Below are 40,793 nucleotides of genomic sequence, written 5' to 3'. Positions count from 1 at the left end.
AAGCAGCAGGATATGAACCGGATTAACGTGGAACGGCTCTAGTCGTCGGCAAGACCTTTGTCGACAGAGCGTCGGATGCTTGATGTCGGCTTTCGGGAAAGAGTTTCAATCGCCTATACGTCCGCAAAGAGGCGGAAGCAGACGTTCTTTTCAAACGTCGCTTACACAAGATAAGAAGCTTGTTCCGCTCGAAATCGACCAAGGCACGATCCGGCCGGTCGCTTCATAGACGAAAATCGACCGCCGCTTTCCCCGCGGCGGTCGTAAAGTCGCCTGTGGCCTCAAACCGTGAAGTATTTCGCCCGCGGGTTCAGCAATACCAGCGCCGACGTGCTCTGTTCCGGGTGCAGTTGATAGCCGTCCGACAGCGATACTCCGATCCGTTCCGCGTCGAGCAGTTTCAGGATCGGTTCCTGATCTTCAAGACGCGGACAGGCAGGATAGCCGAACGAATAACGTGAGCCGCGATAGCCCTGGCTCAGCATCTTCTCCATGTCGCGGTCATCTTCGCCGGCGAAGCCCAGTTCGGCGCGGATGCGCTTGTGGGTGTATTCCGCCATGGCCTCGGCCATCTCCACCGACAGTCCATGCAGGTAAAGATAATCCTGGTAGCGGTTGGCCTCGAACCATTCCCGCGCCAGATCGGAAGCCTTCTGACCCACGGTCACGATCTGCAGCCCCACGACATCGCGCACGTCATCGCCGATGTCCCGCACGAAATCGGCGATGCATTCGCCATCTTCGCGGGGCTGGCGGGGCAGGGTGAACCGCGCGGCCTCGGTTGTCCCGTCCTCTTCGAACAGGACGAGATCGTTGCCATCGCCCGCAGCCCGCCAATAGCCGTAGATCGCCTGCGGCCGCAGGATCTGCTGCTCGGCAGCAAGCCCCAGCATGCGCTTGAGGACGGGACGCAGCTCCTGCTTGGCGTAGGTCATGAAATCGTCAAGCGAGCGCCCCTGTTTCCGGAAGCCCCACTGGAACTGATAGAGCGAGCGTTCATTGAGGAAAGGCAGAACGGCACTCGGCGCTGCCTCGATCACCCGTGCGCCCCAGAACGGAGGCGTCGGCGGCGTCAGCGTGCCTGCGATGCGGCCCCGGCGCTCGCGGGCCGCGTCGCGATCGACCTCGGAGAAACCACGCGTCTCGGCAATCTCGGGCGCGCGCTCGGTGCGACGCTTCGCCTTGCCGGCACGCTTGGTCTGGATGGCCGCGAGATAATCGTCGAACCCGCCTTCGGCCACGCGGTCCATGAGCGACAGCCCGTCGAACGCATCACGGGCATAGGCGACCCGTCCGGGATTTCCGGCGCCATAGGCAGTCGCGCATTCTTCCTCGACGTAGTTGCGCGTCAGGGCGGCACCGCCGAGGATCACCGGAACGTCCACACCCTGGCGCGCCATTTCCTCGAGATTTTCGCGCATCACGACAGTCGATTTTACCAGCAGGCCGGACATGCCGATCACGTCGGCTCGGTTTTCGTTGGCTGCCACCAGCATGTCCGCGAGCGGCACCTTGATGCCCAGATTGATGACCCGGTAGCCGTTGTTCGTCAGGATGATGTCGACAAGGTTCTTGCCGATGTCATGCACGTCGCCCTTGACGGTCGCGAGCACGATCGTGCCCCGCGTCTGGCCTTCGACACGCTCCATGTGCGGCTCCAGCCAGGCGACGGCCGCCTTCATCGTCTCGGCGGACTGCAGCACGAACGGAAGCTGCATCTTGCCCGAGCCGAATAGTTCGCCCACCACCTTCATGCCGTCCAGCAGCACGGTATTGATGATGTCGATCGGCGGCATCTCGGCCATGGCCGCTTCGAGATCCTCCTCGATCCCCTTGCGGTCGCCATCGACGATGCGGTCCTTGAGCCGCCCGGCCGGGGTTTCGGCGCGCGTCTTCTTGACCGCATCCGCCGCCTTCCGGCCTGCGAACAGCTCGAGCAGGCGCTGCAGCGGATCGTAGCCTTCCGCGCGCCGGTCGAAGATCAGGTCCTCCGTGACGCGGACTTCCTCTTCGGCGATCAAGTGCAGCGGGCGGATTTTGCTGACATGCACGATCGCGCCCGTCATGCCCGCGCGCACGGCATGGTCGAGAAAGACGGAGTTCAGCACCGCGCGTGCCGCCGGATTGAGGCCGAACGAGATATTGGACAGGCCGAGGATGATCTGGATGTCGGGAAACTTCTCCCGGATCATCCGGATGCCTTCGAGCGTCCAGAGGCCGAGCTTGCGATCGTCCTCCACGCCGGTCGCGATCGTGAACGTCAGCGGATCGATCATCAGGTCCGATTGCGGCAGGCCGTAGCGATCGCAGGCGAATTCCACGAGGCGTGTCGCGATGCGGAGCTTGTCCTCCGGCGTCTTCGCCATGCCGACTTCATCGATCGTCAGCGCGATGACAGCGGCGCCGAACTTCTTGGCGAGCGTCATGCGCTCCTGCGCGTGGCCTTCTCCATCCTCGAAATTGATCGAGTTGATGATCGGCTTGCCGCCATGAAGCTTGAGGGCCGCTTCGATCACCGGCGTTTCGGTCGAGTCGATGACGAGCGGCGCATTCACGGATGACGTGAAACGCGTCATCACCTCGCTCATCTCGGCGATCTCGTCGCGTCCCACGAAGGCGGTGCAGACGTCGAGCGCGTTCGAGCCCTCGGCCGCCTGTTCGCGGCCGACGCCGACGCAGCCGTCCCAGTCATGCGCTTCCTGCAGTTCGCGCCATTTCTTCGATCCGTTGGCGTTGCAGCGCTCGCCGATCGAGAAATAGCTGTTCTCCTGCCGCAGCGGTACCTGAGTGTACAGTGATGCGATCGACGGCACCCAGACGGATGTACGCTTCACGGGGGCAGGGCGATGCCGCCCGGTTCCCTCTGCGCGGCGCCGCAGCATGGCGTCGAGGGCCGCGATATGCGGCGTGGAGGTGCCGCAGCAGCCGCCGATGAGATTGAGCCCGTCTTCCGTGATGAACCGCTCGACCCAGCTCGCCATCTCGTCCGGCCCGAGCGGGTAGTGCGTCTGGCCGTCGACCAGTTCGGGCAGGCCCGCGTTCGGCTGGACCGACAGCAGCCCCGGCCAGTTGGCGGACAACCAGCGGACATGCTCGGCCATTTCCTGCGGGCCGGTCGCGCAGTTCAGGCCGATCAACGGCACGTCGAGCGCATGCACGGCCGTCGCGGCGGAGGCGATATCGGGTCCGACCAGCAGGGTCCCTGTCGTCTCGACAGTGACCTGCACGAAGATCGGCGCGTCCGAATGCAGTTCCGCCCGGGCGATCTTGCAGGCGTTGACCGCAGCCTTGATCTGGAGCGTGTCCTGGCAGGTCTCGATCAGGAAAGCATCGACACCGCCGTCGATCAGGCCGCGCGCCTGTTCCGCAATCGAGGCCTCGAGCGCGTCATAGGTGATGTTGCCGAGCGTGGGCAGCTTGGTGCCCGGCCCGATCGAGCCCACGACGTAGCGGTGCCGCCCGTCGGCGAATGTCTCGGCCGCCTCGCGGGCGAGTGTTGCTGCTATCCGGTTGATCTCCCGGGCGCGATCCTGCAGTCCGAACTCGCCCAGCGTCGTGATCGATCCGCCGAAGCTGTTGGTCTCGACCATGTCGGCCCCGGCCTCGAAATAGCCGCGGTGGATTTCGCGGACCAGTTCGGGACGGGAGAGATTGAGGATCTCGGTACAGTTCTCCTGGCCCCAGTAATCCCGTTCGACTTCGAGATCGAGCATCTGGACACGCGATCCCATCCCGCCGTCACACAGCAGGACCTGATCGGCGAGAGCGTCGAGGAGGTGCGGCCGGCTCATGACCGGTGCCTTAAGCTTTGGTTCATGGAGGCAGCATATCATATGCACGCGTCACACCCGCAATCCCGCCCGGATCGGGAACCGGGCAAGCGGGCGGGCGCAATCGGAAGGCGATGGCACGGACATGAAGCCGGAGTTGCACATTGTTGAAGCCGGTGCGCTGGCGCAGTTCGTGCCGGACCGCACGGCTGTCCTGGCCGCGTCCTCCTGTGGCGTTGCGCTGGATGACAAAGGCTGGGCCGTCTGGCGCGGCTGGCTGGATTTGGGAATGCCTGTAAGGAGTGCCGCACATCTGCCCGGCTGTTCCTGCTGTGCGCCGAACCGGGCGCTGGAGGCCGCGCTGGGTGGCCTGTTCGCGGATCGCATCCAGGGACGATGCGCCGCGTTCAGCGTGGCTGTCGTTCTGGGGGCTGCGGGGTCCGTGGGTCGTCTTGCGGCGGCCTGCCGCGCCTCCGCGCTGGTCAGCGCCCGCTACGATTGCCGTTCTCTGCCCGCCGCCCTGTCGATGCGGGACGGATGATGTGCGCGCTATTTTTCGTGCTATTCATGCGTCCGAGCAAGATGGGGCAGCAGGCTGTGTCCCAAGGCAGGCTTTTTTCAAGCAACAGGATGCTACAGTCGCGTCTCCCTTCAAGTTACGCGGCCCAGTATCATTGCGATGTTTCTCCGTGGCGGATGTGCCACGGTTGGCGCGGACGTGAACTCGCTCTAGGATTTGAGTTCAGGGATCGATAGAGGACATTTCGTGGAGCACACCGAGCGCGCAACGGGCCCTGATGCCCGCATGACCCCTGCGATGATCCGCTTGCGCGCGGCCATGGCGGCGGCCCGCTTTCACGGGATCGACCTCGACATCCGGGATTTCGCCCCCGAGCCGGGCGAGCCATCGCCATCGCCTGCTTCCCTCGCGCGCTGGTTGAACGAGGCCGGGGCGGTCGCCAAGGGCATGCGTCTGAAATGGCGTTACCTGGTCCGTCTGGCCAACACCCCGCCCGTGGTCCTGATGTTCCGCGATGGATCGGCCGGGCTTCTCGTCCGGACGGATCCGAGCCGCGGTGTCGTATGGCTGCGGGATCCTCTGGGCGGCGAGGGGGATCCGCCGGTCGCAGTCGACGAGCTGCGCCTGAGCCAGGTCTGGACGGGCGACGTCCTGCTGGTGAAGCGCCGTCGGGACGAGTCCGAAGCCGACGCGCCTTTCGATCTCGCCTGGTTCTCCAAGATGGTCCTGCGCGAGCGCCGTCTCCTGCGCGACATCATGATCGCCTCGCTGACGCTGAGCGTGCTGACGATCTTCCCGGCCCTGATCGTGATGCAGGTCGTCAACCGCGTCATCGCCTATCATTCGATGGCGACGCTGGTGTCGATCACGGGCATCGTCGTGGTGCTGTCGTTCTATGAGATCCTGCTAACCTACGGCCGCCGGGAGCTGTCGCTCATCCTCTCGACGCGGCTGGACACACGTATCTCGCTCCATGCCTTCAACCGGCTGCTGTCGCTTCCGCTCGAATTCTTCGAGCGCGAGCAGGCGGGGCAGGTCCTCGCGCGGTTCCTGTCCATCTACAAGGTGCGTGACTTCCTGACCGGCACGCTGATGTCGACGTTCCTGGATCTGTTCACGCTGTTCGTGATCCTGCCGATCCTGTTCTACATGAGCCCGACGCTCGCCTGGATGACGATTGCGGCCGCCGGCCTGATCGGCCTGATCGTTGTGGTGTTCATGCGGCCGCTTGCGGTCATCTACGGCAAGATGGTCAAGGCCGAGATGCAGCGCAGCTCGACGCTATACGAGACGGTCGCGGGTATCCGCACCGTCAAGACGCTGGCGCTCGAGCCGACCCGGCGTCAGGAATGGGACGAGCGCACGGCCGAAGTCGTGAAATGGCGTCTGATCTCCCAGCGTTTCGCGGCATGGCCCGCGACGCTCGTGATGCCGCTCGACATGTTCATCAGCCGCGGCATCATCCTGATCGGCGCCTATCTCGCGGTCACGTCTCCCGACGGCATGGAGGCCGGCGGCCTCATGGCATTCATGATGCTGGGTGGCCGTGTGGCTCAGCCGCTGGTCGGACTGGCCAAGCTGATGGAAAGCATCAACGAGGTCACGACGTCCCTCGGCGAGGCAGGCGCCGTACTCAACCAGCCGACCGAAACCAAGGCGATGACCACCGGCATGCGGCCACGCATCCTGGGCGCCCTGACGTTCAATTCGGTGAATTTCAGCTATCCCGGTGCGACGACGCGCGCACTCGATAATGTCGATTTCGAAGTTCCGGCCGGCACGATGCTGGGACTCGTCGGGCGGTCGGGATCCGGCAAGTCCACCGTGACGCGTCTGCTTCAGGGTGTCAGCCGCAACTATACCGGCTACCTCCGTCTCGACGGCGTCGACCTGCGCGAGATCAACCTGACCCATCTGCGCCGTTCTCTGGGCGTCGTTCTGCAGGACAACTTCCTGTTCCGCGGCACGATCCGTGACAACATCACCGCCGGACGACCGGGGCTGACGATCGATGACGTGGTGCGCGCAGCACGGCTGGCGGGCGCCGAGGAGTTCATCGAGCGGATGCCGGCCGGCTACGATACGTGGATCGAGGAAGGCTCGACCAACATCTCCGGTGGCCAGCGGCAGCGACTGGCGATTGCCCGTGCGGTCATCTGCGATCCGAAGCTGATGATCCTTGACGAGGCGACGTCGGCGCTTGACCCCGAGAGCGAGGCATTGGTGAATGCCAATCTGCAGCGCATCGGCAAGGGGCGCACGATGGTGATCGTCTCGCACCGTCTTTCATCGTTGATCGACTGCGACCAGATCTGCGTGATGGAACGAGGGCGCGTCGCCGATATCGGGCCCCATGAGGTTCTTCTGGAGCGGTGCGACATCTATCGCACGCTCTGGCTCCAGCAGAACCGCCATGAAAGCCAGAACCGCAACGCCGGTCCGGCAGCGATGCTCGCTGAGGGAGAGTGACGATGAGCGGATCAGATGTCGTCCCGCACGACGATTCCAACCCCATCCTTCCCAACGACGATGCGCAGCAGCATGTGCCGCGCAAGGTCGGCGATCCGTTTTCGCCCGAAGGCATGCCCCTGGCACTCCTCGAGTTCCACTCGCCGAGTGCGGCCCTCGTCAACCTGCCCGCAACGCCGGCCGCCGAGCGCATGGTCTGGGTTGTCGCCGCGATGTTCCTGTTCTGCGTCGTCGCGATGGCGGTCTATCCGCTTGACGAGGTGATCAGCACGCCGGGCCGCATGATCTCGACCGAACCGACCATTCAGGTTCAGCCACTCGAGACGGCCATCATCCGGTCGATCGACGTGCATGTCGGCGATTTCGTCCACAAGGGGCAGGTGATCGCGCATCTCGATCCGACCATTTCCGAAGCCGACGTCACGAACATGCGCCAGCAGCGTGACGGATATCAGGCAGAGGTCGATCGCCTGACGGCCGAAGCGGAGGATCATCCCTACGTTCCCGACCCGCATAATCCGGCCTCCACCACGCAGGCGGCGGCCTTCGAGCGGCGGAGCGCCGAATACAAGGCGCATGTCAGCAACTACGATCAGCAGATCGCGGGCCTGCAGAGCGACCTTCAGGGATACGAGGCCAACGCCGCGATGTATGCCAGCCGCGCGAAACTCGCGCGTGACGTCTACAACATGCGTCTCAGTCTTCAGGACCAGAAGGTCGGCAGCCGCCTGTCAACGTTGCAGGCCCAAAGCGACCTCATGGAATCCGAGCGGTCGCAGATCGGCGCCCAGCAGAGCGCCCAGTCCACGCGGAGCAAGCTCCAGGCGACGCGCGACGAACGTGAGAGCTACATCCAGAACTGGAAGGCCCAGGTCTATTCGGATCTGAGCATCGGTCAGCACCGCCTGGACGAGGCGCGCAGCGACTACGACAAGGCGGCCCTGCGGCGCAGCCTGATCGTCCTGCATGCCAATGAGGACTCGGTCGTACTGACGATTGCAAAGGTGTCGGTGGGTTCGGTGCTGTCGGGTGGCGGCCAGCTCATGACGCTCGTGCCTGTCGGTTCGGGTCTCGAGATGGAAGCCATGATGCGCGGCCAGGATGCGGGCTTCGTCCATGTTGGCGACCATGCGGTGCTGAAATTCACGACGTTCCCCTACGATCAGTATGGTGGTGCGGATGCCACGGTCCGCGTCATCAGCGCTGATTCGTTCGCGCAGGGGCAGGACGGCGGAGAGCAGGAGGCTTCCGGCACGAGCGCCATGACAACGTATTACCGGGTGCGTCTGCGGATCGACCGTTATACTCTCCATGGCGTGCCCGAGTTCTTCCACCCGTCGCCGGGTATGCCGGTTACGGCAGACATCGACGTCGGCAAGAGAACACCGCTGCGTTACCTGCTGAACCGGATGGTGCCGGCGGCGACGAACGGCATGCGTGAGCCCTGAGCGTTCCCGCATGTCCGTCTTTCGGCTCCGTGATCTGAAAGGGGCGGCCGCGACATGTCATTGAAGCAGCGTCTGGCCGCCCGGTTCTCACGCAGCGCACGGCTCCAGTACGGCGTCTCGCTGATGGAGTCGGGCGACGCGAAACAGGGTTTCGCCCTGCTGAGCGACGTCGCTGCTGCAGGCGACCCCGAAGCACAGTACCGGGTCGGTCGGGCTTACCTCGATGGTACAGGCGTTCCCCCCTCGCTGGAGGAGGGCGCACGCTGGCTTCGCCTGGCAGCGGAAGCGGGGCGCGTCGATGCACGCTTTACGCTTGCCACGCTCTATACGATCGGCCTGCCGGAAGGGATGGAAGAAGGGGCCCTGTCCCTTTCCGCCAAGGATGCGCCCCCGAAGCGCGTCCCCGATTTCGACAAGGCGCTGCATTGGGCACGGCTCGCCGCCGACGCCGGATCGCCCGACGCCCAGGCCCTGCTGGGCTATATCCTGACGGTCGGCCCGGAGCATCTTCGTGACTCGACCCAGGCCCGTAGCTGGTATGAAAAATCGGCGGCGGCGGGCTGTTCCCAGGGCCATCTGGGCCTTGGCCTGACCTTTCTGAACGAGGCCCGCGACGATGCCGGCCTTCAGCGCGCGGCGGAGCAGCTCCGGTTTGCGACGCGCGGCAATCTGGGCACGGCCCTTTATCTTCTTGGCGTCCTGAACGAGCAGGGTCGCGGCATGCCGCGCGATCTGGCAGCCGCTGCGGATTATTATCGCCGCGGCGCCGAACGCGGCGTGCCCGCCGCACAGTCGCGATACGGCTACATGCTGCTCGAGGGCCGCGGCGTCGGCCGGGACATCAGCCGGGCGGAAACATGGCTCAGGCGCGCAGCCCTGTCGGGCGAAACGGAAGCGGCGGCCCTGCTGGGCGATGTCTATGCGCGGGGCGGCGATCTTCCCCCCAATTATCTCGAGGCATCGAACTGGTATCGCTTTGCGGCGGACCGGGGGCATGGACCAGCTGCCCGGGCTCTCGGGCTGCTTTATCTCACCGGTGCCGGCGTGCACCGTGATCCGGCCGAAGCCGCACGCTGGTTCCGGATCTCGACCGAAGCCGGCGATCAGGCCGGCATGGCCGATCTCGGGAATCTGGTGCTGACGGGCGTTGGCACGGACGAGGAACGCCGGACCCTGAGTGCCCGCTTCGAGCGGGCCGCCAATGATGGCGATCTGGTGGGTGCTTTCAATTTTGGCGTCTGTCTGGCCGAAGGCGTCGGCACGGTGCGCGACGAACGGCAGGCGGCGCAGTGGATGCATCGCGCCGCCGATGGCGTGGTCAACGCGCAATATTGGTACGGACGGATGCTGATCGAGGGGCGCGGTGTCGAGCCCAACGTGAAGGCCGGCTGCGAGTGGATGGAAAAGGCTGCCGAAGCCGGCATGACCGACGCGCAGGTCGTGCTCGCACAGCTCATGATAACCGGTGCGGCTGTCGGCGGCCGCGACCACGCGCGTGCGCTCGAACTTTATCTCGCGGCAGCCGAACGCGGACATGTCGGCGCGATGTTCTCTGCAGGCGCGATCTATGGCGGCGGCCACGACGTGCCGGAAGATCGCGTCAAGGCGCGCGCGTGGTTCAAGCGCGCGGCCGAACGCGGCAATGGGCTGGCGCAGCTCATGTATGGACGGTACCTCGTCCGTGGGCTGGGTGGCCCGGCCAACTCGGTCGAAGGACGTGAGTGGCTCGTCCGCGCGCAGGGCCAGGGCGTGAAGGATGCCGTGGCCGAGCTCCAGCGTCTGTCGGGCGAAGATCAGGTCATGCGTGCCAGCTGAACGGAAACCGCGTCCGGGCGGCCGTCAGGCGCGACGCGGACGTGCCATTTCAGCAGAACCAACTCCCGAAACCGTGGCCGTCGAAGACGTCGCATTCGTCGGCTATGGGCATGTTGTCACCGATGCACAACGCGCGGCATGGCAGGCCTGGGTCAATGGCCGCGCACAGGATGCCTATCATCGCGGGCAGGCCGCACGGACTGCGGGCCGTCTGGACGAGGCGGCTTTCTGGTTATCCCGCGCGGCGCGCATGGCCCGCGATAATCCCAATGTCGCATTTTCGCTGGCTTCCGTACGTCTGGCACAGGGAAACTGGGTCGCCTGCTTGGCCATGATGCAGCCGTTGTGGGAACGTTTCAGGCTTCGCGAAGCCGGTCTCGGGACCATCCTGTCATTGTATCGACTGGGCCGAGAGGAGGCTGCCCTCACAGTCGCAGCGGATGTGCTGCGGCGGTGCGCGCCGAACGCGGACATGGCTCCGATCGTGGACCCCGTGGCGCGGCGCGCGGGCCTGCCTGGCTGGTGTGCGGTCTCGGGCGACGGTCGATTGTCGGTTCATGCATCCGCGCCCGTTCGGGTGCGCATCGGAACGACGCGCGCATTCCGTTGCCCGCCGGGCGAAACTATCCTGCCTCCCGGATCGACCCCCGTGCATGTCACGGCTGCCGGCGTCGATCTTCTGGGAAGTCCGCTGGATCGGATGGCGATCCAGCGCACGGAAGGATTTGTACGCGCAACGCCGCGTGGGCTGGAAGGATGGGTCTGGCATCCCGCCGAGCCGGAACGCACGCCATTGCTGACAGTCGAGACAACGCAAGGCACGTTTCCCTACCGTGCGGACCGGTTTTCAGAGGCCGTCAGCAACGATATTCCGGTGGCCCGACCTCGGGAAATTTTCATTCCGCGACGCCTTCTGGCGCCCGGCATGATAACGTTGCGAGATGCGAACGGACGCGCCCTGACAGGCTGCCCGGTCGATCCTGAGGCAGGGATGCTGTTCAAGGCAGGCAGCTCGCTTCCGGCGCGTTTCGAACCGATACCGGTTGGCGCCCTGCCGTCACGCGGCAGACGCAGACAAGCGGGGCGGCACGGGGTGCTGATCGTCGTGCCGGTCTATAACGATTACGGCGCGACGCATGCCTGTCTGGAAACCCTGTGCGAGACCGTCCCGGACGACGTCGAAATTCTCGTCGTGGACGACGGCAGCGCGGACCCGGCCATAAAATCGTTGCTCGATGGCATGGCGGATCATCAGGACATCGCGCTCATCAGGAACGCGGAGAACCGCGGATTTCCAGCGGCGGTCAATCAGGGGCTTGCAAGATCGGCAGGCCGCGACGTCATTTTGCTGAACAGCGACACGGTCCTGCCGCCGGGTTGGCTGAACGTCTTGCACCATGCGGCGTACTCGCAACGCGATATCGGAACGGTCACGCCGCTGTCCAACAGGGCCAGTATCCTGTCCTACCCCGATCCGACGGCCGACAATCCGGCGCCCGACCGTGGCGGCATCATGCAAAGGGCGCGGGATGCGGCCGATGCGAATGGTGACGACATCGCCGAAATTCCGACGGCCAACGGCTTTTGCATGTACATCCGGGCCGACTGTCTCGCCGAAACCGGCCTGCTTCGAGAAGACGTTTTCGCACAAGGTTACGGTGAGGAAAACGATTTCTGCATGCGTGCCCGTGCACGCGGTTTCCGCCATGTCGCGGCGCTGGGGACGTTCGTCGGGCATGTCGGCGGCGCGTCGTTCGGCGCCACGCGCGGACCGCTGATGGAGCGCAATGCAGCGCTTCTGGAGGCCCTTCATCCCGGCTACGAAGCCCTGGTCGCAAACCATATCCGTCAGGATCCGCTGTTTCCGGCACGACGCCGAATGGACCTGATACGTCTGCAGCGCCTGCGTGCAGGGCGGCCCTCGATTCTTCTGGTCTTGCATGACGGGGGCGGCGGTGTCGCGCGTGTCGCGCGGGAACGGGCAGCCGCATTTGCCGCGAACGGCCATCTGCCGCTCGTGCTCAAGCCACATCCGTCAGGGTGTGTGCTGTCCGTTTCTGCGGCCGACAGGCAGGAGGCTTTTGCCAGTCTGCGGTTCGATCTGCCGAATGATCATGCCCTTTTGATTGACGTGTTGCGCGATCTCGGGATCGCATCAATCGAATGGCATCATCTCGTGGGTCATGCGCCCTGGATACGCAGCCTGCCTGACGATCTTGATGTTTCCTATGATGTCTTCATTCATGATTATGTCTGGTTCTGTCAGAGGATTTCCCTGATCGGACCGTCCGGCCGATATTGCGGGGAGCCGGACATACAGGGATGCGAGACCTGTGTCGCAACGCTCGGCAGCCATCTGGGCGAACGCATTTCGATGCCCGCACTTCTCGCACGGTCGGCTCTGGAGCTTGGCCGTGCACGACGCCTGATGACCCCGTCTCATGACGCGGCACGCCGCATCGGTCGACATTTCGCGGGTCTTTCCATCGATGTCTGTCCGCTGGAGGACGACGCAGCCTGGCCCGCGCCGAAACCCGTGCAGCCCGGTCCGGTCAGGCGCGTATGCATTCTCGGTGGAATCGGACGCGAGAAGGGCTTCGATATCGTACTCGCACTGGCTGAAGACGCCCGGGCACGGTCCCTGCCGATCGCGTTTCATCTCGTAGGCCATACACCTGATGACGATGCCCTGATGGCGACCGGAAAAGTCCTTGTCACTGGTGAGTTCAACGAATCCGAAGCCATGACGCTGATTGCGGAGCAGGGAGCGGATATCGGCTTTATTCCGTCGATCATGCCGGAAACATGGTGCTTCGCGCTGGGGCAGCTCTGGCGGGCAGGGCTTGGCGTCGTCGCATTCAATATCGGTGCGCAGGCAGAGCGCATTCAGGCACGCAAGGCAGGCTGGCTTGCACCGCTCGGCCTGCCGGCATCCGCGCTTAATGACCTGTTCATCAGGGTGAGGGCATAACGGAAGCGTTTGTGAAGACTGTGTTCTGCGGGTTTACCAGTGGCCGATAGTCGTTAAAATGCGTGACATCGGTTGGTGCCTGTCAAAGTCCGGGGGAACCCGATCTTTCACGGTCGATCAAACGGACAGATTGTTGCACTTTCATAATTTGGTGGAATATCCCTGATGTCGAAGCCCGGCGAGGCACCGAACAGTAACCGCGTGATCGAACTCAAGGCCGCGGCGCATCTGATGTCACTGGATGCGGGCGTGTTCTGCGTCTATCACGCTCCAAACCAGCCGCCAGCCGGCCCTGACGGTTTGCCGGGCGTGCGCATATCCGAAGCGCCGGGCGCGGCTGCGGGCAACGTCTCGATCAGGACGTTCGCCGATGACGGCTGGATCGGTGCCACCGGCGGTGCCGCGCTGATCCGCGTCATGCGCGGCCCCGCGCAGGTGCTCGTCACCACCTATCAGGCGTCTGCCTCGGTCTCCGAATCTCCGCGTCTGCAGGTGGTACAGCTCGCAGGCGCAGCTACCCCCGCGCCGGCAGTCGCCGCGGCGGCGTCACGCCCCGTTCAGGCGGCTGTGGCGCCACCCCCTGCACCCGCTCCCGCGCCGGTCGAGGCATCGGCGACGGCTGCCGGCCAGCCGGCCGCATTGCCCGGCAAGGCGGAAATCGCGGCGCACATCCAGCGGCGTGGTGACGTCCTGTCGCGCATCGGCGAGTGGATGGGGACGCCGGGAAGCCAGTTCTGGATCGAGGGTTTCGGCATTGCGCCGAACGGGGGCATCCCCGTCGAGGACATCGAATACCAGGCCGTCCTTGGGAAAGGATGGTTGTCGCCATGGGCCGAGGGCGGCCAGTATTGCGGCAGCCGCGGCATGGCTCTGCCGATCCTGGGCCTGCGCGTGCGCCTGAAGGGCGAGTCCGCCAAGACTCATGCCTGCCGCCTGACCGCCACGTTCACGGACGGAACGAAAGTCGGACCGATCGATGACAGCATGGCGGCGGAAGCCGAAAGTCTGGCACCGCTCGAGGCTTTCCTGATCGAGATCGTGCCTGCAGAGAGCGCGGTTGCACCGAAAACCGGTCGCGGCCGGAAGCCGGCGCTTGCGGCGCCCGTTGCAGCAGCGCCCGTCACAGCGCCATCCGCCGAAGCCGCACCGCGTCGTCGCGGCCGTCCGCCCAAAGCGGCTTCGGCAGCACCCGCTGCAAAAGCAGTTTCGGCAAAGGCGCCGTCGGCAAAAACCGCTTCCGCGAAGCCGGCACTGAAAGCAGCACCTGCGAGAACGCCGGTCGCAAAAGCCGCTTCCCGAAGCCCGGCCAAGGCAGCGCCGAAGCGTCGAGGTTCCGCAAAGCGCTGAAATCGACAGGGCAGGCGCCGGCCTGCCCTGTTTCCGGCGTCTTTGAAACGGAGCGGATCGACAGCCGTTTCACCCAAGAACGGTGCACGGGGGGCAGCCTCCGGTTTTGCGTTCCGGAAGCGGAGCGCGAAACCTCACCGACGTCACCATTCGTCAGGCGATCTCGTGCGATATCTGTTCGTTCACCAGAACTTCCCCGGCCAGTTCCTGCATATTCTTCGGCGACTGCATGAAGAAGGCGAACACGACATCGTCTTCATCTCGGAGGCGAACCAGGGTTCTCTCCCTGGCGTGCGACGCGTGCTCTACAAGCCGTCGAAGCGTTCAGGTGCCGACGCCTATCCGGCCGTGCGCGAAATCGAACTGGCAGCACTTCGCGCAGACGGCGTTGCGCAATCCGCGCGCACGCTCAAGCAACTCGGTTACGAGCCGGATATCATCATCGGGCACCATGGATGGGGCGAGTTGCTGAATCTGGGCGACGTTTTCCCGAAATCGCCTATCCTCGGCTATTACGAATTCTTCTATCACACCGACCGTAACGATGTCGGCTTCGACCCCGAATTTCCGTTGCGGCCCGAGGCGATGCCGCAGGTGCGGCTGAAGAACACCGTCAATTTCATGGCGTTGTCACAGCCCGGATTCGGCCAGACGCCGACGCTGTTTCAGCGCGACACTTATCCCGAATGGGCGCATGACCGCCTGACCCTGTTGCGCGAAGGGGTCAATCTCGACCTCTGTGCTCCCAAGCTCGAACTGGGACGTCGCTCACTGACCATCGGTGCCATGTCGATCGCACCGAAGCGCAAACTGGTCACGTACGTGTCGCGCGATCTCGAGCCCTATCGCGGATTTCATACGTTCATGCGGGCGCTGCCCCGTCTGCTGGAGGCGCGGCCGGATGTCGATGTGGCGCTCGTCGGTGGCGACGGCGTCAGTTACGGAGCGCGGGCGCCGGGCGGGGCGACATGGCGCGCGACCCTGATCGAGGAGCTGCGCGGCAGCCTCGATCTGTCCCGCGTTCATTTCCTGGGGCGCGTCACCTACGACGATTTTCGCGCACTCCTCCAGCGATCAGACGCGCATGTCTATCTGACGTATCCGTTCGTCGCGTCGTGGTCGCTGCGCGAAGCCATGGCGTGCGGATGCGCCATCGTCGGCAGCCGCACGGCGCCCGTCGAGGAATTTATCACCGACGGTGAGACAGGTCGCCTCGTTCCGTTCCTTGAGCCCGATGCAATCGCAGACGGGATTCTGGAATTGCTGGAAGACCGCACACTGGCCCGGCGACTGCGCCGCAATGCACGACGGTGGGCGGAAGCGGAGCTGTCGCTGGACGACTATCTCGACCGATACAAGGACCTGATCGCACGGATCACCGGCAGCTAACGCAGCCGGATGCCGCTCCGCCAGACTTCCTCTACCTGATGCCGGGCATCGACGACGACGGCATCGGCCCGCAGTCCTTCCCGGAACGCACCACGATCGGTCAGGCCGAGATACCGCGCGGGATGGCCGCTGAGCATGGCAGATGCGTCGATCAGCGGCACGCCATGATCCAGCGTATTGCGCAGCGCCTGATCAAGCGTGAGGATACTGCCCGCCAGCCCGCCTGAACCGTCTTCGCCCATACGGGCGATGCCGTCACGCACGAGCACCGGCAGTCCGCCAAGGCTGCTGAGGCCATCGCCACACCCCGCGGCCCGCATCGCATCCGAAATCAGAATGACCCGCCCCGGCGCCGCCTTGCGCATCAGCGCGAAAGCCGTCGGATGGACGTGATGCGTGTCGAAAATCAGTTCCACGAAGGCATGGTCGTCGGCCAGCAGGGCCGCGACCGGCCCGGGCGCGCGTCCGCGGATTTCCGGCATGGCATTGAACAGATGCGTGCCACCGACCGTCCCGTTGGCCGCCTGCACGATCTGGAACAGACGCGCGCAATCCTCTGCCGTCGCATCTGTATGCCCGATGCTGATCCGCACACCGGCTTTCGCCAGCGCCGTGATGGCCTCGGTGCTGCACCGCTCGGGCGCGAGCGTCGTCAGCCGGACAATATCGAGCGCCGTGATGGCCTCGATTTCCGCGGATGTCGGACTGACGGCATACGGAGGCTGCGCGCCCAGGCGGTTGGGGCTGATGAACGGCCCTTCGAGATGTGCACCCGGAATGTCCGGCCCGTCGGCAATGCCACGTCGGGCCACGTTGCGAATGGCGTGCAGCGCAGCCAGCACTTCGTTCCACGGACGTGTCATGGTCGTGGGCAGGATCGTGGTGACGCCGCACTGCAGATGGAAGCGTGCCATCCGCTCGACATCCGCTTCGCCATCCATGGCATCGGCGCCGTTGCCGCCATGCACGTGGATATCGATGAAGCCGGGCAGCACGAACCGGTCCGGCACGTCCGACCGGGGCTCGATTGCCGAGATCCGGCCGTCCGTCATGTGCAGCAGGCCGGGCAGGATCCGGTCCGGGAGAACCAGATGCCCCGAGAGCGTCTCCTGTTGCGGCATCAGAGGAAATGGCGCTTGGGCAGGAGATCGAGCGCGACCAAGGCTTCGGCGATCTGAACGGCGTTCAGCGCGGCACCCTTGCGCAAATTGTCCGAGACGCACCAGAACGCGAGGCCGTTCTCGACCGTCGGATCGATCCGCAGGCGCGACACGTAGGTCGCGTCCTCGCCCACGCACTCGATCGGGGTGACGTAGCCGCCATCCTCGCGCTCGTCGCGAAGGATCACGCCGTCCGCCTCGCGCAGGGCCGCGCGTGCCTGGGCCAGGTCAATCGGTTCCTCGCACTCGATGCTGATCGCTTCCGAATGGCCGATGAAGACCGGAACCCGCACGCAGGTCGCGAACACCTTGATGTCCGGATCGAGAATCTTGCGTGTCTCGACCGCCATCTTCCATTCCTCCTTCGTGGAACCGTCGTCCATGAAGCGATCGATATGAGGGATGACGTTGAAGGCGATCTGCTTGGTGAACTGCTCGATCGTCGGCGGATCGTTGACGAACGTGCCTTTCGACTGCGCGAACAGCTCGTCCATGCCCTCCTTGCCGGCGCCTGACACCGCCTGATAGGTCGACACGACGACGCGCTTGATCGTGAACAGATCATGCAGCGGCTTGAGCGCCACAACCATCTGCGCGGTCGAACAGTTCGGATTGGCGACGATGTTGCGACGCATCTTCTTCAGATCGTTCGCATTCACCTCGGGCACCACGAGCGGGATGCCGGGCTCCATCCGGAACTGCGACGTGTTGTCGATCACGATGCAGCCGGCGGCAGCCGCCCGCGGCGCGTGAACGGCCGACACGGACGCGCCTGGAGAAAACAGGGCGATATCGAAGCCCGCGAAATCGAACGTCTCGAGATTGCGCACTTTCAGCACGGTCTTGTCGCCGAACGAAATCTCCTGTCCGACGGAGCGCGCGGACGCCAGCGCCACCACCTCGTCGACCGGAAATTCCCGCTCCGCCAGCGTGCGGATGAGCTCACGCCCGACCGCACCTGTCGCGCCTACGACTGCAACCCGATACCCCATAGACTCCGTTATCCTCCTGTAATCCGAAAAATGCGCCTCAGCCCGCCAGCGGCAGCCGCTTGACCAGCGAGGACAGACGATGGCGCCGCAATTCGCGCTGTGCGGCAGCACCCGCTTCCATATAGTTCAGCTGGATCGCGTAGCGCTGTCCGATATATTGCCGATGACCATGCCATGTCGTCGGCCCGTTGGGGAACACGACCAGCGTTCCGCGCGCCGGCCTGATCTCGGCGGCAAAATCCTCGATATCATGCGGGCCGCGCAGCAGACGCAGGCAGCCGTCCTGCGCGTCCCAGGCATCCGTCTCGGGATTGAGATAGAGCAGGGCAGTGACCCGCTTGGCCTTCGAATCGCAATGGATCCGGCCATCCTTGGCCCGGGTGCGCCCGCGCACGGTCAGCATCGTCGGCGCCTCGTGCAGGTCGAGCGAGAACTTGCGCGCGATCGCATCGCGCAATGTCGGCCCCTGCAGCGCCATGACCAGACTGTCAAGCGCAGGAGACAGATCCAGAGCTTCGGGTGGATAGGAACCGCCCGAGCGCATCTTCGGCATCGTGGCCATCAGGCGATGAAGATCGGCCTCGGGCACGAAATGCGGCACCACGATATGATCGAAAGGATCATGCACGACAGGTGCGCGCTCAAGCGCGTCGTAGTCGGGCAGAACGGGCAGATCGGCAGTCATGGCGCGGACGCTACTGCCGCACGCGGGCGGCGGCAAGCGCAGGGTCTCAGGCGCGCAGGCGGGTATGCGGATGGCGCAGCGCGCTGGTCGACAACAGGCGCGTGTATCCGGCGCCGATCCGCGACGCGCCGCTGGCGCAGCCCTGCGGCGGGGCCGACGGCCGATAGGCAGTGTGGATCAGCATATGTTGGAACAGGCAGGCATGCGATCCATGCATGGCGGGATTGGTCGGCGCAGTGCGAGCCGCATCATCCGCCAGGGCCGGGTGCGCCGTGGCGACGATCAGGCAGAGCAGGGTGATCACGGACGACAGCGCGCGCATGACACGTTGGCCTTTCCATCTCTCCAGTCGGCGGGAAACTGCGCTCATCCGCCCGGTTCAGAGTTTCTTGACGAAATTAAGGCACGAGAGTTGCCTGCCCGGGTCGCTTTTCTGCAGTCACGCGGCTTCAGGCATGCAACGCAGTTGTCGAGCGCGGTTTCATGTTAAGGACGGATGTTTGATTGCCTGCCTTGGAGCAGGCCGGATTGGCCGGGACAGGACCGGAGACAGGAGACCATGTCAGCCACCAAGCGCGAACGCACCCCTGCTTCCGCCTTCACGGGGGCCAACGCGCTCTACGTCGCGGGCCTGCACGCGGCCTGGGCACGGGATCCCGACAGCGTCGACCCGTCCTTCGCCGAGCTGTTCGCCCTCATGGACGAGGAGCGACAATCCGTCCTGTCGGGAGCGGATTCCGCCCCATGGGGACGTCTGGCCGAAGACGAGCCGGACGATCGTCCGCCACCGACCCGGCCGGCGGAGAGCGACGCCGAGCCGGATGTCGCAGCCCTGGGCTGGGCCCGGGACAGCGTGCAGGCGATCCAGATGATCCGCGCCTATCGCGTGCGGGGGCATCTGGAATCGCGTCTCGACCCCCTGGGCCTGCGTGCGCCGCCGCGCCATGCCGATCTGGATCCCGCAAGCTACGGGTTCAACGGCGACAGCGGCACCCGACCGATCTATCTGGGCGATATCGCAACCGCCCTGCTCCCGGGACAGGACACGGCAACGCTGGACGAGCTGCTGGATCGCCTGCGCGCGGTCTATTGCGGCCCGATCGGCGCCGAATACATGCACATCCAGGATCCGACGCGCCGCCACTGGCTGCAGCGGCGCCTCGAGGGTGATGGATGGCGGCATACGTTCTCACCCGACCAGAAGCGCAAGCTCCTGCATCACCTTACGGAGGCCGAAGGGTTCGAGGCGTTCTGTCACAAGCGCTTCGTCGGCACCAAGCGGTTCGGCCTCGAGGGCGGCGAAGTCACGATCTGCGCGCTGCATGCGATCATCGACCAGGCGGCGGAACACGACGTGCGCTCGGTCTCGCTCGGCATGCCGCATCGCGGACGCCTGAACACCATGGCGAACGTCGTGCGCAAGCCGTTCGCCGCGATCTTCGCCGAGTTCGCCGGCGCCTCGTTCAAGCCGGACGACGTGCAGGGCTCGGGCGACGTGAAATACCATCTCGGCACCAGCGCGGTCCTGGACATCGCTGGCCGCCCGGTCGAGGTGACGCTGCTGCCCAATCCGTCCCATCTCGAGGCGGTCGATCCGGTCGTGGTAGGGCGCGTGCGGGCGATCCAGGACCGTGACGGCTGCACGCGGCCGGAAGGACGCACGCAGCATCTCGCCCTTCTGGTGCACGGCGACGCAGCCTTCGCGGGACAGGGCATCGTCTACGAGACGATGGCGATGTCCCAGCTCATCGGCTACCGCACCGGCGGCACCGTCCACGTCGTCATCAACAACCAGATCGGTTTCACGACCGTCTCGGCGCACGGATATTCCGGGCTGTATTGCACGGACACCGCCAAGGCCGTGCAGGCGCCGATCCTGCATGTGAACGGGGACGAGCCCGAAGCCGTCGCCTACTGCGCGCGGCTGGCTACCGACTACCGACAGGCATTCGGCGCGGACATCGTGCTCGATATCGTCTGCTATCGCAGGCACGGGCATAACGAGGCGGACGAGCCGAGCTTCACCCAGCCGTCCATGTACAAGGCGATCGCGGCGCGCCCCACTGTCCGCCATCTCTATCTGACACGCCTCATCCGCGAAGGCGTGCTGACTGAAACCGACGCCCGCACGGACTGGGACGCCTTCGCGCGTCATCTGGGCGACGAGTTCGAGGCAGCCCAGAGCTACAGGCCCGACCGGCGGGACTGGCAGGATCACCCCCAGGATCCCACGCGTCTGATCGAGGACACGTCGCGCGGCGAACCGGCAACAGGCCTGCCGCTGGGAACCCTGCGGCGGATCGGCACTGCCATGACCGCCACGCCGCCGGACGTACATCTGCACGCGAAGATCCTGCGGCAGCTCGCGGCCAAGGCCCGGATGTTCGCCGAAGGGGAAGACGCACCCGGCCTCGACTGGGCGACTGCCGAGGCGCTGGCATTCGGCGGCCTCGTGCTGGAAGGGCATCGGGTCCGCCTGTCGGGCGAGGACTGCCAGCGCGGCACGTTCAGCCAGCGGCATGCCGTGCTGATCGATCAGGTCAGCCAGGACGAGTATGTGCCGATCAACACGCTCGTCTCCGATGATCCGGCCACGCCGAAGCTCGAGATCTACAACTCGCTGCTGTCCGAGTTCGGCGTGCTGGGCTTCGAATACGGCTACTCGCTGGGCGATCCCGACGCCCTCGTGCTGTGGGAAGCCCAGTTCGGCGATTTCGCGAACGGCGCCCAGGTCATCATCGATCAGTTCGTGGCCAGCGGCGAGACGAAGTGGCTTCGGATGTCGGGGCTCGTGATGCTCCTGCCGCACGGATACGAAGGGCAGGGGCCCGAACATTCCTCAGCCCGGCTGGAACGCTATCTCCAGCTCTGCGCCGAAAACAACCTGCGCGTCTGCTATCCGACCACGCCTGCGAACTACTTCCATGTCCTTCGCCGTCAGATGGCCCGCGACTGCCGCAAGCCGCTGATTCTGATGACGCCGAAATCGCTGCTGCGGCACAAGCTGTGCGTGTCACCGCTGGCCGATTGCGCGGAAGACACCACCTTCCGTCCCGTCATCACGGACGACCGGGTCACGCAGGGCGCGCGGCGCGTCGTGCTCTGTTCGGGCAAGGTCTATTACGACCTGCTGGCCGAGCGGGACGCCCGGGAGATCACGGATGTCGCCCTCGTGCGTGTCGAGCAGCTTTACCCCTTCCCGGGTCATGCGCTGGCGCCGATCTTCTCGAGCCATCCCGATGCCGACATCATCTGGTGTCAGGAAGAGCCCGAGAACATGGGCGCCTGGAGCTTCGTTGATCGCCGGATCGAGCGGGCCCTGGCCGAGGTCGGGCACGCCTGCGCGCGCCCACGCTACGCTGGGCGCGCGCCTGCGGCATCTCCGGCGACGGGACTTGCGACGATCCATGCAGAACAACAGGCGGCGCTGGTGGATGAAGCGCTGACGGGCTGACCGGAGGGCAAGTCGAATCGAAGATCATCGTGGCGCCATCGCACCGGTTTCTTGCGCAGGCGCTACGGATCGGACGATGCTGGGATATCATAAGAGGCGCGATACCTTCGGGCGCTGCCTGGTTTAAGAATGTGTATCGGGAAGAACCTGTTGTTTTCGATGGGAAGCAAAGTCAGATTGCGGTTTGTTTCATCTCGAGGCCAGCGCTCGCCGCAGATTGACACCCCGCGCTCTGCGGGACAGGTTCGGCCCGGTTGAACCGCTTGCAGACTGGAGATGACATGACCGCCGAGATCAGGGTGCCGGTTCTTGGTGAAAGTGTTTCCAGCGCGGTTGTCGCACGCTGGCTCAAGCAGCCCGGCGACCCGGTCAAGGCGGACGATCCCGTCGTCGAACTCGAAACCGACAAGGTGAGCGTCGAGGTCCCGGCCACGGGAACCGGCACGATGGGCCCCCATGCGGTGTCGGAAGGCGACGAGGTCGCCGTCGGGGCCCTGCTGGCCCGGATCGACGGCAGTGCGACCACGTCTGAACAGGCCGCGCCTTCCGCACCTGTATCTCCGGCACCTCCGCCGCCCGCTCCGGACACTGAACCGGACCCTGCGAAGCCGGGTGCCGCGCAGGCGCCCATGCCGGCTGCGGCTCGGGCGATGGAGGAACTGGACATCGCACCCGCGGAGATCGGCACAGGCTCAGGGCGCGACGGCCGCATCACCAAGGGCGACGTGATCGCCTTCACGGCCCGTCAGGGCGAGGCGAAGGCCGAGCCGGCAAAACCCGCTGCAGAAGCTGTGAAACCATCGGAAGCCGCTGCACCGACGGCTCCTGCCCAGCCGACGGAAGCGCGGCGCACCGCCCCGCCGCGTTCGCATGGTCCGCTGTCCGGTCATGCCGACCCGCGCGAGACCCGCGTGCGAATGACGCGCCTGCGTCAGACGATCGCGCGCCGTCTGAAGGAAGCGCAGGCGACGGCCGCGATCCTGACGACGGTGAACGAGATTGACATGTCGGCGGCCCGCGCCATGCGGGCGGAATATCGCGAGGCGTTCGAAAAGGCACACGGCGTCCGGCTCGGCTTCATGTCGTTTTTCGCACGTGCCTGCGCCGTCGCCCTGCGCGAATTTCCGGCGATCAATGCGGAGATCGATGGCGAGGACATCGTCTATCGGGAATTCGTCAATCTGGGCATTGCGATTTCCAGCCCGCGTGGCCTCGTCGTGCCGGTCCTGCGCGATGCGGGCACCATGGAATTTGCCGAAATCGAGCGGCGGATCGCGGAATACGGCAAGCGCGCGCGGGACGGATCGCTGGCGCTCGACGAACTGACAGGCGGCACGTTCTCGATCACCAATGGCGGCGTCTTCGGCTCGCTGTTGTCGACGCCGATCCTCAATGCGCCGCAGTCGGGCATCCTGGGCATGCACGCGATCCAGGACCGGCCCGTTGCGATCAACGGGCAGGTCGTGATCCGGCCCATGATGTACGTTGCCCTCTCCTACGATCATCGGATCGTGGACGGGCGCGAGGCCGTGAGCTTCCTCGTGCGGGTCAAGCAGCTGGTCGAGGATCCGCGCCGCCTGATCCTGGGCGTTTGAGCATGTTCGACCTGCTCGTCATTGGCGGTGGCCCCGCAGGCTACGTCTGTGCGATCCGCGCGGCCCAGAATGGTCTCTCCGTCGCCTGCGTCGACCGGCGTCCGACCCTCGGCGGCACGTGCCTCAATGTCGGCTGCATTCCGTCAAAGGCGCTGCTGCACGCTTCCGAACGCTATGCGGAAGCCACGGGCGGCACGCTGTCGAAGCTGGGGATCGCGTGCGACGGCGTGCGCCTCGATCTGCCGGGCATGATGGCGCACAAGGACCGCACGGTCGCCGACACGGTGCGCGGCGTCGATTACCTGTTTCGCAAGCATCACATCACGCGCCTGACGGGATCGGCTGCCTTTGACGCCGATGGGGCGGTGCGCGTCGATGGCGAAGTCGTCGCGGCCCGCCATGTTGCCATCGCGACGGGAAGCGCGCCGGTCTCGCTGCCCGGGCTCGACATCGACGAGCAGCAGGTCGTCTCCTCGACCGGGGCGCTTGCGCTGGACAAGGTTCCCGAGCGGCTCGTGGTCATCGGCGGCGGGGTGATTGGTCTGGAACTCGGCAGCGTCTGGCAGCGCCTCGGCTCTCAGGTCACGGTCGTGGAATATGCGGACCGGATTGCGGCAGAGCTCGATTCCGGCGCGGTCCGGCTGCTGCAGCGCTCGTTGCAGAAACAGGGCATCGCATTCCGGCTGGGGCACAAGGTCACAGGTGCGGAGCGCGGCGCGGATGGCGTGCGTCTGACGGCGGAGCCGGTCGGCGGCGGCGAGACGGTCGTGCTCGACTGCGACGTGGCGCTGGTTGCGATCGGACGGGCGCCGTTTGTCGACGGTCTCGGTCTGGATGCGATCGGGATCGCACGGGATGCGCGCGGACGGATCGAGGTTGATGCCGGATTCCAGACGACCCGGCCGGGCATATTCGCGATCGGCGACGTGATCGCGGGGCCGATGCTCGCGCACAAGGCGGAGGACGACGGGATCGCGCTGGCCGACCGTCTGGCCGGAAAGCCGGGCCATGTGGACTACGATCTGGTACCGAGCGTGATCTACACCGCGCCGGAAGTGGCGAGCGTGGGGGCGACGGAGGATCGGCTCAAGGCGGACGGGACAGCCTATCGCGTCGGCCAGTTTCCCCTGACGGCCAATGCGCGAGCCCGGGCGATGCTCGCGACGGAAGGATTTGTGAAGATCCTCGCCTGCGCCGAGACCGATCGCATTCTCGGGGTGCATATCGTGGCACCCGATGCGGGCGACATGATCGCCGAAGCCGCTCTCGCGTTGTCGTTCAGGGCATCCGCCGAAGATATCGGGCTTCTGTGCCATGCCCACCCGACGCTGTCGGAAGCCATACGGGAGGCAGCGCTCGCGGTGTCGGGCCGCGCCCTGCATGTCTGATCTCGTGAAGCGCCCCGTCGGCAGGCGCGCCGCCGCATGTCTGGTGATGCTCGGCATCAATGCCGGCTGCGCATCGGCCGGTCCGACCGACGTAACGCCGCCGACACTGCCCCCGCCGGTTCCGGCGCCCCCAAGGGCATCAGCGCCTCCGGCTCCCGCACCCATGGTGCCGACCACGGTGCCGACCGCACCGGGAACGCCCGATTCCGGGGCTGGCGCCGTCACGCCCGCGCCAGCCGCTTTCGCGCCTCCGGTCCAGATCCCGCCGCTTCCGGTCGAGAGCGTTGCCAAGGCGCGCGAGGATGCAGCCCTCCTGACAGCCGCGATGCGTCGCGATGTCGTAGGCTTCATGCACTATACCCCGGCCGTGCAGGCGCGCTTCATCAAACTGGCCCGGCAGGCGATCGACGAGAGCCATACGGTGATCGATCGTCCGCAGCTCGTCATGGTCGTGGACCGCAACCCGCGCGTGCAGGAGCTGTGCTTCGTGCTGGCCTTTCCCGATGACACGCCGTGGCAGGCGCTGGGCGGGACACATGTCTCCACGGGCATGACCGCGCGCAAATACGATTACATCACGCCGACGGGCGTCTTTCCGAACAACACCGATCGTCTGGGGTATCGGGCGGAAGGCACCAAAAACCAGAACGGCATTCGCGGCATCGGCGTGAAAGGCATGCGCGTCTGGGACATGGGATGGCAGACGGCCGAGAAAGGCTGGATCCCGCGTGGCGAGACCGGTCAGATCCGCCTTGAGATCCACGCGACGGACCCCCAGTTCCTCGCCTGGCGTCTGGGCCATCCGGCGTCGGAAGGCTGCATCCGCATCCCCGCCACCATGAACACATTCATGGATCGCCACGGCCTGATCGATGTTCTGTACGAGCAGGCCGCAAGCTACGATCCGCGCTTCGCGGCCCTGCTGCCGAAAGGGCGTACGCCGTCGCCGATCGCGGGCGATCTGGTGGCCGTCGTCGATTCCGGGCCGCCGGCCCAGCCGGAAATCGATCCGTGGGCTGCCAAGCGCAAGCTCCCCTGACCATCGCCTGGACGATCGGTTTGACGATCGGTTTCGTGTTACGTTACGAAAAGGAACCGAAGCGGAGCGGGTGTCATGGCTGAACAGTTTTTCGGACGCGAGAACGGACGTGACCCGTTGCCTTTCAACGGGCAGGGACCAGCCAGCGGACCGGATCTGAAAACCTGGGTCTGGGCCGTCCATATCCTGCATGCGGCCACGTTCGTCACCGGGTTCACGGGCGTTGCCGCCGTCATCATCGCCTATATCAAGCGAGCTGATGCCGCCGGCACGATCTACGAAAGCCACCTGACCTATGCGATCCGCTCGTTCTGGATCGGGATCGGCCTGTCGCTGGTCGCACTGGTCCTGTGCGTCCTGCTTGTCGGTTTCCTGCTGTTTGCACTCGTTGGTGTCTGGTGGCTGATCCGCGTGATCCGCCCCATCATCGCGCTGTCGGAAAACCGGGCGATCAATGATCCGACAGGGTTTTTCTGAGAAAATCCGGTGCCGTCATAATAACTTCACGTTTCAGGCGGGAGGCCTGGGTCTAGAGCCTGCACGAATTGCAACAGGTGCAGGTATTGTCCATGTCGTCTTCGCTGAACGCCTTCACGGAAGGCGACCTCGTCATCAGCATCGTGGGCGACGGGGACGACAGCGGCACATACACCGACAACCAGGCCTCGCCGATCACGCTCGAAGAGATCACGACGGACGGTCAGTCGGTCGGGGAGATGGTCCTGCCGCAGACCACCACGACGGTCGACGGCACCACCGAATATGCGATTTCCGGCGAATACGGGTCATCGTCGGAAGGCGCGCTCGAACTGTCCGCAGACGGCAAGTCGCTCGTCATTGGCGGCTACGGCATCAACGCCGCGACATACAACGCAGGGGGTGCTGCGGTTTACGGAGACGCACGCCTCGCGCAGTCCACAAGCCTGACCGGCACGCAATATACCGCGGTCCCGCGCGTGATTGCCGATGTCTCCTATGATGGAACCGTCGACACCAGCACGACGGTTTATGGCGTGTTCAACACCAACAATATCCGCAGTGTCGCAACCGTGGATGGCACCAGCTTCTACATTGCAGGGCAGGGTGTGAAGGGTGACGACACGCAGGGTGTGTTCGAAGTCAGTGACGGCGCCAATACGGCGACCGCGATCGACACGAGCACGGATGCCCGTGAAGTCGAGATCGTCAACGGCCAGCTCTATGTGTCACGCGACAGCACGCAGGGCGGATCCGACGGCACCTCCAATATCGGCACCTACGGCACGGTGCTGCCCGTCTCCCGGACGACGGCGGAAGTGCTCCCCAACATCGCAGGCACGGTCACGTTGTCGGCGGCGCAGGAAAACACGGTGAATGCCGCAAGCGTCGGCCAGACCGTCAATCTCAGCCCGGAGGCGTATTTCTTCGCGAACGCGACGACGCTGTATGTGGCGGATTCCGGCAATCCCAAAGGTGGCGGGACCGGCGACGGCGGATTGCAGAAATGGAGTTACGTCGATGGCGCGTGGCACCTCGATTACACCCTGTCCACCGGCCTGAACCTCGTGTCGAACTCGGCCAGCTCGGGAACGACGGGCCTGATCAGCCTGACAGGCAAGGTCGTGGGCGATACGGTCGAGCTCTATGCCACCAATGCGACCGTAGGCGATCTCGACCAGACCTATCTCTATGGCATCACCGACGATCTCAACGCGACGACAGCACCCAGCGACGAGACCTTCACGACACTGGTCACCGCCGCTGCCGACACGAATATTCGCGGCGTCGCCTTCGCACCGGGTGACAGTAGCGCCGGCAGTGCCGTCACGGTGGCCTCGGGTGTCGTGAGCAGCGGCCTCGATATCGCAAGCGGCGGTTCGCTGGACGTGCAGTCCGGTGCCCTCGTGCAGGGCGCCGTTCTCGAGTCCGGGACGAGCGGCACGATCGAGGCGGGCGGAATCGCAAGCGGTGGCGCTCTGGCGCATGGCGCGACCGAACTGGTGCTCGGGTCGGCAAGCGGTGTGGCGATACAGGGTGCGCAGGTCGTCAGCGCTGCCGGTGCATCGGTGTCCGACGAGACCGTCACGAACGGCGGCAGCATCACGCTTGCCATCAAGGGAGCCACGGCCAGCGGGATCACGCTCAACAACGGGGGCGTGCTCGCCATCAACGGCAATGCCGCAGCAACGGACACCACGATCCTGAGCGGTGGCACGATCGCGCTCGAATCACCGAAAGCCACGCTGTCCGGTGCCGTGACCTTTTCCGGGAAGGGCACGCTTCTGGTCGAGGATATCTCCAGCAGCGGCTATGGCGATCAGGCGGTCATATCCGGCTTCGGCACCGGCGACCTGATTGACGACACGGCCATCGGCACGGGCGCGACGTTCAGCACCGCGGTCAGCGGATCAGATACCGTCGTGACGATCACGAGCGGCTCCGTCTCGCAGAGCTTCGTGTTCGAAGGCGAGACGATCGGCTCGTCCCTCGCGCTGGCGTCGGACGGCAGCGGCGGGGTCGCATTGTCGACGGCGTCCGCAACATCCAGCAGCACGGCAACGGTTGTTTCCAGCGGTTCGATCCTGTCGGGCGCCATGGTTTCCAGCGGTCAGTCGGTGACGGTGGAAGCGGGCGGAACCCTGCAGGCCGCCACGATCCTGTCCGGTGGCACGGCTGCCGTCGCAGGGCTCGACAGCGGTTCGGTGATCTCGGCGGGCGGCGCTGAAACGCTCACCGGATCGGCGACCGGCGATCAGATCTACGGCACGCAGACCCTGGCAACGTCAGGTGCGTCCGTCAGGAGTGAAACGGTGTTGCAGGGTGGCGTCCTGAGCCTGTCGATCAAGGGAACGGAAGCCGATAATGTAACGGTTGCCGGCGGCACCCTGAGCATCGACGGGAACGCCGTGGCGTCAGGCACCATCCTGACCCAAAGCGGCGTGCTCGACCTTCAGTCGCCGAAGGCCGCCGTGACCGGCACGTTGACCTTCGAGGGAGCCGGAACCCTTCAGCAGGATGTCGCACCGTCGACCGCGGGCACCGGGATCGGCGCGGTCGTCGCGGGTTTTGGCGTGGGCGATGCCATCGATCTGGTCGCCATGACCGGTTCGGCGACCCTGTCCCAGGTCACGTCCGGCAGCGATGTCCTGGTGACCGTGACGAACGGTACAGTGACCGAAAGCGTCACATTCTCCGGCAGCTATACGGAAGACTACTTCACGCTGCAGTCGGACGGGCAGGGCGGTGCAGAGATCGTCGGTGACGGCACGCCATGCTTCTGTCCGGGGACGATGATCCGAACCGGGCAAGGCGACCGGCCGGTGGAATCGCTGGCAATCGGCGATCGCGTCACGACGCACGATGGGCGGCAGCGTCCCATTCGCTGGATCGGCCGGCGCAGCTATGACGGGCGCTTCATCGCGGGACGAACGGATATCCTGCCGGTTCTGATCAAGGCTGGCGCACTAGGGAGGAGGCTTCCCGTCCGGGACCTCGTGGTGTCACCCCTGCATGCAATGTATCTGGGCGGTGTGCTTGTTCCGGCCCTGGCGCTCGTCAACGGACAGACCATCGTGCAACAGCGTGCGGTCGAGCATGTCGACTATATCCATGTCGAGCTGGACAGCCACGACATCATCTTCGCTGAAGGTGCTGCCACTGAAACGTTCCTCGACGATGACAGCCGGGGCATGTTCCACAATGCGCACGAATACGAGGCGCTTTATCCGGATGCGCCGCGTGCACCCGCGCTCTATTGCGCGCCGCGCGTGGAGGAAGGTGACATTCTGGAAGCCATCAGGCGCCGTCTGGCTGCCTGATCGGGAGCTATCGACCGGGAAAAAAAGTCACCGGATGACCGGTGGAAGTGGCGCGCCTGTGACGGGCGCGCCATCGCACGGTCAGTGCGTCCAGTCCGCCGGGACCTTGCCGCCGTTCTTGGCGAGTTCGGCATAGACCTGCTTGATGAGCCAGACGTTCATCGTGGCCGTGTCGTCCGTGCTGCCGCTGTAATGCAGTTCGCCGGCCAGTTGCTTGCGGGCATCGAGCGAGCTGTCGAGGCCGAGCAGCTTCAGCAGATCGACGATCGACGTCTTGTAGTTCAGGGGCTGGCCGGACTTCGTGGCCAGCCCGCTCAACACTGCATCGACGTCGACCGGCGCCGAAGGCGTGCCGGAAGCAGCAGGGGCCGCGGCCGGAGCCGCCGTAGTGGGAGCAGCGGCCGGAGTAGCCGCCGCGGTGCCGGATGCAGCCGCAGGTGCGGCGTCGGCATGGTGGAAGATCTTCGACAGGATCGTGCCGAAAATGCTCATGGTATGCGATCCTTAATAACGGGGCCGGTTCCTGCAAGGACCCGGCCGGGGTTACGCCGATCAGTAACGATAGAGATCGTGCTTGAACGGCCCGTTGACAGGAACGCCGATATAGTCGGCCTGTTGCTGCGACATCTGCGTTAAAACTGCGCCAACTTTCGCAAGGTGCAGTGCCGCGACCTTCTCGTCGAGCGTCTTCGGCAGCGTATAGACCTTGTTCTCATACTGGCCGGGCTTGGCGGTCCACAGCTCGATCTGCGCCAGCGTCTGGTTCGTGAACGACGCGGACATGACGAAGGACGGATGGCCTGTCGCATTGCCGAGGTTCACGAGACGGCCTTCGGACAGCACGATGATGCGCTTGCCGTCCGGGAATTCGACCTCGTCGACCTGCGGCTTGATGTTGTCCCACTTGTAGTTGCGCAGGGCGCCGATCTGGATCTCGCTGTCGAAGTGCCCGATGTTGCAGACGATCGCACGGTGCTTCATCTCGCGCATGTGCTCGAGGGTGATGACGTCCACGTTGCCGGTGCAGGTCACGAAGATGTCGCCGCGAGGAGCCGCGCCTTCCATGGTGACGACCTCGTAGCCTTCCATCGCCGCCTGCAGCGCGCAGATCGGGTCGGCTTCGGTCACCAGAACGCGGCAGCCCGCGTTGCGCAGGGAAGCGGCCGAACCCTTGCCCACGTCGCCATAGCCTGCAACGACCGCGACCTTGCCGGCCATCATGACGTCGGTGCCGCGGCGGATGGCGTCCACGAGGCTCTCGCGGCAACCGTAGAGGTTGTCGAACTTCGACTTCGTCACGCTGTCGTTGACGTTGATCGCAGGCACCTTGAGCGTGCCCTTGCGCTCCATCTCCCACAGACGATGGACGCCCGTCGTGGTCTCTTCGGAGAGGCCGCGCACATCCTTCAGAAGCTCGGGATACTTGTCGTGCATGAGCACGGTCAGGTCGCCGCCGTCATCAAGGATCATGTTCGGCGTCCAGCCGTCCGGACCCTTCACGGTCTGCTCGATGCACCACCAAAACTCGTCTTCCGACAGGCCCTTCCATGCGAACACGGGGACGCCCGTCGCCGCGATGGCGGCCGCGGCCTGATCCTGCGTCGAGAAGATGTTGCACGACGACCAGCGCACGGTTGCGCCCAGATGCGTCAGCGTCTCGATCAGGACGGCGGTCTGGATGGTCATATGCAGGCAGCCGGCGATCCGCGCGCCTGCCAGAGGACGGCTGTCGCCGTATTCCTCGCGAAGAGCCATCAGCCCCGGCATTTCGCCTTCGGCGATGGAAATCTCCTTGCGGCCCCATCCGGCCAGGGAGATGTCGCGTACCTTGTAGTCAGTGTCGGTCATGGGTGCCCAGATCCTGCGTCGCTGCGTCAGTTACCGGGCCCGTCTTAAGCGAAGCTGCGCCATGCGCCAACCTTGCGGCACTTCGCCCTCGCGAGCGAAGCGCCTGCGGAACCGATCAGGACGGCGGGTTGGCCGTGTTCTTCGCGTGCTTGCCGTGGTGGCTGCTGCGGCCAAGGCTTGTCGGGTTCTTCTGCGACTGCGGCACCTTGTCGGACACTTCACCCGTCGTCGTCATGTTCTTCGGCGCCGCGGGTGCGCCCTGGTCCGGCTGGTCGCGCTTCAGGTTCGGCCAGGACTGGTTGTTGTTGATCGGCTTGCCGTTTTGCGAACCCTTCATCTTGCCGACCGCCTTGTCGGCCGTCTGGGGCTCGTCCGAGCTCGGCGCGCTGACGGCCTGCGCATATGCATGTGTACCCGCACCGAATGCTGCACAGATGAATAACATGGCCTTAAACGAATTACGCATGAATGATACCTCGATGGAATGACGTGTTGCGAGCAACCGCAGATGACAACGCCCATATGGCCTGACAGTTGCCCGGCCATGACCGGCCGATCTGGTGGTTGCCCCGGCGGATGCGCCATGCGACACAGGCGGCGGCCTTCAATGCGTCCGGGCAGGCCCTGCGATGCGACCATGTGAAGCGATCATGCGCCATGTCCAACGACACCACCTCCGCCCGGGGTCCATCCCCGGCGCTCCGGCTGCTCGAGCCGTATATCCAGACCCGTGATCCGGCTGCCGCGATCGCGCATCCGGGCCTTGCGAACGGGCTCGTATGGGCCGTGCGTCTGGTGGCGGGGCAGGAGCCGGCCCCGCTGGATGCGGACGATATTGCGGACTGCCTGGAAGGGCGCCCGCAGCAGCATCCCGGCTGGGCATGGCTTCATTTCGATACCGTACACAGCGCGGCGCGATCGCAGATCGCAACGCTGAGCTGCCTGCCACGCGACGTCGGCCAGATGCTGGCCGAAACCGATTATGCTGCCCTTCTGGAGGCGGAAGGCGATCTGGTCTGGGGCGCGTTGCCCGCTTTCGACGATCAGGCGATCGAGGACGATCGTGCGATCTGCGCCTGGCGTTTCGCCATGACGCCGGACCTGCTCATCACCACGCGGCGCAACCCCATTCCGGCGCTCGGCGCGGCATACCGCAGCCTGCGCCCCGGCGCGTTGCCCGATGGTCCGGCGGGGGTCGTGGATCGTGCGTTGCGTGAATTCACCGACAGCGTGCGCCGGCAGATCAGCCAGCTCGACGACGAACTGGATCGCGCTGAGGATGCCCTGCTGCTGATCGAGAGCCGGGCCGATCTCGGCCATCTCAGCGGCATCGTGGGCAAGGTGCGCAGACGTGCGACCGAATTGCGCCGTGTCATGACCCCGATCGATCGCGTCCTGCGCGACGAGGATCTCGATATGCCCGACTGGGCGGAAGAGGAATTGCGCAATCGTGCCGAACGACAGGTCCATGCCGCGCTGGACGACCTGATCGCGCTGCAGGATCGCGGCCGGTCCCTGCAGGACGAACTGGCCTCCAGCCAGGCGGAAGAGACGAACCGTCGGCTCTACATCGTCTCGGTCGCCACGACCCTGATGCTGCCGGCGACCGTCGTCACCGGCTTCTTCGGCATGAACACAGGCGGCATGTTCCTCTCCGGCGGGCGCTATGGCACGGTGGAAGCGGGTGTCGTCTGTTTCGTCTTCATCGTGGTGACGTGGGTGTTCCTGAAATTCGCGCGCCTGCTCTGAGCGCTGCAAGGTAAAGGCGCGCCACCGTCGGGAACGACCCTCCGCCGGCCCGTCGTGATCGATCCCGGTATGTGTCCGGGCATGGTCCGGGTCCGCCCGAAGACCGCTTCCCGGAGGGCGTGCCGGGGAAACGCCCTCCGAGAAAACACCCCGGGGAAAACAAAAGTCCGTCAAGCGGCGGGTCACGCGCCCGATCCGTCCTTGGCGCAGGTTTCGAAGCCGCGCCTCATATCCGCGACCGTCTCACGGCCCGTCAGGCCCGACCGCTTCAGGCCGTTACCACCCGATCCCCGGACCATAGCCAAAGCCGGGTCCGAAACCCGGACCCCACGGACCCCAGTCCCAGTTCGGATCGCTGTAATCCATCGCGGTTTCCTGCTGTTCGTCGGCCAGAGCCTGCTGCTGACGATATTGCTGATACCGCCCGAAAGCCTGCTCGCTGCCGACATACAGGCAACCGCATACCGTCGGATCGGAATAAACGTATTTCACGGTCTGGCCGTGAACGCGGCGCAGGAATTTATGCTGCGGCAGACGCATCAGGAGGGCATGGCGCTGCGCCGTGTTCGCAGGCTCGTCCTGAAATCCAGCGGCGAGCAGATGGTCTTCCGTGTTGCCAACCATCTGCTGTCTCGATTCGCATCCCGCGAGAGCGAGCGCCAACATCGCCACCGCGATGCGTTGTCTGTGGCCCATATACGCCTCCGTCCCGAAAATTATGTCCAAGTATGTCTCGCCAACGCGATACATACCAGACCGTTCATCCCGCCCGCGCCTGATCGGAAACGCCGATCATGGCCATTGGAAGGTTCGGTTTCACCTTCTGCAGGAGCTGACCGTAAATGCATCCGCCGACCAGATGCAGGAGTGTTTGACATGGCCGAGACGATGACCACGACCGCCGGAGCCCCATGGGTTTCCAATCAGGACAGCCGCAGCGCGGGTCAGCGAGGGCCGCTCCTGCTGGAAAACTACCAGCTCCTGGAAAAGCTGGCGCACCAGAACCGCGAGCGGATTCCCGAGCGGACTGTGCACGCCAAGGGCTCAGGCGCCTTCGGCACGTTTACCGTGACCCACGACATCACACGCTTCACGCGGGCGTCGATCTTCGGCGAAATCGGCAAGACGACCCCGATGCTGGCCCGGTTTTCGACCGTGGCGGGCGAGCGCGGCGCGGCCGACGCCGAGCGCGACGTGCGCGGCTTTGCCCTGAAATTCTATACCGATCAGGGCAACTGGGATCTGGTCGGCAACAACACGCCCGTCTTTTTCGTGCGTGATCCGATGAAGTTCCCCGATTTCATTCACACGCAGAAGCGCCATCCCCGCACCAACATGCGCAGCGCCACCGCCATGTGGGATTTCTGGTCGCTGAGCCCCGAAAGCCTGCATCAGGTCGCCATCCTGTTCTCGGATCGGGGCCTGCCGCAGGGCTATCGCTTCATGAACGGATACGGGAGCCATACGTTCTCTATGTGGAACGACAAGGGCGAGCGCTTCTGGATCAAGTTCCATTTCAAGACGCAGCAGGGTCATCGGTTCTGGACGAACGACGAGGGCAACGCGGTTATCGCGCAGGATCGCGAGTCTTCGCAGGCCGATCTGTACAACGCGATCGAGAGGGGTGCTTTTCCGCGCTGGACCCTGTTCATCCAGGTCATGCCGGAAGAAGATGCCGAACGCATCGGATTCAATCCGTTCGACGTGACCAAGGTATGGCCCCATGGCGACTTCCCGTTGCACGAAGTCGGCGTCATGGAGCTGAACCGCAATCCGGCGCATTATTTCGCGGAGATCGAGCAGGCCTCGTTCTCGCCCTCCAACGTCGTGCCGGGGATCGGTTTCTCACCGGACAAGATGCTGCAGGGACGCCTGTTCGCCTACGCTGACGCGCATCGCTATCGCGTGGGTACGCATTACGAGGCGCTGCCGGTCAATCGTCCGCATGTCCCGGCGCGCACGTATCATCAGGACGGGCCGATGCGTTTCGACACCCCTTCTGCGGGCGATGCCTATTACGAGCCCAATTCGTTCGGCGGTCCGGTCGAAGCTCGTGAAACGGGCGAGCCGCCGCTGCGCATTTCGGGCGACGCCGCGATTTACGAACATCGCAGTGACGGGGACGATTTCGCACAACCGCGCGCGCTCTACCGCATGTTCGACGAAGCCCAGCGCACGCGCTTCTTCGCCAATATCGCGGCGGCAATGGAAGGCGTTTCGGACGAGATCGTCGAACGCCAGCTCGCCTTGTTTGCCAAGGCCGATCCGAGCTGGGCGGAGGGCGTTCGCGCGAAACGTGCGGGCACGGTGCGCCATCCGACCGGATCCGCGCCCACCAGCCAGGAACTTGAGCACGCCTGAGATGCGTGGTGACGACCGGCACCCGTCCGGGTGCCGGTCGTCTCAGGCTGCGGTGTTCGCGTGGGCCATGGCGATGTCGTACAAGACATGATCGATCTCGGTCAGTGACCGGATCAGGGCGACATCGTCGTCGGCAATCGGGAGCGCTGCGTCGCTGCTCTGAGCGGAGGCCGTGTTGACGTATGGAACGTCACGGGCGGCCTCCGACGCCAGGCCGAGCCTGCGCGAGACGGCCGCGAGAAAGCCGCCGATATCGGACGTGACGCCCAGAACGTCGATTTCCGCAATGGCCCTTAGCGCCATGTCATGCACGAAGCGCCGGTCCAGCAGCGCGCGGGCTGCTTCGGTCGTCGTCGAGAGCATGTTCAGCTTGGCCGGATCGGGATCCAGATGCCCGACATAGGCCCGGGCATCCAGCGGCGAACGCACGAAATAACGCGCCTGAAAATTCTCGATCATCGGCAGGTTGGCCGGATCGCGCAGGAACGCGCCGAACGACTGGTGCCGGACGTTGACGTGACAGGGATGCGACGTGTCGCGCACGACGTGCCGATAATGCGAGTAGGTCCGCGCTACCGGATCCCGCAGGACCGTGATCGTAATCAGCCTGCGTCCGAGGAAATCGTCCAGACCCCAGCCGTAATGGCCGCAGAACAGCCGGTCCCGCGACAGGTCCCGCGTGGCTGCGGCATTCACCAGTTGGTCCCAGTTCTTGGCCGGGCACATCCTGTCGCCTCCGACATGCTGGACCAGCCATTCGGTCACCGAGGTGCCGGCGGTCTTCGGGATGTGCAGGAAGTGGACCGCTGAAGCGGGTTGGGAGGTCTGGGTGGTCATGATCGCGCCTTCGGTCTCGGAGGCGACGACATGACGTTAACGCGTGTGTCCTGATTGTGGCCGTACTGTAACGCGGGGAGGCAGACGTAACCGAACGCCTTCGCAAAGCGGCCTGATGTCGCGATCAGGCCGCTGTCCCGGTGACCGAGCGGAACCTGCGCTTACGCTCGCCATATGACAGTTTCAGGGCGAAACCCGGTCGATCCTGGGCGGCGCTGCGAACAGGCGTGTGTAGTCGCGCGTGAAATGGGACGGGCTCTCGTAGCCGACGGCCAGCGCCGCATGGGTCACGCGTGCGCCTTCGGCCTGCATCAGGCGTCGCGCCTCCAGAAGGCGCAGATGCTTCTGGAACTGCAGGGGAGAGCGGCCGGTCGCTGCCCGGAAATGACGGTGAAAGGCGGCAAGGCTCATGCCGGCGGTGTCCGCGAGCACCTGTCCGGGCAAATTCTCCGCGAAACGTGCCCGCAGCAGCGCCGTCACGCGGGCGATGCGCCGGGCATGGCTGTCCGGGCGCCCGAGTGCGCGCAGTCGCGGACCGTGCGGACCGGACAGGAGCCAGTAATGCAGTTCGCGGACAATGCCCGGTGCGACCGCATCGATTGCGCTGGTGCGCTCCAGAAGTCCGAGCAAGCGATCGAAACAGGACAGCACATCCGGATCCGCAGGCCCGATCGCGATCGGGCCGCTGTCTTCCGCGCCGGCGAGCCGGGAAACGGGCGGACGCGTCGTTTCGAGTTCCTGAAGCAGCGCTAGGTCGAGCGTGAGGGCGGCCGACACATAGGGCCGCGCCGGCGTCGCCTCGACGATCCGGGACGTGACGGGGATATCCCCGGAGACGATCAGGGCATGGCCGCTTGGAAACGCATAGGTGCGGGCTTGGGTCGAGACCCGCTTTTCACCCTGGAACACGATGCAGATCAGAGGCTGGTACACGGTCGACAGGATGCCCTGATCGGACGATGCACGCATGAGCTTGAGACCCGGAATCGGGGTCGCAACGATGCCTGCCGCGTCGGCCGTGCCGTAATGGCGCGCGAGGTCGAGACGTCCGAGAGCGGGAGCTACCGTCAGCATGAATGAGAAGAATAGGCAGGTTTTGGCGCGAGACAAGCAGGAAGCCCGCGCCACCGGCGCCTATCGTTCCCGTTATCCACTGCAGACGAAGGAGGATGTCATGACGGACAACACCCGGAAGATCGCACTTGTCACAGGCGGCAGCCGCGGCCTCGGTGCGGCAACGGCGCTGGCGCTCGGGGCCCGTGGGGTGAGCACCATCATCACCTATCGCGCCGACAAGGAGGCGGCCGACAGGACGGTTGCGCAGATCGTCGGGAAGGGCGGACAGGCAGCGGCGCTGGCACTCGATACGGGCGTGGTATCGTCATTCCCGGCGTTCGTGAACGAACTGCAGGCGGTGTTGCAGGCGAATTTCGGCCGCGACCGGATCGACTATCTCATCAACAACGCAGGCCACGGGCTCAACAAGCCGTTTGCGGACGTGACGGAAGACGAGTTCGACAGACTGATGCAGGTCCATTTCAAGGGCGTGTTCTTCCTGACCCAGGCGTTGCTTCCCGTAATCGCCGATGGCGGCCGCATCGTGAACCTGTCGAGCGGGCTCGCGCGGTTCGCGTTGCCGGGTTTCTCGGCCTACGCCAGCATGAAGGGCGCGATCGAGGTCCTGACCCGCTATCTTGCCAAGGAACTGGGCGCGCGGGGAATTGCCGTCAATACAGTGGCGCCTGGCGCAATCGAGACGGATTTCGGCGGCGGCGCGGTACGCGACAACAAGCCGCTGAACGACATGGTGCGCAGCGTCACGGCCCTTGGTCGCGCAGGCGTGCCGGACGATATCGGGCCGATGATCGCGTCGTTGCTGTCGGAGGACAACCGCTGGATCAACGGCCAGCGGATCGAGGTTTCGGGCGGCATGTTCGTCTGATCCGTCGCGCGGTCATGGTCCCGCTTGGTTGAAATGGGCGACTTCTTTGCGCATATCAGTCGCTGACAGCCGCGTGCCTGTGGGCGCGGCTGAACCGACGTCACAAGGGAGTCGACCAGACCATGAGCGAGACCGCCGACGCGCCGAAAACGGGTGCCGAGCAACATGAATTCAGTGCGGAGGTCGGGCGCCTGCTCGACCTCGTCGTCCACGCCCTCTACTCCGAGCGTGAGATCTTCCTGCGCGAACTCGTCGCCAACGCGGCGGATGCGACCGACAAGCGCCGTTTCGAGGCGCTGACCGATGCCGCCCTCGCGCTGCCGGAAAAGGCCGGCATCCGCATCGTGCCCGACAAGGATGCACGCCTGCTGACCATCTCCGACGATGGCGCCGGCATGAGCCGCGAGGAACTGGCCAGCAATCTCGGCACGATCGCGCGTTCCGGTACCCGTGCCTTCGGCCAGAAGCTGGATGCCGCCAAGCCCGAGGACCGCCCGAGCCTGATCGGTCAGTTCGGCGTCGGCTTCTATGCGGCGTTCATGGTTGCGGACAAGGTCGAGGTCATCTCGCGCAAGCCGGGAACCGACGAGGCCTGGGAATGGTCTTCGGACGGCAAGGGCGCCTACACGCTGTCGCCCGCGACCCGCGAGACGCCGGGCACGGACATCATCCTGCACATCAAGTCGGACGCGGACGAATTCCTCGACAGCTGGCGCCTGAAGTCGATCGTGCGGAAATGGGCCGATCACATCGCCTGGCCGATCACGATGCGCGAGAAGTCCGAGGACGGAAACACCGAGGACAAGGTCGCGAACGAGGGCACTGCACTCTGGCTCAAGCCGAAATCCGAAATCACCGAAGAGCAGTACACGGATTTCTACCACCACGTCGCCCATGCGTTCGACACGCCTTACGCGACGCTGCACTGGCGTGCCGAAGGAACGACGGAGTTCGCGGCCCTTCTGTTCGTGCCGGGCGCGCGTCCGTTCGACTTCATGGAACAGTCGCGCGAGAGCAAGATCCATCTCCATGTCCGGCGGATGTTCATCACCGACGAAGCAAACCTGCTTCCGGCATGGCTCCGCTTCGTTCAGGGCGTGGTCGATACCGAGGACCTGCCGCTGAACGTCTCGCGTGAGATGCTGCAGTCGACGCCGGTCCTGGCACGGATCCGCAAGGCAGTGACCAAGCGCGTCGTGAGCGAGATCCGGAACCGGGCGAAGCCGGTCGCCGAAGGCGAGGCCGATACGGGCTTCGACGGCTTCTGGGAGAATTTCGGCCCGGTCGTGAAGGAAGGCATCTGGGAAGACAGCGAGCATCGTCAGGAAATCGCGGGCTTTGCACGCTTCCGCTCGACCCACGGTGAGGGGCTGACGACGCTGGACGCCTATATCGGCCGGATGAAGCCCGAACAGGAATCCATCTATTACCTGACGGGCGACAACCACGAAGCGCTCATGGCCTCGCCGCAGCTCGAGGGTTTCCGTGCGCGCGGGATCGAGGTCCTCCTTCTGTCCGATCCGGTGGACAGCTTCTGGCCCGAGCGTCTGCACTCCTATCAGGACAAGACCCTGAAGGCCGTGGCGCAGGCCCATGGTGACCTCGAGAAGTTCGAAGCACCCGAGGAAGACGGGGAAGCCACGGATCTGGCAGGCCTGATCCCGGCGCTGAAGGAAGCGCTTGGCGATACGGTGGCCGATGTCCGTTCGACCGTGCGCCTGAAGCAGAGCGCGGTCGTGCTGACCAGCGAAGGCGGTCCCGACCTTGCGATGCAGCGCCTGATGCGGCGTAGCGGGCAGGCCATGCCGAGCATGCCGCCCATTCTCGAGCTCAATCCGCGTCACCCGCTGATCCGTGATCTCGCGGCCCGACAGGCGCGTGGCGAAAGCGTTGCCGATTTCGCGCATGTCCTTCTCGACATTGCACGGGTTCAGGACGGCGAGCCGCTGCCGGATGCGGCGGGCTTCGCACAGCGTCTGACCGGAATGCTGGTGGCGGCAACCGGCCAGTAAGGAGCAGCGCCCTGAACTGAATTGGATCCGGGGGATAACCATCCCCCGGATTTTTTTGAGATGAACGCCAGAGGCCGCGCCCCTGATCGGGAGCCAGGCGGATTTTCGGCTCCCGGCCGATCCTGCTGCCCGCAGCAGGATCGGGGCAAACGGCTTCGGCGGCGTTGCGCCGCCCGGGCGCGCGGCGCGGCCGCCGCGGGCCGCG

The 40,793-nt window shown here is 64.9% G+C and carries 28 protein-coding genes; 17 read left to right on the top strand and 11 right to left on the bottom strand.

Annotated elements, in window-relative coordinates; genetic code table 11:
* Positions 1–281: 281 nt before the first annotated feature.
* The gene (gene metH / locus B8446_RS11650; protein ID WP_241767759.1) at positions 282–3,791 is read right to left on the bottom strand and encodes a methionine synthase; all 3,510 of its coding nucleotides are present in this window, start codon (positions 3,789–3,791) and stop codon (positions 282–284) included.
* A gap of 124 nt (positions 3,792–3,915) precedes the next feature.
* Here metH and B8446_RS11645 point away from each other — a divergent pair, with 124 nt between their 5' ends.
* The 7 genes from B8446_RS11645 (at position 3,916) to B8446_RS11615 (ending at position 15,729) form a co-directional block, all read left to right on the top strand.
* Entirely contained in the window at positions 3,916–4,311 is a 396-nt protein-coding gene (locus tag B8446_RS11645; protein ID WP_048849795.1) for a hypothetical protein, read from the top strand.
* A gap of 297 nt (positions 4,312–4,608) precedes the next feature.
* Positions 4,609–6,759, top strand: a complete 2,151-nt coding sequence (locus tag B8446_RS11640) for a peptidase domain-containing ABC transporter (protein WP_048849811.1) — start codon at positions 4,609–4,611, stop codon at positions 6,757–6,759.
* Positions 6,760–6,761: 2 nt separating this feature from the next.
* Complete coding sequence (locus B8446_RS11635; RefSeq protein WP_048849793.1) at positions 6,762–8,207, top strand: HlyD family type I secretion periplasmic adaptor subunit; 1,446 nt, start codon at positions 6,762–6,764, stop codon at positions 8,205–8,207.
* Between the two features lie 54 nt (positions 8,208–8,261).
* Entirely contained in the window at positions 8,262–10,022 is a 1,761-nt protein-coding gene (locus B8446_RS11630; RefSeq protein WP_048849791.1) for a tetratricopeptide repeat protein, read from the top strand.
* Positions 10,023–10,095: 73 nt separating this feature from the next.
* Positions 10,096–12,993, top strand: a complete 2,898-nt coding sequence (locus B8446_RS11625) for a glycosyltransferase (protein WP_053053845.1) — start codon at positions 10,096–10,098, stop codon at positions 12,991–12,993.
* A 165-nt stretch (positions 12,994–13,158) separates the two neighbouring features.
* On the top strand, positions 13,159–14,340 hold the full coding sequence (locus B8446_RS11620; RefSeq protein ID WP_048849789.1) for a hypothetical protein: 1,182 nt from the start codon (positions 13,159–13,161) through the stop codon (positions 14,338–14,340).
* A 165-nt stretch (positions 14,341–14,505) separates the two neighbouring features.
* A complete protein-coding gene (locus B8446_RS11615; RefSeq protein ID WP_048849787.1) occupies positions 14,506–15,729 on the top strand; it encodes a glycosyltransferase in 1,224 nt (407 codons plus the stop codon).
* On the opposite strand, the gene B8446_RS11610 is transcribed toward B8446_RS11615, so the two are convergent.
* From B8446_RS11610 to B8446_RS11595, 4 genes are read right to left on the bottom strand one after another with little or no spacing between them, the layout of a single operon-like run.
* Complete coding sequence (locus B8446_RS11610; protein ID WP_048849785.1) at positions 15,726–16,850, bottom strand: N-acetylglucosamine-6-phosphate deacetylase; 1,125 nt, start codon at positions 16,848–16,850, stop codon at positions 15,726–15,728. The two genes, B8446_RS11615 and B8446_RS11610, sit on opposite strands and share 4 nt — an antisense overlap.
* Positions 16,850–17,881 (bottom strand): aspartate-semialdehyde dehydrogenase, encoded by a 1,032-nt coding sequence (locus B8446_RS11605; protein WP_048849783.1) that lies wholly within the window; start codon positions 17,879–17,881, stop codon positions 16,850–16,852. Before B8446_RS11605 ends, B8446_RS11610 begins: the two co-directional genes overlap by 1 nt.
* A 37-nt stretch (positions 17,882–17,918) precedes the next feature.
* Positions 17,919–18,566 carry a 2OG-Fe(II) oxygenase family protein gene (locus tag B8446_RS11600; RefSeq protein ID WP_048849808.1) on the bottom strand — a complete coding sequence of 216 codons (648 nt, stop codon included), beginning with the start codon at positions 18,564–18,566 and terminating at the stop codon, positions 17,919–17,921.
* Positions 18,567–18,612: 46 nt separating this feature from the next.
* Positions 18,613–18,888, bottom strand: a complete 276-nt coding sequence (locus B8446_RS11595) for a hypothetical protein (RefSeq protein WP_048849781.1) — start codon at positions 18,886–18,888, stop codon at positions 18,613–18,615.
* Positions 18,889–19,125: 237 nt separating this feature from the next.
* Here B8446_RS11595 and B8446_RS11590 point away from each other — a divergent pair, with 237 nt between their 5' ends.
* The 6 genes from B8446_RS11590 to B8446_RS11565 all read left to right on the top strand — a co-directional run bounded on the left by B8446_RS11590 (position 19,126) and on the right by B8446_RS11565 (position 29,839).
* A complete protein-coding gene (locus B8446_RS11590) occupies positions 19,126–22,020 on the top strand; it encodes a 2-oxoglutarate dehydrogenase E1 component (RefSeq protein WP_048849779.1) in 2,895 nt (964 codons plus the stop codon).
* A gap of 281 nt (positions 22,021–22,301) precedes the next feature.
* Complete coding sequence (gene odhB, locus B8446_RS11585; RefSeq protein ID WP_048849777.1) at positions 22,302–23,615, top strand: 2-oxoglutarate dehydrogenase complex dihydrolipoyllysine-residue succinyltransferase; 1,314 nt, start codon at positions 22,302–22,304, stop codon at positions 23,613–23,615.
* A 2-nt stretch (positions 23,616–23,617) separates the two neighbouring features.
* The gene (gene lpdA, locus B8446_RS11580) at positions 23,618–25,003 is read left to right on the top strand and encodes a dihydrolipoyl dehydrogenase (protein ID WP_048849776.1); all 1,386 of its coding nucleotides are present in this window, start codon (positions 23,618–23,620) and stop codon (positions 25,001–25,003) included.
* Positions 24,996–26,042: a hypothetical protein gene (locus tag B8446_RS11575; protein WP_053053843.1), complete on the top strand. Its 1,047-nt coding sequence runs from the start codon at positions 24,996–24,998 to the stop codon at positions 26,040–26,042. The genes lpdA and B8446_RS11575 overlap by 8 nt, the downstream gene beginning before the upstream one ends.
* A 75-nt stretch (positions 26,043–26,117) precedes the next feature.
* Positions 26,118–26,519, top strand: a complete 402-nt coding sequence (locus B8446_RS11570) for a DUF4870 family protein (RefSeq protein ID WP_048849774.1) — start codon at positions 26,118–26,120, stop codon at positions 26,517–26,519.
* Between the two features lie 92 nt (positions 26,520–26,611).
* Entirely contained in the window at positions 26,612–29,839 is a 3,228-nt protein-coding gene (locus tag B8446_RS11565; protein ID WP_053053841.1) for a Hint domain-containing protein, read from the top strand.
* Between the two features lie 81 nt (positions 29,840–29,920).
* Here the strand turns inward: B8446_RS11565 and B8446_RS11560 are convergent, their stop codons facing one another.
* From B8446_RS11560 to B8446_RS11550, 3 genes are all read right to left on the bottom strand, one after another.
* Positions 29,921–30,331, bottom strand: coding sequence for a DUF3597 domain-containing protein (locus B8446_RS11560; protein WP_048849773.1), 411 nt, complete (start codon positions 30,329–30,331; stop codon positions 29,921–29,923).
* Positions 30,332–30,391: 60 nt separating this feature from the next.
* Complete coding sequence (gene ahcY / locus B8446_RS11555) at positions 30,392–31,687, bottom strand: adenosylhomocysteinase (RefSeq protein WP_048849771.1); 1,296 nt, start codon at positions 31,685–31,687, stop codon at positions 30,392–30,394.
* Between the two features lie 115 nt (positions 31,688–31,802).
* Positions 31,803–32,153 carry a hypothetical protein gene (locus B8446_RS11550; protein WP_148505970.1) on the bottom strand — a complete coding sequence of 117 codons (351 nt, stop codon included), beginning with the start codon at positions 32,151–32,153 and terminating at the stop codon, positions 31,803–31,805.
* Positions 32,154–32,344: 191 nt separating this feature from the next.
* On the opposite strand from B8446_RS11550, the gene B8446_RS11545 reads away from it, so the two are divergent.
* Positions 32,345–33,436: a CorA family divalent cation transporter gene (locus tag B8446_RS11545; protein ID WP_084712298.1), complete on the top strand. Its 1,092-nt coding sequence runs from the start codon at positions 32,345–32,347 to the stop codon at positions 33,434–33,436.
* A gap of 276 nt (positions 33,437–33,712) precedes the next feature.
* On the opposite strand, the gene B8446_RS11540 is transcribed toward B8446_RS11545, so the two are convergent.
* Positions 33,713–34,132, bottom strand: a complete 420-nt coding sequence (locus tag B8446_RS11540; protein ID WP_048849801.1) for a hypothetical protein — start codon at positions 34,130–34,132, stop codon at positions 33,713–33,715.
* Positions 34,133–34,312: 180 nt separating this feature from the next.
* Between B8446_RS11540 and B8446_RS11535 the strand changes: the two genes are divergently transcribed.
* Positions 34,313–35,797 carry a catalase gene (locus B8446_RS11535; RefSeq protein ID WP_048849766.1) on the top strand — a complete coding sequence of 495 codons (1,485 nt, stop codon included), beginning with the start codon at positions 34,313–34,315 and terminating at the stop codon, positions 35,795–35,797.
* 42 nt (positions 35,798–35,839) lie between these two features.
* On the opposite strand, the gene B8446_RS11530 is transcribed toward B8446_RS11535, so the two are convergent.
* On the bottom strand, positions 35,840–36,634 hold the full coding sequence (locus tag B8446_RS11530) for a sulfotransferase family 2 domain-containing protein (protein WP_048849765.1): 795 nt from the start codon (positions 36,632–36,634) through the stop codon (positions 35,840–35,842).
* A gap of 183 nt (positions 36,635–36,817) precedes the next feature.
* Entirely contained in the window at positions 36,818–37,708 is an 891-nt protein-coding gene (locus B8446_RS11525) for an AraC family transcriptional regulator (protein ID WP_048849762.1), read from the bottom strand.
* Between B8446_RS11525 and B8446_RS11520 the strand changes: the two genes are divergently transcribed.
* Together B8446_RS11520 and htpG are read left to right on the top strand one after the other, a co-directional pair.
* Positions 37,707–38,576 carry an SDR family NAD(P)-dependent oxidoreductase gene (locus B8446_RS11520; protein ID WP_456316201.1) on the top strand — a complete coding sequence of 290 codons (870 nt, stop codon included), beginning with the start codon at positions 37,707–37,709 and terminating at the stop codon, positions 38,574–38,576. The two genes, B8446_RS11525 and B8446_RS11520, sit on opposite strands and share 2 nt — an antisense overlap.
* A gap of 122 nt (positions 38,577–38,698) precedes the next feature.
* Positions 38,699–40,588: a molecular chaperone HtpG gene (htpG, locus tag B8446_RS11515; RefSeq protein ID WP_048849760.1), complete on the top strand. Its 1,890-nt coding sequence runs from the start codon at positions 38,699–38,701 to the stop codon at positions 40,586–40,588.
* Positions 40,589–40,793 lie beyond the last annotated feature (205 nt).

It is taken from the genome of Tanticharoenia sakaeratensis NBRC 103193 (genome assembly GCF_000963885.1).
GTDB lineage: Bacteria > Pseudomonadota > Alphaproteobacteria > Acetobacterales > Acetobacteraceae > Tanticharoenia > Tanticharoenia sakaeratensis.
Note: the sequence above shows the minus strand (reverse complement) of the source record. Positions and strands in the feature narration are given on the sequence as shown.

Bases quoted from the DNA above. Each gene is read 5' to 3' on its own strand.
- B8446_RS11520 (WP_456316201.1), top strand. From the start codon at position 37,707: ATGAATGAGAAGAATAGGCAGGTTTTGGCGCGAGACAAGCAGGAAGCC.
- B8446_RS11640 (WP_048849811.1), top strand. From the start codon at position 4,609: ATGGCGGCGGCCCGCTTTCACGGGATCGACCTCGACATCCGGGATTTC.
- B8446_RS11525 (WP_048849762.1), bottom strand. From the start codon at position 37,708: ATGCTGACGGTAGCTCCCGCTCTCGGACGTCTCGACCTCGCGCGCCAT.
- B8446_RS11605 (WP_048849783.1), bottom strand. From the start codon at position 17,881: ATGGGGTATCGGGTTGCAGTCGTAGGCGCGACAGGTGCGGTCGGGCGT.
- B8446_RS11645 (WP_048849795.1), top strand. From the start codon at position 3,916: ATGAAGCCGGAGTTGCACATTGTTGAAGCCGGTGCGCTGGCGCAGTTC.
- B8446_RS11545 (WP_084712298.1), top strand. From the start codon at position 32,345: ATGTCCAACGACACCACCTCCGCCCGGGGTCCATCCCCGGCGCTCCGG.
- B8446_RS11565 (WP_053053841.1), top strand. From the start codon at position 26,612: ATGTCGTCTTCGCTGAACGCCTTCACGGAAGGCGACCTCGTCATCAGC.
- B8446_RS11530 (WP_048849765.1), bottom strand. From the start codon at position 36,634: ATGACCACCCAGACCTCCCAACCCGCTTCAGCGGTCCACTTCCTGCAC.
- B8446_RS11575 (WP_053053843.1), top strand. From the start codon at position 24,996: ATGTCTGATCTCGTGAAGCGCCCCGTCGGCAGGCGCGCCGCCGCATGT.
- B8446_RS11540 (WP_048849801.1), bottom strand. From the start codon at position 34,132: ATGGGCCACAGACAACGCATCGCGGTGGCGATGTTGGCGCTCGCTCTC.
- metH (WP_241767759.1), bottom strand. From the start codon at position 3,791: ATGAGCCGGCCGCACCTCCTCGACGCTCTCGCCGATCAGGTCCTGCTG.
- B8446_RS11570 (WP_048849774.1), top strand. From the start codon at position 26,118: ATGGCTGAACAGTTTTTCGGACGCGAGAACGGACGTGACCCGTTGCCT.
- B8446_RS11595 (WP_048849781.1), bottom strand. From the start codon at position 18,888: ATGCGCGCGCTGTCGTCCGTGATCACCCTGCTCTGCCTGATCGTCGCC.
- ahcY (WP_048849771.1), bottom strand. From the start codon at position 31,687: ATGACCGACACTGACTACAAGGTACGCGACATCTCCCTGGCCGGATGG.
- B8446_RS11550 (WP_148505970.1), bottom strand. From the start codon at position 32,153: ATGCGTAATTCGTTTAAGGCCATGTTATTCATCTGTGCAGCATTCGGT.
- B8446_RS11600 (WP_048849808.1), bottom strand. From the start codon at position 18,566: ATGACTGCCGATCTGCCCGTTCTGCCCGACTACGACGCGCTTGAGCGC.
- B8446_RS11610 (WP_048849785.1), bottom strand. From the start codon at position 16,850: ATGCCGCAACAGGAGACGCTCTCGGGGCATCTGGTTCTCCCGGACCGG.
- htpG (WP_048849760.1), top strand. From the start codon at position 38,699: ATGAGCGAGACCGCCGACGCGCCGAAAACGGGTGCCGAGCAACATGAA.
- B8446_RS11635 (WP_048849793.1), top strand. From the start codon at position 6,762: ATGAGCGGATCAGATGTCGTCCCGCACGACGATTCCAACCCCATCCTT.
- odhB (WP_048849777.1), top strand. From the start codon at position 22,302: ATGACCGCCGAGATCAGGGTGCCGGTTCTTGGTGAAAGTGTTTCCAGC.
- B8446_RS11590 (WP_048849779.1), top strand. From the start codon at position 19,126: ATGTCAGCCACCAAGCGCGAACGCACCCCTGCTTCCGCCTTCACGGGG.
- B8446_RS11560 (WP_048849773.1), bottom strand. From the start codon at position 30,331: ATGAGCATTTTCGGCACGATCCTGTCGAAGATCTTCCACCATGCCGAC.
- B8446_RS11630 (WP_048849791.1), top strand. From the start codon at position 8,262: ATGTCATTGAAGCAGCGTCTGGCCGCCCGGTTCTCACGCAGCGCACGG.
- B8446_RS11535 (WP_048849766.1), top strand. From the start codon at position 34,313: ATGGCCGAGACGATGACCACGACCGCCGGAGCCCCATGGGTTTCCAAT.
- B8446_RS11620 (WP_048849789.1), top strand. From the start codon at position 13,159: ATGTCGAAGCCCGGCGAGGCACCGAACAGTAACCGCGTGATCGAACTC.
- lpdA (WP_048849776.1), top strand. From the start codon at position 23,618: ATGTTCGACCTGCTCGTCATTGGCGGTGGCCCCGCAGGCTACGTCTGT.